Here is a 56,352-nt window from a genome sequence, read left to right as displayed (position 1 = left end):
GCCGCCTCCGCCGACGCCCTGCAGGACGCGGGCACCGATGAGCTGCGGCAGGTCCTGGGCCAGCCCGCAGGCGACGGAAGCGATGAGGAACAGGCCGGTCGACAGGAGGTACAGGCGCTTGCGCCCGAACATGTCGCCGAGCTTGCCCCACAGCGGGGTGACCGCGGTCGAGGCCAGCAGGTAGGCGGCGCTGACCCACGCGATGTTGTCGAACCCGCGCAGGTCCTCGGCGATGCGGGGCAGCGCGGTGGAGACGATGGTGGAGTCCAGCGAGGCCAGGAGCACGGCCAGGACCAGGGCGCTCATGGCGGCCGCGACGCCCGGGGCGCGTGACGGGGTGCGGGGTGTGTCGAGTTGCCTTGTGCCAGGCATCGGAGGGGCCTTTCGGAAGGTTCGGTTCAGGGTGTCGGGGGGGGTGCGGGGGGCCGCGGGAGGGCGGGCCGGTCGCGCGGACCGGCCTCACGGAGCGGTCACAGGGTGACGGTCTTGTACTCGGTGTAGCTGCCGAGGCCGACCGCGCCGTACTCGCGGCCGATCCCGCTGGCCTTGAAGCCGCCGAACGGCCCGTCGAAGCCGATGGACGCGCCGTTGACGGTGACCGTGCCGGTGCGGATCCGGCGGGCGACGGCGAGGGCGTGCGCCTCGTCGGAGGACCACACGCCGCCGGACAGGCCGTACTCGGAGTCGTTGGCGATGCGGACGGCGTCGTCCTCGTCGTCGTAGCCGATGACGACCAGGACCGGGCCGAAGATCTCCTCCTGGGCGATCCGCATCGAGGTGTCGACGTCGGCGAACACGGTCGGGGTCACGTAGTAGCCGCTCTCCAGGCCGGCCGGTATCTGCGGGCCGCCGGTGACGAGGCGGGCGCCCTCCTCGATGCCGAGCCGGATGTAGTCGCGCACCCGCTGCTGCTGGTCGCGGCGGACCATCGGGCCGATGAACGTGTCGGGGTCGCTCGGGTCGCCGACCTTGAGCGATTCCACGAGGTCCTTGAGCGCGCTGACGACCTCCTCGTACCGGCTGCGCGGCGCGAGGATGCGGGTCTGGGCGATGCACGCCTCGCCGTTGTTGAGCAGGGAGCCGAACTTCAGTCCCTGCACGGCCTGGTGCACGTCGGCGTCGGGCAGGATGACGGCGGCGGACTTGCCGCCGAGCTCCAGGCTGACCCGCTTGAGCTGCTGCCCGGCGATCGAGGCGATCCGGCGGCCGGCGCCGGTCGAGCCGGTGAACGCGATCTTGTCGACGTCCGGGTGCGAGACCAGGTGCTCGCTGGTCTGCCGGTCCGCGGGCAGCACGCTGATGACGCCCTCGGGAACCCCCGCCCGTTGCAGCAGTTCGGCGAGGAAGCCCATGCTCAGCGAGTTCTCCGGGGAGACCTTGAGGACGACCGTGTTGCCGGCCAGCAGTGCGGGGATGATCTTGGCCATCGCCGCGGAGAACGGTGAGTTCCACGGGATGACGGCGGCCACCACGCCGATCGGCTCGCGGCGCACCACGCTGCGGGCGGGGGAGGCGGGGTCGGAGGGGACGAGGGTTTCCTCCCAGGGCATCTCCTCGGCAGCCTTGAGGTAGGCGTTGGCCTGCCGGGTGAGCCCGGCCTGGCCGGCCCGCATGAACCATCCGGCCGAGCCGTTCTCGGCGGACATCAGGGCGGCGATCTTCTCGGCGTTCTCCTCGCGCAAGGTGTTGAGCCGGCGCAGGACCGCGATCCGCTCGGCCGGCGCCGTCCGGGGCCACTCGCCCTCGTCGAAGGCGGCGCGGGCGGCGGCCACCGCGCGGTCCACGTCGGCGGGCCGGGCCTGCGCGGCGCGGCCCAGGACCGCCTCGTCGTGCGGGGACAGGATGTCGAGGAGTTCCGGGTCGCTCGGCTCGGTCCAGGAACCGGCGACGAAGAGGCGGTCGTAGGTGATCACGGTCGTGCTCCGTTCGGGAGGGTGCTGCTGGCCGTCTGCCAACCGCCTCATCACTGTAGCACTTGTGAGAGATATCTACGCAAGGCTGTGGCGGTACATCGCACAGGCTCCCCATCGAGGGATATGCTGAGGGACGTGAGAGCCGACGCAGCACGCAACCTGGAAGCCGTCCTGACCACCGGAGCCCGCATGCTCGCCGTCGATCCGGCCGCGAGCATGGGCGCGATCGCGGCCGAGGCCGGGGTGGACCGGCGGACCGTCTACCGGCGGTTCGCCTCCCGCGAGGACCTGCTCGCGGCGATCTACGCCTCGCGTCTCGCCGCGATCGAGCAGGCCATCGAGGAGGCCAGGCTGCGCGAGGCGCCCGTCGCGGTGGCGCTGCACCGCTACGTCGAGGGCATCATCGACGTGAACCGCACCTGGCCGGTCGACCTCGACCGGATGCTGGCCGAGGACGCGGTGCGCCGCCGGCGCGACGTATCGGTCCATGAGGTCGACGCCTTCCTCGCGCGCGCCGCGGACGAGGGGCTGCTGCGCTCCGGTCTGCCGGCCGGCTGGGCGAGCGCCGTACTGCCGCAGTTGATGCTGCTGGCCGCGGAACGTCTGCCGGAGGTCAGCGCCGCCCAGGCCGCCGACACGGTGGTCGACACGCTCCTGCGGGGGATCGGCGCGGCGTGAGGTGCCGGTCGGCCCGGAGCCCCGGGCCGGCGGCGGGCGGGGCCGGACGTGGGCGGACCCCGTCCGGCCGCTTGTCCGCCTCGCGGGCGCGGCACCTGTCGTGGTGCGGCGACCGCGGAGCGGGCGAGCGGCCGGTCAGGAGCACAGCGCGGTGGTCACCGCGGCCTGGACGTCGGCATCCTGGGCGTCCGTGCCGCCCGGGTCGAGGTTGACCATGACCGTGGCCTGACGACCGTCCGTGGTCGCGCCGGTCATCGTCTCGAAGCCGAAGATGTCGCCCTGGTGCCCCCAGAAGACGCCGCCGCACGGCAGCGACCAGCGCTCCAGCCCCAACCCGTAGGCGCGGCTGCCGGCATGTCCGGTCGGTTCCACGTCCATCATCCGGGCCAGTTCCGGCCGGGGCAGCAGTTGCCCGCCCAGCAGGGCTCCGAGGAACCGCGACATGTCCGAGGCGCTGGAGATCATGTCGCCGGCCCCGGCGGCCACCGTCGGGTCGAACTCCGTCACGTCCATCGGATCGGCGTCGGCGGACAGCTTCACGTAGCCGCGCGGGTGCGTTCCCGGGATCGTCGAGGCGTCCCCCGGCACCGACGTGGAACGCAGCCCCAGCGGCTTCAGGATGCGCTGCGAGATCTCCGTACCGTACGGACGGCCGGTCACCTTCTCGATCAGCAGGGAGAGCAGCACGTAGTCGGTGTTGGAGTAGTGGAACCCGCCGGGGGTGTCCACCGTCACCGGCGGGTGCGCCAGGGCGACGGCGAGCAGTTCGGAGAGGTCGTGGTGGGCGAACCGGTCGGCCAGGATCTGCGGCGGTGTCCAGTACGCCAGGTAGTCGGGGAGTCTGCTGGTGTGCTGGAGCAGGTCCCGCACGCGGATGTTCCGGCCGTCGTTGCCGTTGGCCCGCACGACACCGGGCAGGTAGCGCTCCACCGGCGCGTCGAGCGACACGCGGCCGTCGCCCACGAGCTGCAGCACGACCGTCGCGACGTACATCTTGGTCATGCTGCCGATGCGGTAGGTGCTGTCGGCGCGCATCGGCGCCTGCGTGTTTATGTCCGCAACGCCGCTGGTCAGCGTCGTGCTGCCCCGCTCGGTGCGCAGTTGCGCGAGCGCCCCCGGCGCCCCGTCCTCGCCGGTCAGCCGGTCCAGCACCTGCTGTACCGCGGCAGTGCCGGAGTGTCCGGAGGGACTGGAGGGGCCGGTGGCGGTCCGCGGCGCGGCCAGGGCGGGAGAGGCGGCGCCGACGGTGAGAGCGACGGCCGCGCCCAGCGCCCGCAGGTAGGTCTTCACGGCAACTCCTCGGGTAAGACGGTCTGTTGTGGCCGGTACGGCCCCTTGACGGTGCCGAAACTAGGTGCTCCGTCCGGGAGGCGACCATGGGGACATCCCCCGGGTCGATCGGGTGGTGGCCCGAAGCGGGTGGGTGTCAGCGGGTCGCGCCGGACGGCGCCGGCGCGGCCTTTCTGCGGGCTCGGTAGGCGGCGGCCTTGATCCTGTTCCCGCAGGGCTCCATGGCGCACCACTGCCGTCGCATGCCGCGGGAGCGGTCGAGGTAGACACGTGTGCACGCAGGTTCATCACACTCCTTGAGCAGCGGGACGTCGGGCCCGCTCAGCAGCTCGACGGCCTCCCGGGCCACGGCGGCGAGCGCCTCCTCGGGCGTCGCCTCCGTCCATCGCCCGGACCCGGTGAGCCGGGGTACCGCGGTCGGGCGGCGGGCCGCGGCGTTGAGGACGACCAGGGCCCGGCCGCCGTATGCCCGGCCGAGCAGGAGGGCTTTGACCAGGGCGTCAACCGCCTCGCGTACGGACCTCGCGCGGGTCACGTCGGCCTCCTGGCAGGGTGAGACGGTGTCGACGAGTCCCGACTCCACGTACCAGGCGTCCAACCGGTCGGGGCTCGCCAGCATCTCGAACCGCGCGGAACGACGCGCCAGGAGCGTCGCCGCGAAGTCGAGCGCGGGATTCCCGCAAACGAACACATGAGGGAGGTTCATGTCACCATTTCGACAGGTGACGGCGCACGAGGCAAGAGTGCGGCACCGACGGAAACGGCCGGCGTCCGGTTTCCCCTCGCGCGCCCGCGGTCAGCCCCGCCGGGCCTCCAGGTGGAAGGTCGGGCCCTGCCAGCGGCGGCGGAGCCAGCGGTCGTGGGTGGCGACCACGATCGCACCCGGACCGGAGCCGAGTGCGTCCTCCAACTCGTCGCAGAGCCCGGGGGAGAGGTGGTTCGTGGGCTCGTCGAGGAGCAGCAGCTCCGGCGGGCGGGCGACGAGGAGCGCCAGCGCGAGCCGGCGTCGCTGGCCGACGGACAGCTGCCCGACCGGCGTGTCCAGGTCGGACCCGCGGAGCAACCCGAGCGAGTCCAGCGGCACTTCCCCCGCCCGCCTCTCGCCGAGCACTGCCTCGTAGGTGCCGGCCGCAGTGTGCTCGGGCCGCTCGAAGAGGGTGTCCTGGGCCAGCAGCCCCACCGTCAGCCCGGGTCGTCGCCGTACGTCGCCCCGCGCCACGAGCCGTCCGGCGAGCACGGCCAGCAGGGTCGACTTCCCCGCGCCGTTGCCGCCGGTGACGAGGAGCCGCCGCGTCGGCGGCACGTCCAGGCAGGCGAGTTCCAGCCGCCCCGGCACGCGGATGTCGCGCAGCGAGACGAGCGTGCCGTCGCCGGACGCCGCGGCGAGCGCCCCACCGCGGAAGCGCAGCGGAGCGGGCGGCTCGGCGACCTGGTCGCGCTCGGCCTCCTCCAGCCGGCGGGCGGCGTTGCGCACCTGGCGTGAGATCTGGTGCTGCACCCGGCCGGCGCGGTGGCCGTATCCCATCTTCTCGCTGTCGCGCGGCCCGCGATCGGGGGCGACGCGATGCGCGGTCGTCGACACGGCCTGCCGCAGCGCGACCAACTCCGCCTGCTCCTCGGCGAATCGGCGCTCCCAGCGGTCCCGCTCGGCTCGCTTCGCCGCCTGGTAGGCGCTGTAGCCCCCGCCGAAGCGCACCGGGCCGTCCGCGGCCGGATCGAGGTCGATCAGGTCCGTGCAGATCGCGTCGAGGAAGGCCCGGTCGTGGCTGGCCGCCACCACAGCCCCGGGCAGGGTACGCAGCCGCTCCTCGAGGAAGGCGGCGGCGCCGTCGTCGAGGTGGTTGGTCGGTTCGTCGAGCAGCAGGGCGGAGGGTCGGCGGACCAGGAGCGCGGCCAGCGCGAGCCGGCTGCGCTGGCCACCCGAGACCGAGCCGAGCGCCCGCTCGTGCCCGATCGCGCCGAGGCCGAGCCCGTCGAGCACGATCGCGGCCTGCCGGTCGGCGTCCCAGGACTCCCGCTGCCGGGCCTGTTCGAGCCGCGCGCCGTACGCGTCGAGCAGTTCGGCGTAGCCGGGGGAATCCTGCGGGGTGCGGGCGAGCCGGTCCGTGAGGAGGTCGAGCGCGGCGAGATCGGCGCGGGCCTCGCGCAGTGCCTCGTCGAGGACATCGCCGACCGTGGCCGCGGCGTCGAACGGCATCTCCTGGTGCAGGAAGCCCAGATCGGCCGGGCGCGTGACGTGGCCGGCGTCGGGTTCGTCCACGCCGGCGAGCAGGCGCAGCAGCGTCGACTTGCCGGCGCCGTTCTCGCCGATCAGCCCGATCCGGCGGCCGGGGGACGCGCTGAGGGACACGCCGTCGAGGACCCGCCGGGTCCCGAGGGTACGGATGATGTCGTGGGCGAGCAGGGCAGGTTGGGGCATCGGTCCGCCAAGTGGGGTCGTGACGCGGCCCGCCGGACGCGCGGGTCGCGAAGTGGCTACCAGCGGGCAGGAGTTGCTGCCCGGGTCATGGACGGGGGAAGGGACGACGAGTCGGCCACGACGGCGATGCGCCTGGGCATCGGCCGGTGGCCTGACGGGGCCGGGTGCTCACCCGGAGATGTCGTCGTCGCCCGCCATGTCTGGTCTCCTCGCTCCACGATCGGCGCTCCACGTGGGCGCCGGACGGCCGGTGCTCCACGATCGGCGCCGTGCCGAGACTACCAAGCGAGCGGCCGGCGGCCGTGGACCAGCGCTCGCCGTCCCACCTCACCGGCGGCACACATGTGTCTCCACCGGCGGATCCGCGAGGTCTCCCCCTCGCGCACGAGTCACCGTCTTGACGGGTGACGTCATGGTGTGCGAATCTCATCTCACCCGGAAGCGCGGGGCCTTTATTACCGCCGACCTGCGGGTTTCCGCGGGGCGGAGATGCCATCCGGCCTCGAAGCCCGCCACGCACCCCTAGCTCACACCTGACTGCCCCGCGCCGAACCCGCGGACCCTGGAAAGGCCGATCCCATGAACACGAACACCTCGACGTCCGCCCACCCGTCGGCCGCGAGCGGCGAGCGCTCCTCCCTGGTCCGGCTCTACCTGAGCCGCGGGATCCTCGCCGTGGTCTGGGCGGTGGCGTTCGCCGGAGCCCGCGACGCGCTCGACGGCGCGGCGATCACCCTGCTGGTGGTCTATCCGCTGATCGACGCGGTGTCCTCGCTGATCGACTACCGGGCGCTGCCGGAGGGTTCGGAGCGCCGGGTGACCCTCTTCAACGGGGTGCTCAGCACGCTCGCCGCGATCGGCGTCGGCCTGGCGGGGGCCAGTGGGGTGGAGGCGGTGCTGCACGTGTTCGGGGCGTGGGCCGTCATCTCCGGCGCGGCCCAGGTGCTGGTCGGCCTGCGCCGGCGCGGTCCCGAGCTGGGCAAGCAGTGGCCGATGCTGATCGCGGGCGGCCTGTCCCTCCTGGTCGGCGTCTTCTACAACGTGCAGGCCCTCGGCGACGACCCGTCGCTGAGCGCGCTGGTGACGTACGCCGCCGGTGGCGGGGTGTTCTTCATCGCCCAGGCCGCCCTGCTGGCCTGGCGGACCCGCCAGGTCCGCACCCAGACCGCCTGACCTCGCCCCCCGGGCCCGCCGGCCCCGTGCGTGCCCTGCTTCGCGACCTCTTCGCGGAGCAGGGCACGCGTGCGTGCGCCCCGGGCGGGGAGTGGAAGCCGGGCGCGGTCGGCCCCGGCGGCGGGAAAAGTCGCCGGCAGGGAAACATCCGGTCGCGCCGCACGTTGTACCGGCATGTGTCCCATCGGCCGGTTCCCGCCCCTGGACGGCTGTACGCCGGTCCCTGGTCAGGGGGTGGAGAGTGGGCGTTTTCCATGCGTCACCACCTTGACAGGTGACGATGGGGATGCGACGCTTGATCCGGTCGCGCGGGAAGCGCGATCAGCCACCGAACAGCGGAGGTCGGCCATGAACATCACCGTCAAGGTCAGCGCGGACAGCGCCGCGGCAGCCCGCCACGCCCGCTTCGGCCAGCTCCCCGAGCGCGTCCAGTTCGAGGACATGGTCGAGGTGAAGCAGGTCGAGGTGAGCGAGGCCGTGAAGAACGGATACAACTCCGAGGCGTCGTGGAACCACTTCAACTGCCTGGCCATGGACCTGGGGCTGTAGGACCCCGGAGGTCCGGGGGCCGGGGACTCCGCCCGCGGGGTGGCTCGGGGTGCCTCGCCGCCCCTGGAGCCGGCAGGGCCGCCGCCGGTTACCCCAGCGGCTCGTGGTTGACCCACACCACCTTGTACGGGTGGCGGGCCTGCCAGCGGCCGATGAGCTCGAAGGTCTCGGGCATCGCGAAGGCCGCGTTGAGGGCGGCGAGGTCGGCGAGGCCGAGCTGCACGACGGCGGTGGCCACGAACACGGGGGCGTGGTCGTCGCCGGCGACGCGGATGTGGCGCCGGGCGGAGAACGTCCGGACGTGACCGGACCCCGTCATGAGGTTCTCGACGTCCTTGAGGTAGGCGTCCAGATCGCTGTCGGGAATCGGCTGGTCGAACGAAACGATCATCGTGTGCTGCATCATGAGGCGATTGAACAGGCATTTCTCCGCCGCGTCCAAGGCCCGTAGGCTCTCGATCCATAGCCGGGGGGAATGGAGAACGGCGGTAGCCTGAGCGCATGGCCGATCTGGAAACGCGGGAGCTGGAGTACTTCGTCGCCGTCGCCGAGGAACTGCACTTCGGCCGTGCCGCCGCGCGCCTGGCGATCGCCCAGCCGACGCTGTCGAAGGCGATCCGGCGGATGGAGTCGGGGCTGGGGGTCACGCTTCTGGAGCGCTCCAGCCGGCACGTCGTGCTGACACCGGCCGGTGAGGCGCTGCTGCACCACGGCCGGCACGCCCTGAACGCGGTCGGTGCGGCGGCGGAGCGGGCCCGGCGGGCCGGCGACCGGGACGCCCGTCTGCGGCTGGTGATCAAGCCGGGCGGGGAGGCCGGCCTGCTGCTGGACATCCTGACCGCCTACTCCCGCTGGCCCGGCGCCCACCAGGTGGACATCATCTTCGGGGGCGCCACCGACCGCGCCGACCACGTCCGCGACGGGCGGGCCGACGTGGCGCTGCTGTACGCGCCGTTCGACGACCTGTCCGGGCTGGATCACGAGACGCTCGCCGTCGAGGGGCGCGTGGCGATCCTCCCGCCGGGCCACCGCCTCGCGTCGCGCCCGGAGCTGACCATGGCGGACCTGGAGCATGAGACGCTGCCGCGCTGGAAGGGGGTCGACTGGACCGGCGTCCCCGAGGGGGAGGACGGGCCGGAGATCGCCGACGCCGCGCAGATGGTCCATCTGATCCAGCTGGGCCGCACCCTCGCCGTCCTGCCGCGCTCGCTCGCCCGGCCCGAGCACCCGGGCCTGGTGTACGTCCCGGTGGTCGACGCGCCGCGCAGCCGCCTCGTCGTCGCCTGGTCGCAGTCCGACCGGCGCCCGCCCGTCGCCGCCTTCGTCCGCGCGGCTCTCGAGGCGAGCGGCCCGCTGCGGGACTGATGGCGCGTCAACTCACCTTCACCTTCAGGATCTTGTCGTCTCCCGGCTTCGGGCTGATCCGGCCGTCGGTGTTGCTGGTGGTCACCAGCAGTCCGCCGCCGTACGCCAGGACGGTACGCAGCCGGCCGTAGGTGGCGACCAGCCTGCCCTGCGGGGCGGCGACGAGCCGGGTGCCGTCCAGGGGGATGCGCCAGAGCCGTTCGCCCTTCAGGGCCGCCATCCAGATGCAGCCGTCCGCCCAGGCGATGCCGCTGGGGGAGTCCAGCTCGGTGCCGAACTGCGCGACGGGCGAGGTGTATCCGGGGTGGTCCGTCCTGCCCTGGGTGGCGGGCCAGCCGTAGTTGCGGCCCGCCCGGATCAGGTTCAGCTCGTCGGCCTTCCGGTCGCCGAGCTCGGCGGCCCACAGGTTCCCCTGCGGGTCCCAGGCCAGGCCCTGCACGTTGCGGTGGCCGATGGTGTAGACGACGGAGTCGCCGAAGGGGTTGCCCGGCGCGGGCTTGCCGTCCGGGGTCATCCGCAGGATCTTGCCGCCCAGGGAGGACTTGTTCTGCGGCAGCGCGAGGTTCTCGGCGTCGCCGGTGCCCGCGTAGAGCATGCCGTCCGGGCCGAAGGCGATCCGGCCGCCGTCGTGGTGGATGTTGCGCGGGATGCCCTTCAGGATGACGTGCAGGGTGCCGAGCTGGTGGCCGGGGGCCGCGGAGGGGGTGTAGGTCAGCTTCGCGATGCGGTTGTCGGTCGCGGTGGAGAAGTAGAGGTAGATCAGCCGGTCGGTGGAGAAGTGCGGTGAGAGGGCGAGTCCCAGCAGTCCCGTCTCGCCCTCGGAGCTCCTGGTGGAGACCACCCCGGGTACGGTGCCGGCGACCGTGCGCCGGCCGGTGCCGGCCGCGATCCGCTGCACCACGGCGGTGTCACGCGAGTCCACCAGCAGGTCGCCGCCCGGCAGTTCGGCCATGCCCCAGGGCACGTCGAGGTTCTTGGCGAGGGTGCCCGTGACCGTCGCCGACCCGGACGGCGCCCCCGGTGTCGCGGTCGGCGAGGCGGGCGCGGTGCTCGCCGAACCCGTCGTGGGCGCGGCGCTCGCCGAGCCCGTCACGGCCGGCGTGCTCGCGGACGGCGACCCGGAAGTGGACGCCGACGCCGAGGAGGTGGCGCCGCCCGAGCCCGACGAGCAGCCCGCGACCAGCACCGCCGCCACGGCGAGGGCGCCCGCGGCCGCGCCCCGGCCGCGGTGGCGTGCGGCCCGGGGCCGCTCCTCCCACCGCGCGGCCTGCACCCGGAACCCGGGGCCGATCTCCTCCGCCAGCGTCCTGCGCCTTGCCGTCATCCGAGCGGTCGCCCTTCTCGTCTCCGGTGCCGTGCGCCGGGTGCCGCGTGCCCGACGCGGTCCCGGTGCAGGTCGATTCACCTACGGGCCACTCCTACCCGATGCCCGGGCCCGGCGCGAGCTCCACCCGCCCCCGGCGCCGGAACGGCCCAGTCTTCCGGGGGCCTGCCCGCGCGCGTCCGTCATGCGTTCGGCGCCGGCGGGCGGGCGCATCCCTCGGCAGGAGCCGGAACGGGGCGAGCCGGGCCGAACGCCGCCGCCAGCTCGTCGAGCAGGGCCGCCGCGGCCGGCCCCGGACGAGCCGGCCCGCTCCCGCCGTATCGACTCCGTCGACGTCCACGGCACCGTCGCGACCGCGACGACGACGCTCCGGCACGGCCCGGACACCTTCACCGACGTCTTCCTGCTGGTGCGGTCCGACGGCGCCTGGCGTATCGCCAACAAGGCGTACCACCGGCACGGGTGAGCCCCGCGGGGGAGGCGCGGGGCTCACGTCTCACGGCCGGGGCCTGTCCGCGAACACCCAACGGTTGCCCGCCAGCGCGTCGTTCGGCTCGGGCAGCGGGCCGCGTCCGTGGCGGCGGGTGAAGTCGAAGGGGGTGTACACCGACGTGGACCAGCCCCGATCGGCGAGCGAGCCCGCGGAGTCGGGTCGCGGACGGCGATCGAACAGGGTGAGCAGATCGATGCCGATCTGCTGGTGCGTCGCGGTGTAGAGCGGGCTGTCGCGGTACGCCAGCAGGTCCTTCTCGAGCTTGACCTCGAACGCCAGGGCGCTGCCCGCCGTGGTCAACCGGTGCACGGTGTCGATGAGGCGTGTCTCGTCGTCGGCCGGCAGGTAGAACAGCAGGCCCTCGGCCAGCCAGACGCTGGGTGCCGCCGGGTCGAAGCCGGCGCCGGTGAGCGCCCCGGCCCAGTCGTCGCGCAGGTCGAACGGGATCGGCACGCGGGTCGCTTTCGGGGTGGCCGAGAGGGCACCGAGCACCTGGTGCTTGAAGGCCAGCACGCCGGCCCGGTCGATCTCGTGCACCACGCATCCGGCGGGCCAGTCGAGCCGGAACGCCCGCGTGTCCAACCCCGCCCCGAGCAGGACCACTTGGCGGGCGCCGGCGGCGCGCACCGACCGGAGGAGGAAGTCGTCGAGCACCCGCGTCCGCAGGCCGAAGTAGCGCGCGAACCGCCCCCACAGCGGGTTCGCGTCGCCGTCAGGAATCTCGTGCGGGTGCACCGGCCAGCCCGCGCAGGCCGGTGCCGCCCGGACGAAGTGCTCCGCGTAGACGTCGCGGGCCAGGCTGTCGTCCCGGTGGGTCTCGATCGCCCGGGCCGCGGCGACCAGGAGAGCGGTCAGGCCGACACCTCCGTGGACGTCCTCCCCGTCGGTGTTCCGTTGCTTGGTGTCGATCATGCGTCCTCCGTCGGCGCGAGTGGAGCCCCCGCAGGGCGAGGGGGAGTAGCGGGAGAGTGGGGGAGCAGGAACAAGGGGGCGAGCGAGTCGGGGGTGCGGCACCGCGGGGCGGAACGGCGGCGCTTCCGGGCGCCCCGCTCACCGGCCCCCTCCCTACGGGACCAGTACGGGTTTGACCACGCGCCCGGCGTCGCAGTCGCGTTCGGCCTCGTTGATGTCGGCGAGCGGATACGTACGGATCAGCCGGTCGAAGGGGAACCGGCCGGCCTGCCACAGCCCGATCAGCCGGGGGATCAGCAGCCCCGGCACCGCGTCCCCCTCGCAGATGTGCGAGATCCGCCGGCCCTGGTCCAGCGCCCCCACCTCCAGTGGCAGGGGGGTGTGCAGCCGCGCCACCAGGCCGAGGTGGCCGGTCGGGCGCAGGGCCCGCAGTGCCTCGTTGATCAGCCGGGCGGATGCCGTCGTGTCCAGTGCGTACGGCGCCCCGCCGCCGGTCAGCCGCCGGATCCGGGCGGGCAGGTCGGCCGTGTCCGCGGGCAGGGCGACGGCGCCCAACTGCTCGGCCAGGGCCAGCCGTTCGGGGTGCTGGTCGACGGCCACGGCCATCGCGCCCGCGGCGGTCGCCGCCATCACCGCGGCCAGGCCCACCGCTCCCGCGCCGAGCACCACGATGCTCTCGCCCGGCCCCGTGCCGAAGGAGTGGAAGACCGCGCCGGCGCCGGTGAGGAAGCCGCAGCCGAGCGGTCCGAGCAGTGCGACGGGCAGCGAGGGGTCGACCCGGACCGCGTTGCGGGCCGGGACCATCGCGTACTCGGCGAACGAGGACTGGCCGAACCACCGGGGCGCCAACTCGCCCCCGGCCGCGTCGGTGAAGCGCGCGGCGTTCTCCTTGCGCCCGCCGAAGAGGTTGAGGGCGGCGAAGGAGTCGCAGTAGGCGGGGGCCGCACCCCGGCAGCTCCGGCAGCGCCCGCACGAGTCGAAGCTCAGCACCACGTGGTCGCCGCGGTCCAGGCCGGTGTCGGGACCGCCGGTCTGCACCACGACGCCGGAGCCCTCGTGGCCCAGCACCGCGGGCAGCGGCGAGCGGCCCGCCGAGCGCCGGACCGCGAGATCGGTCCGGCACATCCCGCAGCCCGCGATCCTGACCAGGACCTCGCCGTCGGCCGGCACCGCGTCCAGCATCACCTCCTCGACCGCGAAGGGCCGGTCGTACCCGCGCAGGACCGCCGCACCGAACCTCATGGTGACTCCTCCCGCGGGCGGTGCACGACGAACGGCCTGAGGTTCCCGTAGAACCCCCACGGCCCGCCCGCGACGCCGACACCGCTGTCCTTGATGCCCGCGAAGGGCTGGGCGAGGGAGAGTTCGGCGTGGTGGTTGATCCACGCCGTCCCGCACTCCAGCAACTCGGCCACCGCCTCGGCCCGGTCCGGGTCGGTGCCCCACACGGAACCGCCCAGCCCGAATCCGGTGGCGTTGGCCGCCTCGACGGCCTCGTCGAGGCTCCGGTACGGCAGCACCGGCAGCACCGGGCCGAACTGCTCCTCCGTCACCACCGGGCTGCCCGGCGGGACATCGGTCAGGATCGTCGGGGCGAAGAAGTGGCCCGGCCGGTCCAGCCGGTGCCCTCCGGCCGCGGCACGGGCGCCGTCGGCCAGCGCCCGTGTCGTGTAGCGCTCGACCCGGGCCAGTTGCGGGGCGTTGTTGACCGGTCCCAGCTGCGTGCCCGGGTCGAGTCCGGGGCCGACGACCACGGTCCGCGCGTACTGCGCGAGGGCCTCGACGACCTGGGAGTGCAGCCGGGTCGGGGCGTAGACGCGCTTGACCGCCATGCAGACCTGCCCGCAGTTGCGGAACGCCGCCCAGAACAGCCGTTCCGCGATCCGCGGGACGTCCACGTCGTCCAGCAGGATGGCCGCGTCGTTGCCGCCCAGTTCCAGAGTGACCTGGGCGAGTGAGGCCGCCGCGCCGGCCGCGACGGCCCGCCCGGTCGGCACCGAACCGGTGAAGGTCACATGCCGGATCCCCGGGTGGGAGGCGAGGCGGGCGCCGAGGGGTTCGCGACCGGTGACGACGGTCAGCACGTCCTCGGGGAGGGCGGCGGACAGGACGGACCCCAGCAGCCGGGTGGCCAGCGGCGTGAACGGGGAGGGCTTGAGCACCATGGTGTTGCCCGCGGCGAGCGCGGGCGCGAACTTCGCCGCCGCGAGCTGGAGCGGGAAGTTCCACGGGACGATCGCGGCGACCGGCCCGAGCGGGCGCCAGCGGACTTCGCTGCGGACGGGCCGGCCGTCGGTGATCGGCCGGCGTTCGGGGGCGAGTTCGGCGAAGTACCGCAGGCGGGCCGCGGTGCGGGCGACCTCCGCGTGGGACTCCGCCAGGGGTTTGCCCTGCTCGCGGGTGAGCAGGGGAGCGAGGTCGGCGCCGGCCGCCTCCACCGCGTCGGCCGCCGCGCGCAACGCGGTGGTGCGGGCGGCCGGGTCGCTCCGCCAGCCGTGCCAGGCCGCGTGGGCCCGGTCGACCAGGGCGTCCAGCTCGTCCGGCGCCTGGTCCGGAGCATCGTCGAAGGCGGCGCCCGTCGCCGGATCGAGGACGGCCAGGCGGCCGTTGCGGGTCCCCGGCGCGTGACGGGCCCGGCTCGTCGCCATGCGGCGGTCAGCCCGCGGCGGCGATGGCGGCGACGTCGGCGGCGGCGGCGGCCTCCCGGGCATGGCGGTCCATCTCCGCCCGGAACGCTGCCACGAGATGCGGCTGGATCCTCCCCGCATTGCGGTCGCCGCCCTCGCAGACCGCCCCCCGCACCCCCACGATGTCCGTGCCGATACGGGTCAGGGTGCCGAGGTCGGCCGCCTTGACGCTGCCCGCGAGGGCGGCGAGCAGATCGGCCGCATGGGCCAGCCGGACGAACTCCGCGCAGACGTCCGCCGGAAGGTGGTCGAACAGACCGGTCCCGTCCTTGATCGCGGTGTCGAGCATGGCGGCGTCGCAGCCGGCGCGGCGCGCGATGTCGGGCAGCGCGAGCGGGTTGACGCAGCCGATCCGGTGCGCGTCGGCGTAGCCCGAGGCGACGACGAGTGCGTCCGGCCGGTGGTCCTTCACCGCGCGGACCACTCCGCGCATCACCTCCACGGCCTGCTCGGGCGTGGTGCACCCGTAGAGGCCGACCTTGATGTACGAAGCGCCGGACACCGCCGCACCGAGCGCCGCCTGGGCCACCGTGCCCGGCTTGAACGGCACGTCACCCACCGTCGCGGACACCGGCTTGTCCGCCGGGACCGCGTCGCGGATCTCCCGGATCACCCAGGGGAAGTTCGCGCCGAGCGAGCCCTCGTCGGGCTTCTTGACGTCGACGATGTCGAGGTGCTCGGCCGCCTTCGCGCAGTCGAGGGCCTCCTCGACGCTGTCAGGGGAGATGAGGAGCAACAACGTGGGTTCCTTCCCTCGCATGGTCCACCTGCCGCACGGCAGGTGGGCGGAGCCGCCCGGATCACGTGCGGTGCGGTGTGTTCATCATTGCGGCGACGACCGACCCCGGGGCAGGGCGTACCGGGCCCGAACGGGTCACTGCACGAACGGCCCGCGCCCCCGGGAGCGCCGCACACGCCGGATCGAAGGGCGCGGCCGGGAGCGCGAGGATGCGAGGGAGTCGAGGTGCGGGCAAGTCGGGTGCGGCCGGGCGTGCCGAACGGCGGAGGCCGGGGAGGGATCGTCAGCTGCCGGAGTGCTGCGGCAGCACGAACCCGGGCTGCCTGCCGGTGGTGTGGGTGGCGAACAACTCCCCTGCTGTCCGGTCCAGTTGGGGGTCCGTCGGCTCGCCGGGGGCGGCGCCGGCTGCCGCCAGTAGCGGTCGGAGGCCCGGACGCACCGTCGCGTTCAGGCCGGGCCGCGGACCACCGTGTGCTCAAGGGCGCCGACCTGCTCGATGTCGATCCGGACGGTGTCCCCGCTCTCCAGCGAGAAGTCCGCTTCCGGCACGATGCCGGTGCCGGTGGCGAGGACGGCTCCGTCCGGGAAGTCCGTCGCGCGGCACAGCCAGGAGACGAGTTCGGCGTAGGAGCGGTGCAGCCGCGAGGTCGACGTCCGGCCCGCGAACACCTCGGTGCCGGAGCGCAGGATGCTGAGCGTGACGGCGAGTGCGGCGGGGTCCGCGATCTCCCACCACGGCCGCAGCCGGGGCCCCAGCACGCAACTGCCGATGTAGGTCTTCGCCTGCGGCAGGTACAGCGGGTTCTCGCCCTCGATCGATCGCGCGGTCAGGTCGTCGCAGCCGGTCGCGGCCACGATCTCGCCGAACCGGTTGACGACCAGGGCCAGTTCGGGCTCGGGAACGGTGGACTCCGCGTCCGCGCGCAGACCGGCGGTGTCCCCGTCGGTGAGGGCGCGCCAGGGTGCGGACTTGAAGAACAGCTCGGGGCGCTCCGCCTGGTAGACCGCACCGTAGACGTCGCTCTTCCCGCTCTCCTCGATCCGGGCGGAACGCGAGCGCTCGTAGGTGACACCCGCGCCCCAGACCTCCATCCGCCCGTCGGCCGGCGGCAGCAGCCGCAGCCCGTCCGCCGTGAGGCGCGGCCCGGCGGCGGCCTCCTCGACCGCCGCCCGGATCCGCGACAGCGGCTCGCGCAGCAGCGTGGACAGGTCGGAGGCGTCCCGCAGCGGGGTGAAACCGTCCGCGTCGCTCACCGCGAGGCCCGATGTTCCGTCCGGTGCGCGGTACTTGATCAGATGCATCGGTCTCCTTGGGATCAGGGCCGCGCCGGGTGCGGTCCGCCCCTCGGTGGCCGGAAAGAATGCAAAGGAGGTTCAGTTGATCATGGCAACGCGGGACCACCTTGTCCAGTACGTCGCGGCGTCTCAGGACTGCGCGAGCAGGCGGCGCAGCCAGCGCAGTCCCGCGTCGTTGGCGTCCCGGGAGAGGGCCGCGTCCGGGACCATGACCGCGAAACCGTGGAACCCGCCCGGCCACACGTGGAGTTCGGCGCGGCCGCCCGCCGCCCAGAGCCTCGACGCGTACGCCACGCTCTCGTCCCGGAAGGTCTCCGCGGAGCCCACGTCGATGAAGGCGGGCGGCAGCCCGCCCAGGTCGGCGGCGCGCGCCGGTGCCGCGTACGGCGAGACGTCCGGTCCCCCCGACCCGCCGTCGAGCAGCGCGTCCCAGCCCGTCCTGTTCGAGGTGCGGTCCCACAGCCCGGCGCCGGCCATCTGGAAGCCGGAGAGGGTGTCGTTGCGGTCGTCCAGCATGGGGCACGACAGCATCTGACCGAGCAGCCGCGGGCCCCCGCGGTCGCGCGCCATCAGCGCCACCGCGGCGGCGAGGCCGCCACCGGCACTCGCCCCCTCCACCACGATCCGGCCCGGGTCGACCCCCGCCTCGTCGGCGTGCTCGGCCAGCCACGTCAGCCCCGCGTAGCAGTCCTCCAGGGCCGCCGGGTACGGGTGTTCGGGCGCCAGCCGGTACTCCACCGACGCCACCACGACGCCCAGTTCGAGCGCGAGGTCCAGCACGACGTCCAGCCCGGATGTGGGGTCGCCGAGCACCATGCCGCCGCCGTGGACGTGGAGGAGCACCGGTGCGGAGCCCGCCGCGGTCGCGGGCCTGAGCAGCAGCACCCGTACCGGCGGCCCGTCCTGGTACCCGTCGACCAGATGCTCCTCGACGGCGAACACCCCGTCGCCGGCGAGCTGGCCGCGCGACAGCGCCATGGCCGCCGCTCCGGCCCTCGCCGCGGCGATGCCGTCCGGGAGCAGCGGGGGCAGCGCCGCCGCGAGGTCCTTCAGCGGACCGGCCAGCTCGGGGTCGAACGGCGGGCGCGGACCACCGCGCCGGCCGGCGGGGGCGGCGTCGCGCGCCATCACCGCTCCGCACGCGGGCACAGCGGGCCCGGGCTCAGTCGAGGCGAGTACGGCCCGGCGCCGCGGAGGGCGCTGCGGGCGGCTCCGGCGCGGAGTCCTCGGGTCTGCATGTCGTCTTCTTCCCCTTGGGCGATCGAAGGTCGGGCTGCGGCAACGAGCCCACGTCCTCCGACGCTACGGACCCCTCCCGGGGGCAGCGATGTCCGGCGGGAACACGCGTTCGCGCCGCAGGTGTGGAACCCGCACAGCCCGGGTGGACACGTGCGGGCCGCGCCGCGGGATGCTTCGGGCGCGCCGGGTGCGGTGGTGCCCGCCGGTCCGCGGGAAGGCGTGGGAAACCCATCACCGCGGGCGGTCCGTGTGTGGGCGCGCCACATCGGATACCGATGACCCCCTGCCTACGCTGGCGGCACACACGGCCCGGCGTCAGCGCACTCCCGTACGAGTGCGGGTGCGCACCTGTGGCCCGCCGCGGGACCCGTCCGTCTCCCGCCATGTTCCGGCGCGGCCGGGGCCGTTCGCCGCGCGGAGTTCGCGGCGGCTTCCGGGCATCGAACCACTGGAGGAGAGATATGTCTGACACCACCAGCGACTACGTCGTCGTCGGGGCCGGAACCGCGGGTTGCGTGCTGGCCGCCCGGCTCTCGGAGGACCCGGGGACCCGGGTGCTCCTGCTCGAAGCCGGCGGGGACAGCGGGCCGGAGGCGATGTCCCTGCCCGATCCGCTCGCCTCGTTCGCCCTGTGGGGCTCCGGCGTCGACTGGGCGTACACCACCACGGCCCAGGCCGGGACCGGCGGCGCGGTGCACGCGTGGCCGCGCGGGAAGGTGCTCGGCGGGTCCAGTGCGATCAACGGCATGGTGCACCACCGCGGGCACCCCGCGAGCTACGACGCGTGGGAGGCCCAGGGCGCGACCGGCTGGAACCACCGCGAACTGCTGCCCTTCTTCCAGCGCAGCGAGACCGCCGAGGGCCGCGACCCCCGGGTGCGCGGCACGGACGGACCGATGCGCATCGAGACCCCGCCGGAGCCGAGCGCGCTGGCCGAGGCGGCGTACCGGGCGGCGGTCGAGGCCGGGCACAAGCCGCTGGAGGACGGCAACGGCCAGGAGTCCGAGGGGGTTTCGTGGCGGGAGACGAACGTCGTGGCCGGCCGCCGGCAGAGCGCGGCCGACGCCTATCTGCGGCCCGCGCTGGACCGTCCCAACCTCCGCGTGGTCACCGGCGCGCTCGCCCGGCGGCTGCTGATGGACGGCACCCACTGCCGCGGCGTCGAGTACACCGTCGACGGCGGGACGCACACCGCACTGGCGGAGCGGGAGACGGTCCTGGCGGCAGGAGCGATCGGCTCGCCGCACCTGCTGCTGCTCTCCGGGATCGGGCCCGCCGGCCACCTCCGGGACACCGGCGTCCAGGTGGTGGCCGACCTGCCGGGCGTCGGCGGCAACCTGCACGACCACGTGACCAGTTACGTGGTGTACGGCACCACGGAGGAGCCGCAGCCGGGCGGTACCGGCGCGGAGGCCCAGGTGCTCGCCCGCAGCTCCGCGGAAGTGGCGCCCGACCTGCTCATGCTGTTCGTCGAGGCCGAACTGCGGCCCCGCTGGACGGGTGCGTCCCCGGGCGGCCACTCGATCCTGTTCTCGCTCATGGACCCGGCGAGCAGGGGGACGCTCCGGCTCGACAGCGCCGACCCGGCCGTGCCGCCCCTGCTGGACCCGGCCTACCTCACCGACGACCGCGACCTGGAGCGCCTCGCCGCCGGCCTGCGGCTGGCACGGGAACTCGGCCGGGCCGAGGCGCTCGCATCCCGGGTGACCGGCGAGCTCCACCCGGGGCCGGACGTCACGGACGGCGACTGCCACGCCTACCTGCGGGCCACCGCGAGCACGTACTTCCACCCGGTGGGAACCTGCCGGATCGGCACCGACGAACTCGCCGTGGTCGACCCGTCGTTGCGGGTGCGGTCGACGACCGGACTGCGGGTCGCGGACGCCTCGGTCATGCCGTCGGTCGTCTCCGCCCCGACCAACGCGACCGTGCTCGCCATCGCCGAGCGCGCCGCCCACCTGCTGACGACGGGGGCGGAGGTCTGAGCCCGGTGTTCGGACAGCTCGTGGGGAGCGTCGTGGTCGCCGACCGGACGACGCCCCCGCGACCTCCCGCAGACGAGCGGACCCGTCGGGTTGTGGCTGCGCCCGAATCGCGGGTAGCCGACGTCGTGTGACAGCCGAAGCAGCAGGATCAGGGAGACGGCGCGGTGCACAGCGCGTCGCGGACAGCAAAGCGGTCGAGGTCGGGGGACGTGCGGGCTTCGTGGCCCGCGGCGTGATCTATCTCCTGATCGGCGTGCTCGCCGTACGTATCGCGTTCTCCGACGGGGGCGGCCTCCAGGCGGACCGGGGCGGGGCCCTCGCGGAGATCGCGCACAAGCCGTTCGGCAGCGTCCTGCTCTGGCTGCTGGGCGCGGCCCTGGTCGGCATGGCGCTGTGGCGGGTCTCGGAGGCCGTGCTCGGGCAGCCCGGCAAGGACGGGGGCAAGCCCCAGAAGCGTCTGATGGCCGCCGGCCGGGCGGTCTTCTACGGCTTCGTGTCGTACTCCGTACTTGCCTACGCGGCCGGTGAGAAGGGCAGCGGCAGCGGTTCGACCGACAAACGGACCGACGACGTCACGGCCAAGGTGCTGGAATGGTCCGGGGGCCAGTGGATCCTCGCGATCGCCGGAATCGGCGTCGCGTGCGCCGGTGTGTGGATTGCCGCGCGCGCCCTGATGCGCAAGTTCCGGAAACACCTGAAGATGGCGCAGATGTCACGTTCCCAACGCCGAGCGGTCGATTTTCTCGGCATGTCCGGTGGCACGTCGCGCGGAGTGCTCTTCGCGACGGCGGGCGGGTTCGCCGTAGCGGCAGCGGTCCAGCACGAGCCCGGCAAGTCCAAAGGCATGGACGACACCTTGCGGTCCTTCGCCGATACCCCCGCGGGCCCGTGGCTGCTGGTTCTGATCGCCGTCGGGCTGATCGCCTTCGGCCTGTTCTCCTGGGCGAACGCCCGCTGGCGCGACGTCTGAGCCCCCTACACGCGGCGGCCGTGCGGGTGTCCGCGTGCCGCCGGCGGGTCAGTTCCGGGGCGCGGGGCTTCGCCGGGCCCTTTGCCGGCGGCACCTGTCGCAGCCGTCACAGAAGGGGCCGCCGCACGGCTGCCGACTGGTGCCGAGCCGGTAGACGAGGGCGTCCCGTGCGGGTTCGGGCCGCCACCGCCGCCATGCGCACCAGTAGAGGACCCCGAGGGACCTGATGACCCTGAGCAGGGCCGGAACGGCGAACCGGTCGATCACGCCACGGCCTCGGCGACCGGATGGTGCCGGCGGTTGAGCCACCGCCGGACGGGAACGACCAGGATCCACCAGTACTCCGCCGCGCTCGGTGAGATCAGCGTCAGCGGGACGGACGTGGCGAACACCGCCGCGACCGTGCCGGACAGCAGCACCGCGTGGGTGACCGCCTCGTCCCGCACCTCCTCACCGCGCAGCTCGGGCCGCATCCGCAGCAGCAGGAACATCGCGGTGATCAGGAGGGCGGCGGCCGAGATCGTCGCCGCGTACAGGGACGTCGCGACGGCACTGTCGTGGTAGTCGCTGATGACCCGGGTCGGGAACGGCAGGGCCGCCACGAGGGCGAGCAGCGCCAACTCGACGTAGAGGAGCGCGTGGTCCAGCACCCGCACCATGCCGAACAGCCGGTGGTGGGACAGCCACAGCGCACCGACCACGACGAAGCTGAGGGCGTACCCGGCGACCGCGGGCAACTCCTCCCTCAGGGCGTGGCCGAGTTGCCCCGAGGGCAGTCCCTTGGGGACCGCCATGTCCAGGGCGAGGAGCGTGATGGCGATGGAGAAGACCGCGTCGGCGAAGGCCCTCATCCGGTCGACGTCGATCCCGTGCTTCGGTCTCACTGGGGGAACTCCTGATCCACTGCTGGTGTCCTCGCGTTCTCGCGGCCGGGCGCCGGCAGGTCCCGAACGACCGCACGTCCGCACGTCTGTGCGGCGTCGCCGTCTCCTCGGACGACCGCACACGGATGCAGCGTAGGCAGCGGCCGGCGGGGCCGGGGTGGCCGATGTCCACACCCCGCACCGCCCGGGGTGTGCTTCTGCCACTGCCCGGCCGGGGGAGCGACGTGGGAGGCGGCCGACCGCGCGGCGCGGATCAGTTGGCGTCCTCGCGGTCGGCGATCCAGGAGCCGTGGAACCCCGCGGGAACGCCCCTGGGCAGCGTCACGGCGGCGACCGGAGCACCCGCGAGGTCCGTCGCGTCCAGCACGAGGAGTTGCGACGCCTTCCCGTCACCCGTCGTCGTGAGGGACAGCAGCCACCCGTCGCCCTCGTCGCGGTCCGGCGCGGCGCTCGGCACGAACACCGCCTCGCCGGGGTGGACGCCGGCGGGGAGTTCGTGGGCGGTGACGTCGCCGGAGCCGGAGTCGTAGCGCGTGATCGCCGGGCGCGCGCTCCCACCCGCCGGTGACGCCACGGCGTACAGGTAGCGGTTGGCGCGCCCGGTCCTGCCGTCGTCGATGGTCGGGAACTCCGTGCCCCGCTCCATCAGCGGCGCCTCGGTGACGCGGCCCGTCGCCGTGTCGATCGTCCAGCGGTGCAGCCGTGCGACCGCCGCGTCCACCGTCGCCCGGTCGCGGGCGGCGCCGTCGGGGCCGATGCCGCCCCACATGACGTCCGCGTCCTTCGCGGCGTACCGGCATGCGTCCAGGACGATGGTGCCCTCGCGGTCCTCGAAGGCGTTGCCCACGTGGAAGACGTAGCAGGGGTCCGTCTCCAGCCACCGCACCTGCCCGGGCCGGTCCAGCGGCATGACGCCGAGCCGGGCGCCGTACCCCTCGTCCCACGTGAACGGCAGGCGGGCGCCGGGCCGGTGGACCATCGGCAGGTCGAGGAAGACCGCGTGGTGCTCGGTCAGGGCGAAGTCGTGCATCATCGTCGGGCCCTTGACGGCGATCTCGGTGCTGTCGAGGCGTGTCCCGTCGGCCGAGAGCCGGTGGTAGGTGAGATACGGCGGCCGGAACGCGTAGCCGAAGAAGTGCAGTTCACCGGTGGCCGGATCGGTCTTCGGGTGCGCGGTCATCGCCGTCGTGAGCCGGCCGTCGAAGTCGCAGGGGCCGACCGTGGCCAGCTCGCCGGTGACCTCGTGAGGGAAGCCGTTCTCCACCAGCGCGAGCAACCTGCCGTGATGCTCGACGATGTTGGTGTTGGCGGTCACCGCCCGCCGGTCGACGCCGAGGTCGCCGCCGAGCAGCGGCGTGCCCGCCAGCAAGGAGGTGCGCACCCAGCGGTTCCGGTACCACCGCGCGCGGCCGTCCCGCAGCCGGATCCCGTGCAGCATGCCGTGGCCGCCGAACCAGTGGCCCGGGTCCTCCCCGGGCAGTGGATTGGGTCCGTTGCGGAAGTAGCGCCCGGTGAGTTCGGGCGGCAGGACACCGGTCACCGGGAGGTCCCGGGCCTCCGTCTCGTCGGGTACGGGGGCCATGTGCCCGGTCAGGTAGGGCGGGGTGGACACGGTCACGGCTTCGGCCTTTCGCCGGTGGGCGGCCCGCGGGGGTTCGCGGTCGGACGTGCGAGGGGGCGCCGGCCGGTCCTGGGGGAGAGAACCTGCCGGAGCCCCGCATCGAGGAAAGCGCAGAGTGCAGGGGGCCGGTACGTCGCGATGCACTCACCGGCCGCCGAGAACTGTCGCCCTCCCACAGGGAAGGCGCCGTGGACGTGTGGCGGCCGGAATTCGCGTCACGTGGAACCGCGGTGCCGATACGCGGAGGGAAAAGCAGCCGGGAAATGCGCGGGTCCGCGGGGAAAGGGAAATCGGCACAGTCCGCCGCCGGTAAACCGGGGATCTCCCACAGGCCGGCGCGCGGGGGAGGGTGTTAATGTCGCCGGCATGGAGCAGACGAGTGCGGGGCGGGGCGGCCGCTACCATCACGGGGCGTTGAAGGAGTCCCTCATCGAGGGTGCGCAGCAACTCCTCGCGGAGAAGGGCGCCACCGGGTTCAGCCTGCACGAGCTGGCCCGCCGGGTCGGGGTCAGCGTCGCGGCGCCGTACCGCCACTTCGAGAGCCGCGACGCCCTGCTCGGCGCGGTGGCGGCACGGGGATACGGGCAACTGCTCGGAATTCTGGGCGAGTCCATGGGCAAGGCCACCGATCCGATTGACCAGCTGAGGCTGTTCGGGGTCTGCTACATGCAGTTCGCGAGCGATTATCCGGAACTCTTCGGGATCATGTTCAACGACCGCTATCGCAGTGAGACCGAGGAAGCGCAGCGGGCGTCCTTCGAGCCGATGATCGATTTCGTGGAGCAGGCCCAGCACGCCGGGGCCCTGACGCCGGACGTGCCCGCGCCGGAGATCGCGCGGTTCCTCTGGGCGACGGCGCACGGCCTGACCGTGCTGCATCTCAACGGCGGTTTCCAGGCGCTCGGCATCGACGGCACGGCCCAGGCCCTGACCGACTCGGCGTGGTCGGTGTTCCTCGCCAAGGCGCCGGGCGAGGACGCGACCTGAGCCGAGGGCCGGACAGGGACGCGACCTGACCGGCACGCCTCACGCCGGGACACACTGCTTGCGGGCACGCCTCACGCCGGAACACCGCTCGCCCGGAACCCGGCCTCGACCCGCGCGACCACGTCCGGAGCCGTCAGCGCGGCGGGGCCGTCGAGCATGTGCGTCACCCGCAGGAGCACGGTGCCCAGGTACGCGTCGTCGGCCGCGGCCACCCGGTAGCGGGTGAGGTAGTCGCCCATCTCCCGCGTCCGCGGCGTGCGCACCCCCTCCACCTCCGGGAACCTGAGGTCGCCGGCCACCGCCATGCCCCAGGGGACGTCGAGCACCCGCGCCGCGGCGCGGAAGAAGCGGGCGCCGGGATCGTCGCGGTGCCCGCCGTCCTGCCGGTGTCCGTCGCCGTGGTCCTCGTCCCCGTGGTCCTGGTGCTGCCGGTCCTCGTCGAGAAGGTCCCTCAGGGCCAGTGCCTGCAGCGCCGCCACGGTCATCCCCTGCCCGTAGAAGGGGTTGAAGCTGCACAGGGCGTCTCCCGCGACGAGGTAGCCCCCGGGGAAGTCCGCGAGGTCCTCGTAGCGCGTGCGGACACTGGCCGGGAAACGCATCAACACCGGCTCGCCCAGGGGCTTTCCGGTACGTATGACCTCGGCGAAGTCAGGTGCGGCCAGGCTCTCCGCGTAGGCGAGGGCGCCGGCGTCGTCGGTGGGGGGCACCACGCCCGTCCAGCCGCCGAGGGACATGAGGAGGCGGTCGCCCTCCTGCGCGATGGCGATCGCGCTGCGCGGGGTGCCCGGGTAGGCGGAGCAGGCCGTCAGGGCGCGTCCGTCGAGGAGCGACTCCCGCCGGTAGAGGCGCGCCACATAGGTGGTCCGCACCCGGACGCTCTCCTCCCGGGGACGCCGGTACCCGAGTTCCTCCAGCCACGCGGGGGAGCGCGACCCCCGGCCGGACGCGTCGACGACCAGGTCCGCGGGCAGTTCCGACCCGACCGCGCCGTCAAGTCCCCGCAGCCGGACGCCCGTCACCCGGCGGCGGTCCGCGGAGGCCAGCAGGCCGAGCACCTCGCAGCGCTCGCGGAAGGACACTCCGTCGATCCCCGCGACACGCGCGCGGAGGGTGTGCTCCAGGAGCGGGCGGCTCACCCCCACACCCAGCAGGCCGGAGACCGCGGGCTTGACCAGCCGGCCGTCCTGGTACCAGTGCATGTCCGCCTGGAGGTCCGCCAGGCACGCTCCGGCGGCCACCACCTCGTCCGTGAAACCGGGGAAGAGTTCCTCCAGCACCAGCCGGCCGCGCGCGAGCAGCCCGTGCACCTGGCCGCTCTGCGGAACTCCCCGGCGCGGCGCGGGCTGTTCGGGAAAGCGGTCCCGTTCGACCACGGTGACCCGCGCGAAGGTCTCGCTCAGCGCGCGGGCCGTCAGGATGCCCGCGATCGAGCCGCCGATGACCACGGCGTGCCCGCGCGGTCCCCAGGATGTGTTCATGTCGCCCTCTTCTGAGCTGATGTGATGGGGTGATGTCGTGCGTCGCGGCCGGTCGACGGCGGAGTTGCCCCGCGTGTGGACGGCCTCCGCGACGGCATCCGGCCCGGTGTCCGTTCAGCGCGGGGAGGGCCGCCCCGGGGCGGCGGGCTCCGGCATGCCGACGACGCGGCAGAGCCTGAGCGCGATGAGGAGTTCGGTCCTGCGCTCCAGCAGGCTGGGACCGAGCGTGCGGGTCGCGGTGGCGATCCGCAGCCGCACGGTGTTCTCGTGGATGCCGAGCCGGGAGGCCGTGAGGGTCTGCGAGCCGCAGGACAGCCAGACCGAGAGGGTCGTGCGCAGCCGGGCCGCGCGGTCGGTCGGCTCGGCGAGCTCGCCCAGCTCGTCGACGGCGAAGGTCCGCGCCGCGTCCACGTCGCTCAGGAGCACTGATTCCAGGGCGAGTTCGGTGAAGCACAGGACGTGGTCCGCGCCGGGCGCGAGCACCGGGCGCATCGCCTCGACCCGGCGGGCTTCGGCGAAGGACCGCCGGAACCCGTTGATGCCGGAGCGGGCGCCGCTCATCGACGAGGATCCGCCGGCGCCGCGCAGCGCGTGCTGCACGGCGGCGAGTCCGCGACGTCCGGGGTCCGTGCTGAAGCCGAGCCAACCCGCCCACTGCGGCGCCGACATGGGCACCAGAAGCCGGTCCCTGGCGCCGGCGGCGGCGGCGACGCCGCGCAGCACGCGCTCGGCCTCCTCCCTCGACTCCACGTCCAGCAGCACCGCGACGTGCGTGGACGACAGGCGGTATCCCAGGGTCGCGTCGAGGTCGAGGGTGACCGCGTCGTGCGCCCCGTCGAGGATCTCCCTCGCGAGGGAGTTCCGCCGCAGGTCCCCGCCGACCCGGAGGGTGGCTGTGATCCTGCAGTGCTCGGCCTTCGCCGCCGCCGTGGCGCGTTCGGTCAGTTCCATCGCCCGCTGCGTCGCCCGGGTCACCCGCTCTCCCGGCACGGGACCGGGGGCGCCGGCCGGGGACGCGAGCCCGGGCCATCCCGCCTCGGCCCAGAGCTGCAGGGTGCGGCGCATGCCCGTCCAGTAGACCTCGTGCACGAGGTGCCCCGGGATCTGCTGCTCGGCGAGCCATCCGCCGAACGCGGCGGCCTCCTCCTCGACGGTCCGTCCCGGGTCCGCGGCGGCCCGGCCGAGGATGCCCGTGGCCCCGAGGTGCGCGTGGACGACATGGGTGATCCGGGCGCGGAAGGACGGGCTCTCCGGTCGCCCGGCGAACGCCTGGTCGACGATGGCGTCGGCGACCGACCGGACCATGGGCCCGCGCCAGTCCCGGCGGGCAGGCTCGTCCCGGCCGGCTGCCCCGTCCCCGCCCCGGATGTCGCGCGCCGGGTGGACGGGCATCTCCGTGGCATGCATGACCGCTTCTCGCTTTCGCTCGCGCCTTCGGTTCCCGGTGCGCCCGGGCGGCCCGGGGAGGGCGGTGCGGACGTCACCGTCACCGCGCCGCGCCATCCGTCGGAGGCGGCGCTCGTCGCGTAACCGGCCGGGGCTTCGTGCCCCTTGTCCGTCCCGCATCAGTGGCATCCCATGGACGCAACAATGTGAATATCGTAAACATAGGGCCCGGTGTTAATGCTGTCAACATCGGGAGGTGTCGAGGTGCGCGGGCGCGGTGGGCGGCGCGTCCATCGGCCCCAGGGCGCAGCGGATCTTCAGGGCGCTCAGCAGTTCGGTCCGCCGCTGCTGGTAGTTCGCGCCGAGCACGTCGGCCGCGGACCGCAGCCTCTGCCGGACGGTGTTCTCGTGCACGCCGAGCCGCGTCGCCGTGACCGTCCTGGAACCGGTCGAGAGCCAGGTGTACAAGGTCTCGCGCATGCGCGCGGCGCGCGGCGAGTCCAGCGCGAAGGCGCCCAGCTCGTCGCCGGCGAACTGCGCGGCCCGGGCCGGGTCCTGGAGCAGGACGTCCTCCAACGCCACGTCGTGGTACGACAGCACGGTGCCGTCGCCGGCGAGCAGAGCGGTCAGGTCCTCCGCGCGCCGGGCCTCCCGGTAGGCGCGCCGGAAGCCCTCCGTGCCGTCGCGCGGGCCGCCGATCGTCGCCCGCACGCCCGCCTCGCGCAGCACGTCGCGCAGCCGGCCGGCCGTCTCCACCCCGGCCGCCATCCCGTAGCCGAGCCACGTGCACCACGACGCGCCGAGCGCGACCGCCAGCAGGTCGACCGCTCCCGTCTCGCTCCTTGCGGCTCGCAGCGACTCCTTCGCCTCGTCGGGTTCGGAGGGGTGCAGAAGGACGCACACGTGGGACTGGGAGAGCCGGTACCCCAGTGCTGCCTCCGCCTCGCCGCCCGACTCCACCGCGCTGCCGAGGATCTCCTGGACGACGGCGCGCCGGCGGAGCGAGCCCTGGCCGCGGAGTTCGGCGAGCCGGGCGTCGTACGCCCCTGCGGCCCGCTTGATGCCGCGCTCCGTGCAGTCGAAGGCCGCGGTGGTGACGAGGGCGACGGTCTCGCTGGTGGCGCCGTTCCCGCCGGTGGCGTCCACCACGGCGCCGGTCCAGCCCCGCTTCGCCCACTGCTCCAGCATCTGCCGCATGCCGATCCAGTAGGCGTCCCGCACGGCGCTCGCCGGGAAGCCGCACTCCGCCAGCCAACGCCCGTACTCGGCGGGGAGGTTGAGGTGGGCGGCGGCCAGGTCCTGCTGCCCGTTGGCGGCCGAGGCGACCCGCGCCAGGTCGGACCGCACGAAACGGCTCACCTGCGCGTGGAAGCCGCCGCGGCCCTTCTGTGAGGGAAACACCTTCTGGACGACCTCGGCCGCGATCGCCCCGGTCATCTCGCCGAGCCAGCCCGGCTCGCTCGGCCCGACATCCGTACGCACAGTGACCATCTCCCGCATCTCGCCCCTCCTTGACGGCACGCCGTGACGGTAGACCTTCGAATCTTGACATGTCAACTGTGGAATGTGGGATCCGGAGGGTGGTGCGAGGGAGCGCGCGGCCACTGGCGGCACGACCTGTCATGATGAGAGGGTGCGGCTTTGACCTGTCAAGATGAGAAGGTGAGGGTTGGGTATGAGTCTGCGCCACGCCGTCCTGGGACTGCTCGCCGACACGTCCGCGAGCGGGTACGACCTGATGAAGTCGTTCGAGACCTCACTCGACCATGTGTGGCACGCCACCCAGAGCCAGGTCTACGGCGAGCTGGGGAAGCTCACCGCCGCCGGTCTGCTGGAGGTCTCCGACGAGGGCCCGCGCGGCCGCAAGGAGTACGTGGTCACCCCGGCTGGCCGGGACGAGCTGCGGCGCTGGCTCACCGAGACCGAGCCGGTCCGGCAGCGGCGCAACGACACCCTGCTGCGGGTCTTCTTCCTCGGAGAGCTCAGCACGCAGGAGGCCGTCGGGTTCCTGGAACGCGAGGCGGAGCGGTGCGCGGGGGAGCGGGCGGCCCTGGAAGAGGTGGAGAAGACGGTCGGGCGGGTGGAACCCTTCTCCGTCAACGGCCGGCTCGCGCTCGAGTTCGGGCTGCGCCTGGCCACCATGCAGGAGGAGTGGGCGCGGTGGGCGGCCGCGCAGGTCGGTGCACGGGAGAAGGCCGCCGGGGCGCAGGATGGTGCGGCCTCGCACGACGCTTCCGGCCGGCCCGTCGAGCCGAAGGACCCGGAGTCCTCGGAGCGGTAGCACCTCCGCTCCGCCGCGCGCCCGGTCGCGCGGAAGGCGGCACGACCGCCCGACCCCCGAAGTGCCCTCGCCCGATCCGACGGTGACCTGATCCCGTCCGCCCCGCGGCGCGGCTCCCCGCTGCCCGTGCGCCCCGCGCATCGCTCTCCACCTACCCGCGCACCCCGCGCACCCCACACCCGAGCGCACCCGGCATCCGCCCTCGCACCCACCCCGTCGGACCGCCACACGTGTGTCCTGCCCACGTGTCCCTCAACGACATTGCGGTGTCCCCCCGCGCCCCTAGAGTCGGTGCACGTCAGACGTCGACGGACTCCCGCTGTTCCGCCACGCGGCCCAACCTGCCGCGCGGTCAACGGTGTTGGACGGCGTCGACGCGAAAGCCCGGTCCGGTGGCCGGCCCGTGCCCGGGCCCGCCCGTGCGGACACACGTCGGTCGACACCTGCGTGCGTCCCGGTGCGCCTCCGCCCGGCTCTTCCCGATGCTCGTTCCGTACTCATGCGAGAAAGGCCCTCACAATGCTCGGCAGGATAGTGCGGCTCGCTCTGACCAGAACCCGGCTGGTTCTGATCCTCAGTGCCGTCGCCGTGGTGGTGATGGGTGCCGTCGGCGTCGGGGCGTTCGGCAAGCTGGAGAGCGGCGGCTTCGACGATCCGTCCGCTCCCTCCAGCCGCGCGAAGTCCCTCATCGACCGGGAGTTCGGCGGCGAGGCCGACCTGGTGCTGCTGGTGACGCCGGACGGCGGACCGCAGTCGGCGGCCGCGACCCGCGCGGGTCGTGCACTCACCGCCGACCTGAAGCACGAGCCGACCGTCGACGAGGTCACCTCCTACTGGGACGCCCCGAGCGCCGGCCTGACCTCCAAGGACGGCAGGAAGGTCCTGGTCCTCGCCCACATCAAGGGCAACGACAACCAGACCGCCGACCGCACCAAGACGATCACCGACCGGTACACCGGCGAGCGGGGCGCGATCACCGTCCAGGCCGGCGGGGCCGTGGCGGTCAGCAACGACGTCGACTCGCAGGTCACCAAGGACCTCGCGACGGCGGAGTCGATCGCCGTACCCGTCACCCTCATCCTGCTGGTGCTGGTCTTCGGCAGTTTCGTGGCCGCGCTGCTGCCGCTGGTCATCGGCGTCATCGCGGTGATGGGCACCTTCGCCGAACTCGACATCATCGGCAGCTTCACCGACGTCTCGGTGTTCGCCATCAACATCACCACCGCGCTCGGCCTGGGCCTGGGCATCGACTACGCGCTGCTGATCGTCAACCGGTTCCGCGAGCACCTCGCCGACGGCATTTCCGTCCCGGACGCGCTGGAGCGCACCGTCCGCTCGGCGGGCCGCACCATCGTGTTCTCCTCCTCCACCGTCGCCGCCGCGATGGCCGCGCTGCTGGTCTTCCCGCAGTACTTCCTGCGGTCCTTCGCCTACGCCGGCATCGGCGTCGTGGTGATCGCGGCGACCTCCGCCGTCGTCGTCATCCCGGCCCTGCTCGCGGCGCTCGGCCAGAAGGTCAACGCCGGCCGGCTGCCCGGTTCGAGCACCGTGCGCCGCTCCGACGCGCCGCTGTGGGGACGGATCGCCACCGCCGCCATGCGCAAGCCCGCGTTCACCGCGCTGCCCGCTCTGGTGATCCTGCTCGCGCTGGCGTCCCCGCTGCTCAAGGTCACCTTCGGCAGCCCGGACGAGCGGGTGCTGCCCACCACCGCGCAGAGCCGGATCGCCACCGAGAGCCTGGACCGGGACTTCGCGAGCAACGACTCCGCGGCCCTCCAACTCGTCACCAAGGGCGCTGTCGGCAAGGACGCGCTCGGCGGCTACGCGGCGCGGCTGTCCCGGCTGCCCGGCGTCGCCCAGGTCGAGGCGTCGACGGGGACGTACACCGCGGGCGCGCGAAAGGCGCCCTCCCCGCAGGACGCGGCGCTCTCCCGGCCGCGGGGCGAGCGGCTGACCGTCGCCAAGTCGCCCGGTCTGAGCAGCGGTTCGGCGCAGACGCTGGTGCGCAGCGTACGCGCCCTGCCCGCGCCGGCCGGTGCGAGCGTGCTGGTGGGCGGCTCCGACGCGGAACTGGTCGACGCCAAGCACGCGATCGCGAGCCGGCTGCCGCTGGCGATCGGCTGGATCGTGGCCACCACCTTCGTGCTGCTCTTCCTGTTCACCGGCAGCGTCGTCCAGCCGCTGCGCGCGCTGGTCCTCAACAGCGTGAGCCTGTGCGCGGCCATCGGCGCGATGGTGTGGGTCTTCCAGGACGGGCACCTGTCCGGCCTGCTCGGCTTCACACCCATGCCGATGGACACCTCGATGACCGTGCTGATGTTCTGCGTCGCCTTCGGACTGTCCATGGACTACGAGGTGTTCGTCACCAGCCGCATCAAGGAACTGCACGACGCGGGCGCCGACACCGCCTCCGCCGTCGCCGGGGGTTTGTCGCGCACCGGCCGCCTGGTCACCATGGCCGCCGTCCTGCTCGGCGCGAGCTTCTTCGCCTTCGGCACCGGCAAGGTGAGCTTCATCCAGATGTTCGGCCTCGGCAGCGGCCTGGCGATCCTCATCGACGCGGTCGCCGTCCGCGGCATCCTCGTCCCGGCCGCGATGCGGCTGCTCGGCAGGGCCGCGTGGTACGCGCCCGGCCCGCTGCGCCGCCTGCACGCCCGCGCCGGACTGAGCGACGCGGACCCGGCCGACCTCCCGCCGCAGCCCGCCGCCGTCCCCACCGGGGTGTGACGAGCGGCCTGCCCCAGCCGTGGCCGGCCCTACCCCCAGCCGGCCACCCCCGTACGACGACCGAGGAGGTGCCGGCCATGCGCAACCACGACTGGTGAGCTGACGCACGGGCACTCGTGAGGTGACGCACGAGTGCCCGTGCCGCTTCGCCGTACGACACGACGGACATGCCGCGCCTTCGGACCGGAAGCGCGGATCGACTCGGTCAGGTGAATGGTTCTGTTGCCCCGTGCCGTCCTCCCGATGCTGCCCCGCCTCCTGCGCGACGCGCCCTTGCGGAGGTACTGGACGGCCTCCACCGTCTCCATGCTGGGCGACGGTGTCACCGCACTCGCGATACCCCTGACGGCCGCCGTGATGCTGCACGCCGGCCCGACGCAGATGGGCCTCCTCAACGCCGCCGCGCTCGCCCCCGGCCTGTTCACCCTCCACCTCGGCGCGCTGGCGGACCGCGGCGGGCGCCGGCGCGTCCTCATGATCGGCTCGGACCTGTGCGCGTTCGTGCTGCTGGCGAGCCTGCCCGTGTGCCGCGCCCTGGGCGTGCTGACCCTCGGGCAGCTCTACGCGGTCGTGTGCGCGCTCGGCCTGTGCTCGGTCCTCTTCACGGTCTGCGACGGCAGCCTTTTCGCCTCGCTGGTCGACCGCACCCGGTACGTCGAGGGCCAGTCGCTGCGCGGTGTTCGACGCGTGGATGGAGCTCGCGGCGGCGGGCCGCCGCCCCGCGCTGGTGCGGGCCGCCGACGTGACCGGCGGGAGTGCGGCGCGGCGCGGCATCACCGAGATCGTGGACCTGCCCGAAGCCGAATGAACGGTGGGGGAGCCCCACTTCCCCCGCCACGGCCGGAGATGATCCGGTGCACGCCAGGGTTGACCCGTGCGATGGGTCGTCCTAGCCTCACACCTGGTTCATATTGCAGATCATTGTTCATGTACGTGACCGTGTGATTCGGATCGTGGCCCCGCCGCACGGTGCGGACGCCTGTGCGGGCCGGGGCCGCATCCCCCCACCTGGGAAGGCACACCATGAACGAACATCCCAGCCGCCGGCACCTGCTCGGCACCCTCGCAGGCGGCGCACTCGCCACCTTCGCCGCGGCCGGCCCGGCCGGCGCCGCGCCGGCCGCCGCGCAGACCTACACCCCGCCCGCGCTGCGTACCTGGCTCAGCCTCGACTCGGGTTGGCGCTTCCACCAGGGCGACGTCGCGGATGCGCAGCAGCCCTCCTTCGACGACAGCGCGTGGACCGCCCTCAGCGTGCCGCACACGTGGAACGCCCAGGACGGCGCGGACGGCGGCGGCAACTACTACCGGGGGGTCGGCTGGTACCGCAGGCGCGTCACCGTGCCGGCCGACCTGTCGGGCAAGATGCTCTTCCTCCAGTTCGCGGGGGCCAACCAGGTGGCCGACGTCTGGATCGACGGCACCCACCTCGGGCAGCACCAAGGGGGCTACGCACGCTTCCGGTTCGGCGTCACCGCCAACCTCACCCCCGGCCGGGAGAGCGTCGTCGCGGTCAAGGTGACCAACGCCAACAACCCCGACATCGCGCCGCTGAGCGCCGACTACACCTTCCAGGGCGGCATCTACCGCAACGTCAGCCTCTACGCCATCGACAGGCTCGGGGTGCGGATGCTCGACTACGCCGGTCCCGGCATCTACCTGCGCCAGCGCGGTGTGACCGCCGCCTCCGCCACCGTCGACGTGACCGCGAAGGTCTTCAACAACAACACCACCAGCCGCAACGTGGTCGTGCGCGCCGTCATCACCGACGCGGACGGCACCGTCGTGGCCGACCGGAGCACCGCGGTGAAGGCAGTCGCCGCCAACACCGAGTGGGACGTCGTGCAGACCCTCACCGTCGCCAACCCGCGCCGCTGGAACGGCCTGGCCGACCCCTACCAGTACAGCGCCAGCGTCGAGATCCGCGACGCCACCGCGGGGACGGTCACCGACGTGGTCACCGAACCGCTCGGCCTGCGCAGCTTCAGCCTCGACACCACCGGATTCACGCTCAACGGCAAGCACCTCGGCCTGCACGGGGTGGACCTGCACCAGGACCGCGCCGGCGTGGGATGGGCCGAGACCGACGCCGACCACGAGCAGGACTGGTCCCTCATCAAGGAGATCGGCGCGACCACGGTGCGGATGGCGCACTACCAGCACGACCAGAAGGACTACAACCTCGCGGACGCCGCCGGCGTCGTGGTGTGGGCCGAGGTCCCCCTGATCAACGCCACCACCAACTCCGCGGCCTTCACCGCCAGCACGCAGAACCAGCTGCGCGAGCTGATCCGGCAGAACTACAACCACCCCTCCATCGTCTTCTGGAGCATCGGCAACGAGCAGAACACCGACGACACCCCGACCAACACGCTGCTGGCGAGCCTCGCCGCGCTGGTCAGGAGCGAGGACCCGGACCGGATCAGCACCTACGCCAACGACCTCGGCAACGACGCCACGGTGGCGAGCCACGCGGACACGACCGCGTACAACAAGTACTTCGGCTGGTACGGGGGTTCCTACAACGACCTCGGGCCGTGGGCCGACAGCCTGCACGCGGCCGAGCCGAACCGCACCTTCGCCATCTCCGAGTACGGCGCCGGCGCGAACACCACGCAGCACGCGCTCAACCCGGCGGAGCCGAGCGCGGGCGGCCAGTTCCACCCCGAGGAGTACCAGGCGCTGCTGCACGAGGCGCAGTGGCAGCAGATCGCCGACCGGCCCTTCATCTGGGGGTCGTTCGTCTGGAACATGTTCGACTTCGCCTCCGACGGGCGCAACGAGGGCAGCCGGCCCGGCATCAACGACAAGGGCCTGGTCACCCGCGACCGGGCCACCCGCAAGGACGCCTTCTACTGGTACAAGGCCAACTGGTCGACCGCGCCGACCCTCTACGTCACCAGCCGCCGCTGGACCGCACGCACCGACGCCGCCACCGAGGTGAAGGTCTACTCCAACGCCGGCACGGTCAGCGCCGTTCTCAACGGCACCTCGCTGGGCAGCCGCAGCAGCACCGACCACATCTTCACCTGGACCGGTGTGACCCTGCGCCCGGGGACCAACACGGTCACCGTCACCGCCACCATCGACGGAACCACCCACACCGACACGGCCACCTGGACACTCGCCGGGGCCTGAGGAGTCCCCGGCACCGCCGACCGCCCGGTCCCGCTGGTACGCACCGTGGCCGCCGGGCCGGGGACCCCACCGCACACGGGCTCCCCGGCCCGCCGGGACGACGCGCGCCGCCCAACGGCCCGGGCGGCGCGCGGGGTCGGTCAGCCGATCCTGATGTTGACCGCCTTCGACTGGGTGTACTCGTACATCGCGGCCAGGCCCTTCTCGCGGCCGTAGCCGCTGCGCTTGACTCCGCCGAAGGGCGTCTCGACGCCGCCGGCGAAGTACTCGTTCACGAAGACCTGACCGACCTCCAGGTCCCTTGCCACGCGCAGCGCGGTGCCGATGTCCGCGGTCCACACTCCGGCGGCGAGCCCGTACTCGCTGTCGTTGGCGATCGTGACGGCCTCCTGCTCGTCGCGGAAGGTCTGCACGCTCAGTACCGGTCCGAACACCTCCTCCCGGGCGATCGTCATGTCGCCCCGCACCTCCACGAAGACGACGGGGTCGACGTAGAAGCCGCCGGCCGGGCGGTCGGCCACCGCCCTTCCGCACCGGATGGCCGTCGCCCCCTCGGCCTCCGCGATCTGGATGTAGCGCTTGACCTTGGCGAACTGGTCGCGGGTGGTGATGGCGCCGATGTCGGGATCGTCGATGCCCGGTCCCACCGACATCCCGCTCAGGGTGGCCGTCAGGCGTTCCACGAACCGCGCGCTGATCCGCTCGTCCACCAGCAGCCGGGTGCCGGCCGAGCAGATCTGCCCGGCGTTGACCATGCTCGCCTTGACGGCGCCGGCCACCGCCTCGTCGAGATCGGCGTCGGCGAAGACGATGTTCGCGGACTTCCCGCCCAGCTCCAGCGTCGAGGGGATCACCCGGTCGGCCGCGGCCGCCGCCACCACCCGGCCGGTGGCCACCGAGCCGGTGAAGGCGAGCCGCCGCACGTCCGGGTGCGCGCACAGCGCCGCACCGACCTCGGCGCCGGTGCCGGTGACGACGTTGAACACGCCCGCCGGAAGCCCGCACTCCACGGCGATCCGCGCGAGCCGGAGCGTCGACAGGGGCGTCTCCTCCGAGGGCTTCGCCACCACCGCGTTGCCCGCCGCGAGACACGGGGCGATGCCCCTGGCCGCCTGCTGGAGCGGCGCGTTCCACGGCAGGATGTGGCCCACCACGCCGAACGGCTCGTGGATCGTGTAGGACACGTACCCCTGGCCCAGCGGTATCGCGTCACCGTTGAACTTGTCGGCGTAGCCCCCGAAGAACTCGAAGTACCTCGCCGCCGACTCGACGTCCGAGGCGGCCTGGCTGAGCGGCTTGCCGTTGTCGAGCGTCTCGGCACGTGCGATCGCCTCGGCGTCGGCCCGGATGGCCGCGGCGATGTCCAGCAGGATGCGTCCGCGCCGGGCCGGCGCCGTCGACCGCCACACCCGGGCCGCCCCGACGGCGGCGGCCACGGCACGGTCGACCACCTCGGGCGTGCCGTCGGCGACCTCGGCCAGCAGGGAGCCGTCCGCGGGATTGACGACGGCGCGATACCGCCCGCCGGCATCGGTGGCCTCGGCGCCGGAGACGAAGCTTCCGTGCCGGCCCAGAACTGGTTCAGCGATGGCGGTCATGAGTGATCCCTCTCGTTTCTGTGTCGTCGGCGGCCGCGTCCCGTTCGCGCATCGCACCCGCATCGCCCGTGCGGGCAGCGTTCAGCGGCGGCCGCACGTCGCCTCCCGCGACGGCGGCCGTTCCGCGACCTTGCGTGCGTCACTCCGGCGCCGGGACGCCGAAGACCCCCATCGCCATGGCGAGGTTCCGGTAGTGGCCCAGGAGCATCAGGAGTTCGTAGAGGGCGCGGTCGTCGAGGACGTCCGCGGCCCCCGCCGGCAGGTTGGGGGTCCGGCCCGTGGGGGTGGACAGATAGGCCACCGCGACGCGGTGGATCGCCTCCTCCACCTCGTCGGCGCCGGCGAACGTGCCGTCCAGAAGAGACGCGACCTCGTCCTGGCCCAACCCCGCAGACCGGCCGACCGCCGCGTGGGCGTAGCGCTCGTAGGAGCACCGGGTGGCGGCCGCGACGGCGAGGATCGCGATCTCGCGCCCGCGCGCGGTCAGCACCGTGGAACCGCGGAACGCGGCGCCCATCGCGAGCGAGGGACCGCCGATCGCCGGGGAGAGCAGCGCCAGTCCGAAGGGCCCCAGCAGCCGCCCCTCGCCGTCCTCACGGTCGAACAGCGCGCGCTGCGACGCGCTGAGTCCGTCCAGTACGGTCGCGCGGATCCGCCGCTGGCCCTCGGTCAGTTCCCGCGGGAGCGGCGCCCGGAACTCACGGCCGCCGGGCATCGTCGGCGCCACCTCTCGTGATCGGCAGCTCCGGGACGAGCCCGCCGTCCATCATCTCGTCGAGGTGCGACACCGTCTCCCCGGTCCCGGTGAGCGTCCGGGTGACCCCGCGGCCCGCGTAGACCCAGTAGATCCGCATCACGCCCGTGCCCCGGTTCAGGAACCGGTGCGGCGTTCCGGCCCGCACCCACGTCGCGTCTCCCGCGACCAGGTCGGTGTACTCGCCGTCGATCTGGACCGTCGCCTCGCCCTCCAGGACGAGGACGGACTCGTCGACGTTGTGGCTGTGCAGCCTCAGCGCCCCGCCGGGCTCGAAGACGGTCTGGCCCGTGGTGACGACGGCGGTCTCGGAGTTCCACTCGCCCAGGTACGGCAGGCTGTGGACCGCGCCGCCGCGGTCCACCCTCGTGCGCTCGGCCCCCCGCATCACCAGCCGGTCGTTCGCCGTCATGATCGTCCGCCCTCCAAGTCGGTGTGCGCGGGGGTCGCGTCGACCGGCGCGGGAAGTTCGATGCCGTGCGCCGCACCGAGGGCGGCCAGCCTCGCCGCGGTGGCGGGCTCGATCGGGACGCCGTGCTCCCGGCTTCGACGGCTCCTCGACTCCAAGGCGTCGCCCGGCGTCCGCACCGGCCGGCCGGGATCGACGGGGCGCGACTCCCGCAGTTCGCGGATGCGCTCGTCGGCGCTCGCCTTGAACTCCTCCAGCGACCGGAACAGGTCGGGCCTGACCATCAGGATCATGTTCCCGGTGTTGGTCGGCGTGACGTGGTCGTGGTTGAAGTCGATCGTCTCGCTCCCGAACGCCGCTCCGTTGAGCGTGCCCGCCAGCATGCCGATGACCAGGTTCAGGCCGTATCCCTTGTACCCTCCGATCGGCATGAGCAACCCGTGCATGGCCTCCGCCGGGTCGGTCACCGGTGCCCCCGCCAGGTCCATCACCCACGTGTCCGGGATCGACTCGCCGCGCTGGGCGGCCAGCTTCAGCCGGCCGAAGGAGACGACCGTCGTCGCCATGTCCAGCACCACCGGCGGCTGCCGGCCGGCCGGGATCGCCACCGCCAGCGGGTTCGTGCTCAACAGCGGGGACACACCGCCCCACGGCGCCATGTGGTTGGCGTTGCCGATCGCCCCGTACAGGCCGATCAGGTCGTGCTCCAGGGCGCGGGCGGCGTAGACCCCGCCGGCGCCCGCGTGGTTGGAGTTGCGCACCCCCACCCACGCCAGGCCCGAGGCGGCAGCCTTCCGCGCGGCGAGGTCGGCGGCGTAGGTCATCACGACCTGCCCGAAGCCGTTGTCGCCGTCCACGAGCGCGCTCACCGGGGACTCCCGGACGATCCGCACCTTCGCGTCGAGGTTGTACCCGCCGGCCCGCACCCGGTCCAGGTACGGGGGCAGGCGGGTGATCCCGTGCGAGGGGACGCCCCGGGCGTCCGCCTCCAGCATCCGGTCGGCGACGGTCGCCGCGTCCCCGGCGGCGACGCCGTTCGACGCCAGCACCTCCCGCACGAAGGTGCGCAGCCCGGGCAACGCGTAAAGGGTGGCTGAACTCTCCACTACTGATGATCCGTTCTCTTGCAGTTCCACGCGTCCGGTACTCCGCGACCGAAGGTCACTCGCTCCGCGGTCAGGAGATGACCTTGTAGTAGGGGGTGATGTCCGCGGGGGCCGTCCTGCCGGCGCTCTTGGCGGCGGACGCGAAGCCGAGCTTGAGCGCCGCGATGTCCTCGTCGTTGAGCACCGGAGTCGGGTTGAGCACCTTGAGGTAGAACTCGTACGCCTCGGTCGCGTCGTCGGTGTTGGCACTGCGCGTGTGCTTCTCGATGCTCTTGATGGTCTGCGCCTTGTTCGCCCGGACGAACTCCAGCGCCTCCTTGTCCGCCTCGATGAACTTCTTGGCGACGCTCTGGTGCGTGCTCAGCCACTTGGTCGAGACTCCGATGGAGTCCGTGGCGTTGGGCAGGCCCGTCAGGTCGCCCAGCAGCCGGAAGCCGTGCGAGCGCAGCACGAGGTCGTCCGGGGGCGTGCTCAACGTCCCCTGCACGCCGCCTGTTTCCAGGGCGGTGAACTGCCCGGTGTTGGCTCCGCCGGTGTACACCGTCGTCACGTCGGAGCGCTGCAGCCCGTTCGCCTCCAGGTAGGAGGTCCAGCCCTGGTCGCTCTCCGTCCCGGGCTGGCCGGACGAGACCTTCTTGCCCTTCAGGCCCTGGGCGGAGGAGACGGACGGGTTCGACCAGACCTGGAGGTTGTAGTGCGCCTGCGTCATCCCGATGACGGTGTATTTCCCGCCCCGGAGGACCGCCGAGGCGATGTTCGAGCCCTGGCCGTAGACCATGTCCGCGTGCCCGCCCGCGAGCGCGGAGATCGACGCGGTCGCGCCGCCGGACAGGGTGGTCAGCTTGACGTTGAGACCGTGCTTCTTGAAGATCCCCTCGTCCACCCCGACGAACAGGTCGCTGTAGCTCGCGGAGTTCGATCCGAACACGATGTTGATCGTGTTGGGCGAGGACGAACCGGAGGAGCCCCCGGAGGAGTTGGAGCAGCCGGCGACCGTGAAGGTCAGCGCCGCCGCGGCCGCTCCGGCGATGGCCAGGGGGCGTCGACGGATGCGTCTTGAATTGGCCTGCATCGTTGAAAGCCTTTCGTGGAGGAGGAGTCCGGGTCGTTCACAAAGGGGGGCCGCTCTCAGCGGCCCGCAACGTCAGTCGCTGATGGACCAGTTGGCGAAGCGCTTCTCGCACCAGGCGACGAGCGAGTTGAGTAGCAGTGCCACGACGCACAGCGTGACGATGACCGCCATCGCACCGCTGGTGTCCAGTTGGGACATGTGGAACTGCACGAAGAAGCCGACGCCTCCGCTGCCCATGAAGAACTCGGCCACGATGATGCCGATCAGCCCGCGCCCGACGGACAGCCGGACACCGCTGAGGATGAACGGCAGGCTCGCCGGCAGGGCGACTTTGTAGAAGCGCTTGAACCGCGGGGTGCAGAAGGCGGTCGAGACCCGGCGGTAGTCGGCGTTCAGCGCCCGGCTGCCCGCGATGGTGTTGATGACCAGGGGCAGGATTCCCGACCAGATGACGATGATGATCCGGGAGGTGCTGCCGATTCCGAACCAGAAGATGATCACCGGCAGGAACAGCACGTGCGGCACGGAGTAGAGGACGTCGACGATGCCGCGCGTCATGTCGTAGAGCACCCGGCTCGCGCCGATGACGAGACCGATGATCGTGCCCGCGACGATCGATATCAGCTCGCCGATACCGAATTCCTTGCCGGTCTGGCCCAGCGCCGTGTAGATGGCGCCCTGCGAGTAGAGCTTCCTCCCCGCCACGAGGATCTTCCACGGCGAGCTCGCGAACGCCGGGTCGACCATGTGGGTGGCCGAGCAGATCTGCCAGACGGCGAGGAGGATCGCGATACCCGCCAGGTTGAGCAACGGGCTCTGCAGACCGCGCAGCCGGTCCCACCACGTCAGCACCGAAGTGCGCTCGGGATTCCGCTGCGGGGGACTTCCCTCGCGCGACGCCGTCCGGTCGGCGGGGTTCTTCATCACCGTGTCGTTCATTTCGATCGGCTCCTAAACACTGGATTCCGTGGCGGCGGTCATGGACCGGCCGGCCGCCTTCTGCTCCGGATGCAGCGCGTGGAGAATCTCGGAGCAGTATTCGGTGAACTTGGGGTCCAGCCGCCACTGCGAGCTGATCCTCGGACGGGGAGCCGTGATCGCGATGTCCGCGACGATCCTTCCCGGGTTCCGCGAGAGCACGATCACCCGGTCGGAGAGCAGGACGCTCTCGGTGACGTCGTGCGTGATGAAGATCGCCGTCGTCTTCGGCCCGTCGGGATCGGACTGCCAGATGCGCAGCAGTTCGTCCTGGAGCGACTCCCTGGTCATGGCGTCGAGCGCGCCGAACGGCTCGTCGAACAGCAGCACGTCGGGCGACACGGCCAGTGCACGGGCCAGGTTGACCCGCTGCCGCATGCCACCGGACAACTCGTCGGGCCGGGCCTTCATGTACTTCTCCAGGCCCACCGTGTGCAGGATCTGCTGGGTGCGCTGCCTGGTCTCGTCGTTCAGCCGCCCCTGGACCTCCAGGCCGAACCAGACGTTCTGCTCGACGGTGCGCCAGGGAAACAGCGAGGCGCTCTGGAAGACGATCGCCCGGTTCCGGGCCGGCCCCTTGATGGGTGTTCCGTTGACGAGCAGGTCACCGGAGGCGACCGGCACCAGTCCCGCGACCGCCTCGAGGAACGTCGTCTTCCCGCAACCGCTGGGGCCCACCACGGAGATGAACTCCCCGGTGTCGATCGTCAGGTCGATGGAATCGATCGCGACGACGAACTCGCGGCTGCGTCCGGTGCGGTGACCCAGACGCAGGTTCCTCGCCTGCAGCAGCGGAGTCCGCTTCGACTCGCTCATGATTGTTCTCCTCTGCGTCCAGCCGGTTGCCGAGTCGGGAATGGCCGCCTAGTGCTCACTGAGGTACCAGGTGATGAGGCTGTTGACCTCGCCGGGCTGATCCAGCCACAGGAAGTGGTTGGCCTTGTCGATGATGTGCATCTGCGCGCCGGGGATCTTCTTGTAGAGCTCCACGCTCGCGTCGATTCCCTTGTTCGACTGCTTCGCGCACAGCAACAGCGGTGGAATCGTGAGCTCGTGGACGAGTTCGCTGATGTACGTGCCGTCGATCGAGTACATCTCGGCATGCCGGTCCCAGCCCGACTCCTGCCAGAACTCCAGATCGTGGTCGCGGTAGCGCTGGAACCACTTCGCCGACAGCGCCACCAGACGGTCCAGCAGGTCGTCCGTCACTACATCGGGCGTGTGGGTGAACTTGCTGACGTGATCCAGGATTCCCTGCCGTGAGGTGAGGTCGGCCTTGGGAATCATGGTCCCGGGACGGAACGCGTCCTTGAAGAACGGCAGCTTCCCGCCGACCGCCGATCCGGAAAGGCTGGCGGAGTCGATGATGACCAGATTCGCCACCAGGTCGGGCCGCTTCAGCGTGATGTAGGTGATGATCCAGCCGCCCTGGGACTGGCCGACCAGATGCACCGGGCCGAGCTGGAGATGCTCGATGAACTTGATGACGTGCTCGGCCCGGGCGGTGACCATGCCCAGGTCGCGGGGATTGCGCGGCGCGTCCGTGTCACCGTGCCCGAGCTGGTCGATGGCGTAGACGTGGAAGGTCTCCGACAGCGGGATGACGGTCGGATACCAACGGTCCACGCCCATCCCTATCTTGACCGATCCGCCGTGCACCAGAAGCAGCGGCGGGGCAGCGGGATCGCCGGCCTCGAGGTAATGCGTGCGGTAGCCGTCGACTTCGGCGTACTGGTCCCTGACGCGTTCGGGCGCCTCGAAGACGGTGGTGACCTTCTCGGAGGTGTGCATGTCTTTCCTTTCAGGAATTCACGGTGACTTCTGGTGGGACATCCGGCTCAGTTGCCGGTCGGTGCGGCCTCCGACAAGCCGCGCACCGGACCGAATACCTCCTCGGCGGTGAGCCGGCGGGGCAGGAGCCCCTGGGCGAAGCAGGCGTCGGCGATCTCCTCGATCGGGCCGCTGAGCCGTTCCGGACCCGTCATCGTCAGCCGCGGCGTGTCCGCCCGGCCGGCCGATGCCTGCCTCGCGGCGGTCTCCTCGGCGCGGCACAGCAGCGCGTACGCGCCGGCCACGGCCGCCGGTTCGCGCTCCAGGACCTCCGTCGAGACGGCCACGAGGTGGTTGACCGGGGTGTATCCGTGCGCCGCGGACCATGCCAGGTCCCGCTCGGCCGCCCGCTCGATGACCGGCAGGAACTCGTCCCCTCCGGGCAGGTCGTTGCCGAGGACGGCCGCGTCGACCACGCCGGTGCGCAACGCCTCGACCAGGCTCCCCGACAGCGTGCGGTCCACGAACGCCGGGTTGGTGTACTCCGGCACATGTGCCTCGTCCTGGGTGACCCAGTGGGACTCCTCGGCGCCCAGCCCGAAGTCCTCGGCGAGGTGGCTGCGGACCCACATCCCGGTGGTCTGGGTGTAGGCACGTACCCCGATCCGGCGCCCGCGCAGCTGTCCCGGCTCGGTGATCGGCCGCGAGCGGTGCGAGATCAGGCACTTGCGCTGGAACCGTGCCGCCACCACCACGGGCAGGATCGCGATCGGGTGGCCGTAGGCGAGCGCCTGCAGTGCGGTGACGACGGCCAGTTCGCTGAGGTCGTAGCTCTGCTCGCGCACCATCGGCGCGAACGCCCGGTGGATCGGGGCGACCTCGACGAAGTCCAGCGCGACGTCCGGATCGGTGATCGTGCCGCCGCGCAGCAACGCGCCGATGGGGTGGGTCTCCAGAGCGGTGCGCAGTCGGACCTCAGCCATCGTGGTTCTCCTTGTCCCGCGCGCCCCAGTAGAAGCGCTCGGAGGTGCCCCCGAAGACGGCCTCGGCGTCCTTGTCCGACAGGCTCGCCAGGGACGCGCGCGCCTCGGCGAGCAGGTCGGCCAGCCGGCCCTCGGCGGCTGGGTAGTTGGAACCCCACATCAGCCGGGAGGAGCCGTACGTGGACAGCAGCGCGCTCAGGAAGTCCTCCACCGTGGAGGCGCCCTGCCGGGCGGCGTCGATCGCCCGGTGGGTCAGCTTCAGGTGCACCCCGGAGAACCCGGCCAGCTCGAGGAGCGCCCCGGACCGCTGGTACGGCGGTCCGTCGGCCAGGTCCGGGCGCGCGCAGTGGTCGAGCAGCACCCGGGTGCGCGGGAACCGCTCGAGTGCGCCCCGCAGCGCGGATATCCCGTCGATCGTCATCTGCAGGCAGATCGGGATGTCGTGGGCCTCGGCGTACTCCCAGGCGGGGAAGGAGTCGGGGTGGGCCAGCCAGTCGGCCTGGCCGGGCATGGTGGTGCCGGTGGTGAACAGCCGGAAGCCGGACAGCCCGCGGGACTGCCAGTGCGTGATCCGCTCCACCGCGTCGGGCGCCGTCGCGTCCAGCGAGTAGACGCCGACCAGGCGGTCGGGATGGGCCGCGACCGAGTCGGCCAGGTAGCGGTTGTCGTGGCCGTAGACGGTGGACGCCTGTACCACCACGGCTCGGTCGATCCCGGCGTCGTCCAGGGCGCGGAGCAGGACGGCGAGGTCGACCGGGTGTTCTCGCGACCAGTCGGACTGGCGCCCGCCGATCGGGTCGACCGGATAGCGCTCGCCGTCGGGGGAGATGACGTGGGTATGGTTGTCGATCACCAGCATGAGCGGTGTCGTGTCCCTTCAGTCGACGTACCGCAGGCCGTGGGCCCGCAGGTCGTCGCGCATCTGGTAGATGTCCAGGCCGAGTTCGCCGGCGGCGAGCCGGCGGCGCTTGACCTCTTCGTTGGCCTCGCGGCGTTCGGCGGCCTCGGCGGCCTCGGTGGCTTTCGCAGCCGGTACGACGACCACGCCGTCGGCGTCGGCGAGGACCACGTCACCGGGGTCGACCCGCGCGTTCGCGCACACCACCGGCACGTTGACCGAGCCGGGGGTGGCCTTGACCGTGCCCCTGGCGTGGATCGCCGCGCTGAAGACCGGGAAGTCGATCCGCTCCAGGTCGGCGATGTCGCGGCAGCCGCCGTCGATCACCAGGCCGACCGCGCCACGGGCGCGCAGCGAGGTGGCCAGCAGCTCGCCGAAGAAGCCGTCGTGGCTCTCGGTGGTGCAGGCCGCGACCACGACGTCGCCCGGCCGGACCTGCTCGACGGCGACGTGCAGCATCCAGTTGTCGCCGGGCTGCAGCAGCACCGTCACCGCGGTGCCGCACAGGCGGGCGCCGGGGTAGACCGGGCGGATGTAGGGGCGCATCAGGCCGAGCCGGCCCATCGCCTCGTGCACGGTGGCGACGCCCAGCGCGGACAGCCGTGCCACGGCGTGCGGATCGGCCCGCTCGATCGTCGTGTGCACGACGCCGAGTTCCTGCATGGTTCTTCCTTTCCGAGCGTGCTGCCGGGACACGGCTCAACGTCCGGCCGCGCGCAGCCGCGCGTCGAGCCGGGGATAGACGGTGCGGGCGTTGCCCTCGGTGATCGCCGCCAGGTCGGCGGGGGACAGGCCGGCCTTCTCGACGTAGCGGCGGGTGTCGTCGAAGTGGTGCCCGGTGTCCGGGTCGATGCCGCGAACGGCGCCGATCATCTCCGAGGCGAAGAGCACGTTGGTGTGCGGCATCACCTTCAGCAGCAGGTCGATGCCGGGCTGGTGGTACACGCAGGTGTCGAAGAAGACGTTGCCCAGCAGGTGCTCGGTCGGCTCCGGCCTGCCGAGCGCCTGCGCCAGGCCGCGGAAGCGCCCCCAGTGGTAGGGGACCGCGCCGCCGCCGTGCGGGATGACCAGTCGCAGCGTGGGGAAGTCGGCGAACAGGTCGCCTTGGATCAGTTGCATGACGGCGGTGGTGTCCGCGTTCAGGTAGTGCGCACCGGTGGTGTGGAACGCGGGGTTCTCGCTGGTGCTCACGTGCACCATCACCGGCACGTCGAGTTCGACGATCTTCTCGTAGAGCGGGTACCAGGATCGGTCGGTCAGCGGCGGTGCGCTCCAGTGGCCGCCGGAGGGATCGGGGTTGAGGTTCACCGCGACGGCGCCGAGCTCCTCGACCGCGCGGACCAGTTCGGCGACGCAGGTGGCCGGTGCGGCCCCAGGGGACTGCGGCAGCATCGCGGCGGGCGCGAAGCGGTCGGGGAACAGCTCGCCGACGCGGGCGCACAGGTCGTTGCAGCAGCGGGCCCAGGCCGCGGAGACGGCGAGGTCGCCGATGTGGTGGGCCATGAACGAGGCGCGTGGGGAGAAGACCGTCAGGTCGATGCCGCGCTCGTCCATCTGCCGCAGCTGGTTGGCCTCGACGGTCTCCCTGATCTCGTCGTCACCGATCCGCAGATCCGCGTGCCGCGGCGCCTCGCCGTTACCGGCCAGGGCCTGGATCTGGCGCTCGCGCCAGTCGCCCAGCGCCGCGGGCGCGGTCGTGTAGTGGCCGTGGCAGTCGATGATCAACGCGGAGTCTCCTCGCCGGTCGAAGTGGCTGGTCAGGGGGTCCCGAACGGTACGGTCCGGGTCGCTCCTCCCGCCGTGCCGTGTTCCGCACCGTAGTCGTTAAACCGATTGCTGACAATATTGCCGGTGATAAGATTGGCAACTGTGTCAGCGAACCGCCGGATACGATGCGGCGGGCACAGGGCCCACGAGTCGGCAGGCGCGGGTCCGCGAGCGAGAGGAAGCAACTGCAGGTGACCAGCACGCGAATGAGGGGAGCGGCCGGGCGGCTCCACGTCAGCGCGCAGATCCGCCGCGCCCTGTGGGTCGGCGAACTCGTGCCCGGACAGCGGCTCGTGGAGCAGGACCTGGCCGACCAGATGGGGGTGACGCGCAGTTCCGTGCGCGAGGCCCTGCTCGACCTCGCTGCCGACGACCTGGTGGAGCTCGTGCCCCACCGCGGCGCCCGCATCAGGGTCGTCTCGGTCGAGGAGGCCATCCAGATCACCGAGTGCCGCTCCGCGCTGGAGCGGTTGTGCGCGCGGAGGGTGGCCGAGCATGCCGGCGAGGAACAGCGCGCCGTGCTGACCGAGGTCGGCGAGCAACTGCGGACGGCGGTGGAGGACGGCGAGTTCGAGACCTACTCCACGCTCAACCGCAGGCTCCACGACCTGATCATCGAGTTCAGTGGCCAGTTGGTCGCCAAGCGCCAACTGGAGCGGCTCAACACGCAGATGGTGCGCTTCCAGTTCCGTCTCGCCTTGCGGCCGGGGCGTCCGCAGGAGTCGCTGCCCCAGCTCCTGGCGATCATCGACGCCGTCACCGCCGGCGATCCCGAAGCCGCCGACGCGGCCGCCGAGGCCCAGTTGGGCAGCGTGATCGAGCAGTTGCGGCTGAGCGATCCGCCGGTCGGCCTGAGCGGGCGCTAGTCGCAGCGGCGTTGCCGTCGAGCCGCGATGGGGCGGCGGGCTTCGCGGGCGCCCCGGAGGCGGACGGGCGGCGGCCCACCCGCCCGCTTCCGTGGCGCCGGGCGTCGGCGGAGGGGACGTCAACCGGCCGTCCGAGTCCCGCCGGACGTCCGGGTCGCCGCTCGTCACCCAGTATTGACAAGGTCATTACGTAACCCTACATTCGCCATCACGCCGGCAACGGCGACATGTTTGCCCCGAGCAGGAGTGCCGAGGTCGGCGACGCTTCTCGCGTGCTGGGAGCGGAGGTCCGACCGCTCCCGCGCACTTGGACGAGGAGGGGGCGTGGCGGCCCCGGCCGGTCGCGCTCGGCGATCCGGCGCGACCGCGCTGTCCCGCCCGCCCCGCGCACCAGCGAGGGCACCGGCACGCGCCGGGCACGCACTCGGGGCTCTTCCGAACGCAAGGAGCGAATGACCATGTCCTTCCGACCTCATCGGCGTGTGCTGAGCGTGGTGGGCGCCGCGGCGGCCACGGCAGCGCTGCTCGGCGCGGCTCCCGCCGCACACGCCGCGTCCGCCGCCGGCCCGGCGCGCCCGCCGGCGAACGGCAGTCTGTCTCCGCAGGTCGTGCACACCGGCAAGGGCCCGACCGGATACTCCGTGACCTTCCGCATCCACGACCCCACGGCGACGAGCATGCGCATCAAGGGGGAGTGGTCCTTCGCCTCGGCAGCCGCCATCGCGGCCGACCCGACCAACTCGACCCCGAGCTACGGCTACGACTGGAAGCCCGGCGAGTTCCCGCTGGCCACCCCCAACGCCGGCTCCGCGGCGAACTGGCCGGTCGTGGCGATGACGAAGGACGAACGCACCGGCGTCTGGTCGTACACCACGCCGCTGCCGTCCGGGGTCTTCAACTACTCCTTCTACCGGGACTGCACCGCCGCCGCGCCGGCCCTCACCGGCTGCACGGCGACGGCCGACCCGTCCAACCCGGTCTGGAGCACGGCCGGTTCGGCGGAACCCAGCAGCCAGGTGTACGTCCCCTCCGACCCCCGGTTCGGGACGGAGGACGACGCGTGGCAGGGACCGGCCGCGCGCGGTGACGAGGGCGCGCTGACGCACCTGACCTACGGCTCGCCGGGACACACCGACCCCACGGACGAGAACTACCTGTCGGTCTACACGCCGCCCGGCTACAACGCCCACCGCAGGCAGACCTATCCCACCCTGTACCTGGTGCACGGCGGCGGCGGGAACGAGATGGACTGGAGCACGCAGGGCGACCTGAAGAACATCCTGGACAACCTGATCGCCGACCACGAGATCCAGCCGACGGTCGTCGTGATGCCGAACAACCCCACCGACGACGAGATGACCGACGACGTCATTCCGTACGTCCAACAGCACCTCAACGTCGGTACGGACGCGGCCGACCGGGCGTTCGCGGGGCTGTCGGGCGGTGCGACCGTCGTCCAGGACCTGCTGTTCGGCGAGACCCCGACCTTCGGCTACTACTCCGTGTGGTCCGCGCCGCGCGGCCTGCCCACCGCGGAGCAGGCGGCCAACCCGCAATTGAAGGAACTGCTCGGCCTGCACATCGGCGTGGCCGTCCAGGACCTCGGCGGGCTCGCCCAGGGCAACACCACCGCCGAGCAGCAGTTGCTGGCCGGCGACGGCGTGCCGTTCGTGTCGTACAACGTCAACGGCGGGCACAACTGGGCCTACTGGCGGCAGGCGCTCCGCGACGCGCTCACCAAGGTCGACTTCCGGGCCACCGCGGTGGGGGTGCGCACCCACGGCGGCAGCGCCACGGCAACGGTGACCTCGGCGAGCGACGAGCCGGCCGCCGCGACGGGCACCGTGCAGTTCCAGGTCGACGGCAAGCCGCTCGGCCGCCCGGTGGCCCTCCGAGGCGGCACGGCGACCGCCGCGCTGCCGAAACACCTGTCCGGCACGGTCGGCGCGGTCTACAGCGGCGACCGGCTCTACAACGGGAGCACCAGCAAGTAGGCCGCCCGGATTCCCTTTCGCCCCGGACACCCGGAGGTGCCGCCTGTCGCGGCGCCTCCGGGTCGCGGTGCTTCCGACGCCTCCTGCTGGTGAGTTCCGGCACGGAGGACGTGAGCGGGGGCGTGTAGAGTCATCTGTGGAGTGAACGCTACATACGACAGCGAAGTCGCACACCCGGCCCCCGGCAGACGGCCGCGTCCCAGCCGGTATGCAGGCGGGGCCGGTGACGGGCCGCCGGCAGCGAGAACACCACGGCTCAAAAGGACCGACGGAAGGCGATCAGATTCCATGAACGGTGCCGAGACCCTCCTGCGCACCCTGCTCGCCAACGGCGTGGACGTCTGCTTCGCCAATCCCGGCACGTCGGAGATGCGGTTCGTCGCGGCACTCGACCGCCACCGCGCGATGCGCGGTGTGCTGTGCCTGTTCGAGGGGGTGGCGACCGGGGCCGCCGACGGCTACGCCCGCATGTCCGGCCGGCCGGCTGCGACGCTCCTCCACCTCGGCCCCGGTCTGGCCAACGGTCTGGCGAACCTCCACAACGCACGGCGCGCGCACACCCCGGTGGTCAACGTCATCGGCGACCACGCCCGCTCGCACAAGGAGTTGGACTCGCCGCTGGAGTCCGACATCGATGCCGCGGCCGCGACCGTCTCCAGTTGGGTGCGCCGGCCGGTGACCTCGGCGGACATCGGTCCCGACACCGCCGCGGCCGTGGCAGCGGCACTGAGCGCAGACGTGCCCGGCCCCCCGGACCCGTCGCGCACCGGCACCTCCGGGGCGGTCTCCACCCTCATCATGGCGGCCGACCTCTCCTGGGAGGAGAGCGCCCCGCCCGCGCCGCGGCTCCCCGCGCTGCCGCCGCGGTCCGTCACCCGCGCCGAGGTGGAAGCCACGGCGGCGCTGGTCACCGGACCGGAGCGCGTCGCGCTGCTGATCGACGGCGCCGGGCTGAGCGAGCCCGGCCTGCACGCTGCCGCCCGGATCCGGAAGGCCACCGGAACCGCCGCCTTCTGCCCGACCTGGCCGGCCCGGTTGCGGCGCGGTGCGGGCGTACCGCAGATCGTGCCGCTGGGCTACCGGGCCGAAGCCGTCGGCCGGCAACTCGCAGGCATCGAGCACCTGATCCTGGTCGGAGCACGCGAACCCGTGGCCTCGTTCGCCTATCCGGGCCGTCCGGGCATGCTCACCCCACCGGGAACGCGCGTGCATCGCTTCGTCCCCGACGCGGGCTTCGACGTCGTCGACGCGCTGTCGGCACTGGCGGACACCGTCGCGCCGGGGCCCGTCCCGACGCCGCCCGCCCCGGACGCTCCGCCCCCGCTCGTGAACGAGCCGTTGAGCACGGAGAATTGGGCCCAGGTCATCGGCGCCCTCCTCCCGCAGGAAGCGATCGTCGTCGACGAGTCCATCACCGCGGGGATGAACACCCTTTTCCCGGCGACCGCCGACTCCGCGCCCCACGACGTACTCGGCCTGACCGGCCTCGCGATCGGACAGGGCATCCCCGTCGCCGCCGGCGCCGCCCTCGCCTGTCCCGAACGGCCGGTCGTGTGCCTGCAAGCCGACGGCAGCGCGCTCTACACCATCTCCGGACTGTGGACCCAGGCCCGCGAGAAGCTCGACGTGACCACCGTCATCCTCAACAACCGCTCCTACGCGATCCTCCGTGCCGAACTGGACCGTGTCGGCGGCAGCGCGGCGGGACCGGCCGCCCGTGCTCTCTTCGACCTGAGCCGGCCCGACATCGACTTCACCTCGCTGGCCACCGGCATGGGCGTCCCCGCGACCCGGGCCGCGAGCACGGCCGAACTCGCCGAGCAGTTCTCCGCCGCGCTGACCGCACCCGGCCCCCACCTCATCGAAGCGATCCTCCAGCCGGCCTGAGACCGTCGGGAACATCGGGAACAGCGGCCCCCAGGCCCGCCCGCGGGCCGAGGCGGCGCCACCTCACCCCGGGATCAGGCCGCCGGGGCGGGCAGGACGGCCCGGGCGGCCCGCCGGAGATTCCCGATCATCGGATTCGGGTCGCCCTTGCGGCTGACCAGGACGACACGGCTCGGGGGAGCGCCTTCGATCGGGACGGTGACGAGGTCGGGACGCAAGGAGCTGCGCCGGTCACCCACGGGCAGCACGGCGATCGCGCCGCCGCTCGCGACGAGTTCGAGCTTGTCCTCGTAATTCTCGATGGAGGTCTCGATGGAGCTCTCGATCGGCGGCACGCCGGCCCCGAGGAGCCGGTAGGACGCCCAGTCCGCGGTCTCGAACGGACACGGCGCCGCCTCTTCGCCGGCCAGCTCCTCCGCGGTCACCGATGCCCGGTCGGCCAGGGGATGGCCGTGCGGGACCACGAGCATCCGGGCCTCCTCGTACAGCGGGGTGGTGACCACGTCGCCGGCGGCGAGCGGCAGCGGGGTCCGCGCGATCAGGGCGTCGACGCGCTGGTCGGACAGCGCCCCGACATCGCGGCAGTTCAGGTGCCGGGTGGCGATCTCGGCGCCCGGGTGACGGCGGCGCAGTTCCCGCACGGCGGCGGTGATCACCAGGTCCTCGACGTAACCGATGGCGATGCGCTCGCTCCCGGCCGCTTCGCGCACGGCCGACTCGGCCTGGCGGGCGGCCTGCAGCAGGGCCCGGCCCCGGGGGAGGAATGTCCGGCCGGCCGCGGTGAGCCGGGCACCCCGGGGGGTGCGGTCCAGCAGCCGTGCGCCGAGGTACCTCTCGAGCCGCTGGATCTGGCGGCTCAGCGCCGGCTGGGCCACGTGCAGCTCGGTGGCCGCCCGGCCGAAGTTCTCGTGCGCCGCCACCACGGTGAAGTAGCGCACCAGCCGCAGGTCCAGGTCCTGTCCGAGATCGTTCACCCGCCCAGCGTACGCACCATGCCGTTTCGGAATGACCGGTTGCCGAACCGGTCTTGGACGGCCGCGCCGTCCCGGGCCTTGACTGGAGGAGCAACGTTTCCCCGAGAAAGCGACAGGCGCGATGAAGGCGATCCAGTTCCACGCAGCGGGCGGGCCGGAAGTCCTGCGGTACGAAGAGGTGCCGCTTCCCGGCATCGGCCCGGGCGAGGTGCTCGTCCAGGTGCACGCGGCGGGCATCAACCCGCCGGACTGGTACCTGCGCGAGGGGATGAAGGTCATGCCGGCCGAGATGAGGCCGGCGCTGGAGTTTCCCCTGACCCCCGGCACGGACCTGTCGGGCGTGGTCCGGGCGGTCGCTCCGGACGTGCGGGGGTTCGCCGTCGGTGACGAGGTCTTCGGCATGCTGCGGTTCCCCGGATTCGACGGCCGCACGTACGCCGAGTACGTGGCCGCGCCGGCTGCGGACCTGGCGCACAAGCCGGCCACCGTCGATCACGTGCGGGCGGCCGGGGCGCCGATGGCCGTGCTGACGGCCTGGCAGTACCTGATCGACCTCGGCCACGACGTGCCGTCCCCGTTCACCGTCCGGGTGCACCGCCCGGTGCCGCTCGCACCGGGGATGACCGTGCTGGTCAACGGAGCCGCCGGGGGAGTGGGCCACTTCGCGGTGCAACTGGCGAAGTGGAAGGGCGCACGCGTCATCGCGGTGGCCTCGGGCCGGCACGAGCAGTTCCTGCGCGAGCTGGGCGCGGACGAGTTCATCGACTACACCACGACGCGGGTGGCGGACGTGGTCAGCGGCGTCGACCTGGTGGTGGACACCGTCGGTGGCCCGGACAGCTCGCGTTTCCTGACGGTACTCAAGCGCGGAGGCACCATGCTCCCGGTGTTCTTCGCCGCCTACGACCCGGAGGAGACGGCGCGCCTGGGCATCACGGTCTCGAACATCCAGGTGCGCTCCAGCGGCCCCCAACTCGCGGAGATCGGCCGCCTGTTCGACGACGGCAGGCTCCAGGTTGCGGTCGACAGCACCCACCCTCTGCGTGACGCGGCCGGCGCCCACACGCGAGCCGCGCAGGGCCACATCCAGGGGAAGATCGTGCTGACGGTCGTCTCGTGATCGCCGCACTCCGGTGAAGTCGGTGGTGGTGTCCCGGCGGGAACCAGTAGCGTCCGGGTTTTGATGACTGATTCCTGGGACACCATCGCCGACTGGTATGCGGAACTGCTGCGGACCGGTTCCGCCATGCACGACTTCCACTGCGACCTGCTGCTCGGGCTCCTGCCCGACCGGCTCGGCGGGTGCCGCGTTCTCGATCTCGGCTGCGGGGAGGGCATCGTCGCCCGCGCGGCAGCCGCCCGCGGAGCCTCCGTCACGGGCATCGACCCCTCACCGCGGATGATCGAACATGCCCGCGCCTCCGGGGCCGGAGGTCCTGGCACGGTGGCCTACGCGGTCGATGACGGGTGCGTGCTGGGGACGGTCGCGGACGGCTCGGTCGACTGGGTGACCGCCGGGCTGTCCCTGAACAACGTGCCCGACCTCGATGCCGCGCTCGCGGCCGTGCGGCGCGTGCTGACCGCGCGGGGCTCGCTTGCCTTCACGATCCCCCACCCGTGCTTCGAAGCACCGCACGCCGGCTGGACCCGTAGCGCCGACGGGCCCGTTCGACGGGTGGTCGGGGACTACCTTGCCGAAGGATTCTGGCGGTCGGACAACCCTGAAGGCGCCCGCCGGGCGGGCAACCAGCACCGGACGCTGTCCACGTACCTGACGGCTCTGGTCCGGCACGGGTTCGTCCTGGAAACCGTCGTCGAGCCCTCCCCGAGCGACCAAGTGGTGGCCGCACAACCGCACAGGGCGGGACTGCCACCGTTCCTGGGCGTCCGCGCGAGGTCTCTTCATGCGCTCGCGGCTGCCCCGTAACGCCTGATGCCGTGGGTGGCGTCCGGCCGTTCCGGGTCGCGGTGGAGAGGTCGCTGCAGGCCGCGATCGTCCGGGTGCCGTAGGCAGTCGCTCATAGGCACACCTGCGCGGAGTGCCTGGGCGCCGGGCAATGTCGGTGCCGAGCACTAGGGTCCGAGACGCGGGCGTCACCCCCGGTGGGCACGGCGGGCGCCTCATCAGGGCACCCCAGGAAGGCAACGACATGAAGGCTCTCCTCACATCATCCGGGATCAAGAACCGCAGCATCCGCGACGCACTCGAGGGTCTGCTGGGCAAACCGATCGCCGAGTCCCACGCCCTGTTCATCCCGACCGCCATCTATCCCTTCCCCGGCGGCCCCGGCATGGCCTGGCGGGCGCTCAGCGGCGCGGGGTCGTCACCGCTCGCCGATCTGGGCTGGAAGTCCCTGGGCGTCCTGGAGTTGTCGGTGCTGCCGAGCATCGAGGAGGCCGCTTGGGTACCGACGGTGCGCGACGCCGACGCGCTGCTGGTGTGGGGCGGTGACCCCCTGTTCCTGGCCGGGTGGATGCGCCGCTCCGGTCTGACCGGCCTGCTGCCGTCGCTGCGCCCCGAGGCGGTCTACGTGGGGGTGAGCGCCGGGAGCATCGCCGCCACCACCACGTTCGTCGAGACCTACACCGAGCCTCCCCACGGCGACGAAAGGCCGGTGAGCTCGCAGGAGGTCGTCTTCGGCACGCCGGACGGCGACGTGGACAGGCTGCTCGTTACCGGCCGGGGCGCGGGGCTCGTCGACTTCGCGGTGATCCCGCATCTGGAGCACCCGGACCATCCGGACGCTTCCCTGGCCAACGCCGAGAAGTGGGCGGCACACATCCCCGCCCCGACGTACGCGATCGACGACGAGAGCGCGGTCAAGGTGGTCGACGGCGCCGTCGAGGTCGTCTCCGAGGGACAGTGGAAGCTGTTCCAGCCGTAGGCCGTTGACTTCGGATCATCTGTCCGACCAGATGAAGATGGCTGCGAGGTGGGCAGGGCGGCGGTCTGCTGGAACCTGGTGGGAGTCCTGGTGGCCTCCGCGATCCACCAGGAGATGCCTCTTCCGAGGACGACGAGGCCGAGCGCCCCACCGGCCCGCTTCCGAGCCCGGGTGCTCCCGCCCGGCGCGCTACGACGCCCCCCGAGCCGGCGGAGTACTGCCGCGAGGGCGAAGGAGAACGTTCGGTATTGACTTCGGGAGGCGAGAGAGGGCATGCTTCCGAGGTGGGGAGAATGAACGTTCTCCCCTTCTGTGGGCGCCCTCCATACCCGCGCCGCCCCCCGTGTTTTGTGGGGGAGACCCGACACACCCGCACGCAAGGAGAGACCAGAAGTGGCCGAGCTGTTCTACGACGACGATGCCGACCTGTCCATCATCCAGGGCCGCAAGGTCGCGGTCATCGGCTATGGCAGTCAGGGCCATGCCCACGCGCTGTCGCTGCGTGACTCCGGTGTCGATGTGCGCGTCGGTCTGCATGAGGGTTCCAAGTCCAAGGCGCAGGCCGAGGAGCAGGGTCTGCGGGTGGTGACGGTGGCCGAGGCCGCGTCCGAGGCCGACGTCATCATGATTCTGGTGCCGGACCCGATCCAGGCGCGTGTGTACGAGGAGTCCATCAAGGACAACCTGAAGGACGGTGACGCGATCTTCTTCGGTCACGGTCTGAACATCCGCTTCGGCTTCATCAAGCCGCCGGCGGGTGTGGACGTGTGCATGGTCGCGCCGAAGGGTCCGGGTCACCTGGTGCGCCGGCAGTACGAGGAGGGTCGTGGTGTGCCGTGCATCGTGGCGGTCGAGCAGGATGCGACGGGTAAGGGCT

Annotated in this window: 50 protein-coding genes and 1 pseudogene (1 of these 51 only partly in view); 19 read left to right on the top strand and 32 right to left on the bottom strand. The window is 72.5% G+C overall.

What is annotated here, in order from left to right; all coding sequences use genetic code 11:
- Together C4U44_RS37085 and C4U44_RS37080 are read right to left on the bottom strand one after the other, a co-directional pair.
- Positions 1–372, bottom strand: partial view of an MDR family MFS transporter gene (locus C4U44_RS37085; protein ID WP_107504006.1) — the beginning only. Its footprint begins 1,182 nt before the window's first position; only the first 372 of its 1,554 coding nucleotides appear in the window; the start codon lies at positions 370–372; the stop codon falls past the left edge of the window.
- A 98-nt stretch (positions 373–470) separates the two neighbouring features.
- On the bottom strand, positions 471–1,913 hold the full coding sequence (locus C4U44_RS37080; protein WP_103890517.1) for an aldehyde dehydrogenase: 1,443 nt from the start codon (positions 1,911–1,913) through the stop codon (positions 471–473).
- Between the two features lie 189 nt (positions 1,914–2,102).
- Here C4U44_RS37080 and C4U44_RS37075 point away from each other — a divergent pair, with 189 nt between their 5' ends.
- Positions 2,103–2,591 carry a TetR/AcrR family transcriptional regulator gene (locus tag C4U44_RS37075; RefSeq protein ID WP_103890567.1) on the top strand — a complete coding sequence of 163 codons (489 nt, stop codon included), beginning with the start codon at positions 2,103–2,105 and terminating at the stop codon, positions 2,589–2,591.
- A 135-nt stretch (positions 2,592–2,726) separates the two neighbouring features.
- Here C4U44_RS37075 and C4U44_RS37070 read toward each other — a convergent pair whose 3' ends face one another.
- The 3 genes from C4U44_RS37070 to C4U44_RS37060 form a co-directional block, all read right to left on the bottom strand.
- Complete coding sequence (locus C4U44_RS37070) at positions 2,727–3,881, bottom strand: serine hydrolase domain-containing protein (protein ID WP_103890516.1); 1,155 nt, start codon at positions 3,879–3,881, stop codon at positions 2,727–2,729.
- 136 nt (positions 3,882–4,017) lie between these two features.
- Entirely contained in the window at positions 4,018–4,587 is a 570-nt protein-coding gene (locus C4U44_RS37065; protein ID WP_103890515.1) for a CGNR zinc finger domain-containing protein, read from the bottom strand.
- Positions 4,588–4,677: 90 nt separating this feature from the next.
- Positions 4,678–6,300: an ABC-F family ATP-binding cassette domain-containing protein gene (locus C4U44_RS37060; protein ID WP_103890514.1), complete on the bottom strand. Its 1,623-nt coding sequence runs from the start codon at positions 6,298–6,300 to the stop codon at positions 4,678–4,680.
- A 579-nt stretch (positions 6,301–6,879) separates the two neighbouring features.
- Between C4U44_RS37060 and C4U44_RS37055 the strand changes: the two genes are divergently transcribed.
- Together C4U44_RS37055 and C4U44_RS37050 are read left to right on the top strand one after the other, a co-directional pair.
- Positions 6,880–7,473: a DUF308 domain-containing protein gene (locus tag C4U44_RS37055; protein ID WP_103890513.1), complete on the top strand. Its 594-nt coding sequence runs from the start codon at positions 6,880–6,882 to the stop codon at positions 7,471–7,473.
- 348 nt (positions 7,474–7,821) lie between these two features.
- Positions 7,822–8,022, top strand: coding sequence for a hypothetical protein (locus C4U44_RS37050; protein WP_200823539.1), 201 nt, complete (start codon positions 7,822–7,824; stop codon positions 8,020–8,022).
- A gap of 88 nt (positions 8,023–8,110) precedes the next feature.
- Here C4U44_RS37050 and C4U44_RS37045 read toward each other — a convergent pair whose 3' ends face one another.
- Complete coding sequence (locus C4U44_RS37045) at positions 8,111–8,428, bottom strand: hypothetical protein (protein ID WP_103890512.1); 318 nt, start codon at positions 8,426–8,428, stop codon at positions 8,111–8,113.
- A 95-nt stretch (positions 8,429–8,523) separates the two neighbouring features.
- On the opposite strand from C4U44_RS37045, the gene C4U44_RS37040 reads away from it, so the two are divergent.
- Entirely contained in the window at positions 8,524–9,387 is an 864-nt protein-coding gene (locus tag C4U44_RS37040) for a LysR family transcriptional regulator (RefSeq protein WP_103890511.1), read from the top strand.
- Between the two features lie 7 nt (positions 9,388–9,394).
- Here the strand turns inward: C4U44_RS37040 and C4U44_RS37035 are convergent, their stop codons facing one another.
- On the bottom strand, positions 9,395–10,711 hold the full coding sequence (locus tag C4U44_RS37035; protein ID WP_103890510.1) for a PQQ-dependent sugar dehydrogenase: 1,317 nt from the start codon (positions 10,709–10,711) through the stop codon (positions 9,395–9,397).
- Between the two features lie 283 nt (positions 10,712–10,994).
- Between C4U44_RS37035 and C4U44_RS43030 the strand changes: the two are divergent.
- Positions 10,995–11,177: pseudogene (locus tag C4U44_RS43030) on the top strand (nuclear transport factor 2 family protein); the annotation flags it as partial.
- 30 nt (positions 11,178–11,207) lie between these two features.
- On the opposite strand, the gene C4U44_RS37025 reads toward C4U44_RS43030, so the two are convergent.
- The 7 genes from C4U44_RS37025 to C4U44_RS37000 all read right to left on the bottom strand — a co-directional run bounded on the left by C4U44_RS37025 (position 11,208) and on the right by C4U44_RS37000 (position 17,966).
- Positions 11,208–12,116, bottom strand: coding sequence for a class I SAM-dependent methyltransferase (locus tag C4U44_RS37025; protein ID WP_103890508.1), 909 nt, complete (start codon positions 12,114–12,116; stop codon positions 11,208–11,210).
- Positions 12,117–12,269: 153 nt separating this feature from the next.
- Positions 12,270–13,358: an NAD(P)-dependent alcohol dehydrogenase gene (locus C4U44_RS37020; protein WP_103890507.1), complete on the bottom strand. Its 1,089-nt coding sequence runs from the start codon at positions 13,356–13,358 to the stop codon at positions 12,270–12,272.
- Positions 13,355–14,764: an aldehyde dehydrogenase family protein gene (locus C4U44_RS37015; protein WP_103890506.1), complete on the bottom strand. Its 1,410-nt coding sequence runs from the start codon at positions 14,762–14,764 to the stop codon at positions 13,355–13,357. The genes C4U44_RS37020 and C4U44_RS37015 overlap by 4 nt, the downstream gene beginning before the upstream one ends.
- Positions 14,765–14,771: 7 nt before the next feature.
- A complete protein-coding gene (locus C4U44_RS37010) occupies positions 14,772–15,542 on the bottom strand; it encodes a (5-formylfuran-3-yl)methyl phosphate synthase (protein ID WP_103890505.1) in 771 nt (256 codons plus the stop codon).
- Between the two features lie 283 nt (positions 15,543–15,825).
- Positions 15,826–15,981 (bottom strand): hypothetical protein, encoded by a 156-nt coding sequence (locus C4U44_RS41760; RefSeq protein ID WP_160145189.1) that lies wholly within the window; start codon positions 15,979–15,981, stop codon positions 15,826–15,828.
- An 8-nt stretch (positions 15,982–15,989) separates the two neighbouring features.
- Positions 15,990–16,844: a fumarylacetoacetate hydrolase family protein gene (locus C4U44_RS37005; protein ID WP_103890504.1), complete on the bottom strand. Its 855-nt coding sequence runs from the start codon at positions 16,842–16,844 to the stop codon at positions 15,990–15,992.
- 123 nt (positions 16,845–16,967) lie between these two features.
- Positions 16,968–17,966 (bottom strand): alpha/beta hydrolase, encoded by a 999-nt coding sequence (locus C4U44_RS37000; protein WP_103890503.1) that lies wholly within the window; start codon positions 17,964–17,966, stop codon positions 16,968–16,970.
- A 572-nt stretch (positions 17,967–18,538) separates the two neighbouring features.
- Between C4U44_RS37000 and C4U44_RS36995 the strand changes: the two genes are divergently transcribed.
- On the top strand, positions 18,539–20,062 hold the full coding sequence (locus C4U44_RS36995) for a GMC family oxidoreductase (protein ID WP_103890502.1): 1,524 nt from the start codon (positions 18,539–18,541) through the stop codon (positions 20,060–20,062).
- Between the two features lie 220 nt (positions 20,063–20,282).
- The gene (locus C4U44_RS36990) at positions 20,283–21,032 is read left to right on the top strand and encodes a DUF1206 domain-containing protein (RefSeq protein WP_235032629.1); all 750 of its coding nucleotides are present in this window, start codon (positions 20,283–20,285) and stop codon (positions 21,030–21,032) included.
- Between the two features lie 263 nt (positions 21,033–21,295).
- Here C4U44_RS36990 and C4U44_RS36985 read toward each other — a convergent pair whose 3' ends face one another.
- Positions 21,296–21,916, bottom strand: a complete 621-nt coding sequence (locus C4U44_RS36985; protein WP_103890500.1) for a TMEM175 family protein — start codon at positions 21,914–21,916, stop codon at positions 21,296–21,298.
- A 253-nt stretch (positions 21,917–22,169) separates the two neighbouring features.
- Complete coding sequence (locus C4U44_RS36980; protein ID WP_103890499.1) at positions 22,170–23,534, bottom strand: carotenoid oxygenase family protein; 1,365 nt, start codon at positions 23,532–23,534, stop codon at positions 22,170–22,172.
- 369 nt (positions 23,535–23,903) lie between these two features.
- Between C4U44_RS36980 and C4U44_RS36975 the strand changes: the two genes are divergently transcribed.
- Positions 23,904–24,524 carry a TetR/AcrR family transcriptional regulator gene (locus tag C4U44_RS36975; RefSeq protein WP_160145188.1) on the top strand — a complete coding sequence of 207 codons (621 nt, stop codon included), beginning with the start codon at positions 23,904–23,906 and terminating at the stop codon, positions 24,522–24,524.
- A 71-nt stretch (positions 24,525–24,595) separates the two neighbouring features.
- Here C4U44_RS36975 and C4U44_RS36970 read toward each other — a convergent pair whose 3' ends face one another.
- The 3 genes from C4U44_RS36970 to C4U44_RS36960 form a co-directional block, all read right to left on the bottom strand.
- Positions 24,596–26,002: an NAD(P)/FAD-dependent oxidoreductase gene (locus tag C4U44_RS36970; protein WP_146088431.1), complete on the bottom strand. Its 1,407-nt coding sequence runs from the start codon at positions 26,000–26,002 to the stop codon at positions 24,596–24,598.
- A gap of 114 nt (positions 26,003–26,116) precedes the next feature.
- Positions 26,117–27,409 carry a PucR family transcriptional regulator gene (locus C4U44_RS36965; RefSeq protein WP_103890496.1) on the bottom strand — a complete coding sequence of 431 codons (1,293 nt, stop codon included), beginning with the start codon at positions 27,407–27,409 and terminating at the stop codon, positions 26,117–26,119.
- 222 nt (positions 27,410–27,631) lie between these two features.
- The gene (locus C4U44_RS36960) at positions 27,632–28,888 is read right to left on the bottom strand and encodes a PucR family transcriptional regulator (RefSeq protein ID WP_103890495.1); all 1,257 of its coding nucleotides are present in this window, start codon (positions 28,886–28,888) and stop codon (positions 27,632–27,634) included.
- 175 nt (positions 28,889–29,063) lie between these two features.
- On the opposite strand from C4U44_RS36960, the gene C4U44_RS36955 reads away from it, so the two are divergent.
- From C4U44_RS36955 to C4U44_RS36940, 4 genes are all read left to right on the top strand, one after another.
- On the top strand, positions 29,064–29,669 hold the full coding sequence (locus tag C4U44_RS36955; protein ID WP_103890494.1) for a PadR family transcriptional regulator: 606 nt from the start codon (positions 29,064–29,066) through the stop codon (positions 29,667–29,669).
- Between the two features lie 519 nt (positions 29,670–30,188).
- Positions 30,189–32,396, top strand: a complete 2,208-nt coding sequence (locus tag C4U44_RS36950; RefSeq protein WP_103890493.1) for an MMPL family transporter — start codon at positions 30,189–30,191, stop codon at positions 32,394–32,396.
- Between the two features lie 243 nt (positions 32,397–32,639).
- Entirely contained in the window at positions 32,640–33,341 is a 702-nt protein-coding gene (locus C4U44_RS36945; RefSeq protein ID WP_160145187.1) for an MFS transporter, read from the top strand.
- A gap of 78 nt (positions 33,342–33,419) precedes the next feature.
- On the top strand, positions 33,420–35,534 hold the full coding sequence (locus C4U44_RS36940) for a glycoside hydrolase family 2 protein (RefSeq protein ID WP_103890491.1): 2,115 nt from the start codon (positions 33,420–33,422) through the stop codon (positions 35,532–35,534).
- A gap of 140 nt (positions 35,535–35,674) precedes the next feature.
- On the opposite strand, the gene C4U44_RS36935 is transcribed toward C4U44_RS36940, so the two are convergent.
- The 12 genes from C4U44_RS36935 to C4U44_RS36880 all read right to left on the bottom strand — a co-directional run bounded on the left by C4U44_RS36935 (position 35,675) and on the right by C4U44_RS36880 (position 46,827).
- Positions 35,675–37,132, bottom strand: a complete 1,458-nt coding sequence (locus tag C4U44_RS36935) for an aldehyde dehydrogenase family protein (protein WP_103890490.1) — start codon at positions 37,130–37,132, stop codon at positions 35,675–35,677.
- A 139-nt stretch (positions 37,133–37,271) separates the two neighbouring features.
- The gene (locus C4U44_RS36930) at positions 37,272–37,847 is read right to left on the bottom strand and encodes a carboxymuconolactone decarboxylase family protein (RefSeq protein ID WP_103890489.1); all 576 of its coding nucleotides are present in this window, start codon (positions 37,845–37,847) and stop codon (positions 37,272–37,274) included.
- Positions 37,831–38,298 (bottom strand): cupin domain-containing protein, encoded by a 468-nt coding sequence (locus tag C4U44_RS36925; RefSeq protein WP_103890488.1) that lies wholly within the window; start codon positions 38,296–38,298, stop codon positions 37,831–37,833. Before C4U44_RS36925 ends, C4U44_RS36930 begins: the two co-directional genes overlap by 17 nt.
- On the bottom strand, positions 38,295–39,431 hold the full coding sequence (locus tag C4U44_RS36920) for an Ldh family oxidoreductase (RefSeq protein ID WP_160145186.1): 1,137 nt from the start codon (positions 39,429–39,431) through the stop codon (positions 38,295–38,297). Before C4U44_RS36920 ends, C4U44_RS36925 begins: the two co-directional genes overlap by 4 nt.
- Before the next feature lie 40 nt (positions 39,432–39,471).
- The gene (locus C4U44_RS36915; RefSeq protein ID WP_103890486.1) at positions 39,472–40,473 is read right to left on the bottom strand and encodes an ABC transporter substrate-binding protein; all 1,002 of its coding nucleotides are present in this window, start codon (positions 40,471–40,473) and stop codon (positions 39,472–39,474) included.
- 72 nt (positions 40,474–40,545) lie between these two features.
- Positions 40,546–41,412, bottom strand: coding sequence for an ABC transporter permease (locus C4U44_RS36910; protein ID WP_103890485.1), 867 nt, complete (start codon positions 41,410–41,412; stop codon positions 40,546–40,548).
- 12 nt (positions 41,413–41,424) lie between these two features.
- Entirely contained in the window at positions 41,425–42,267 is an 843-nt protein-coding gene (locus tag C4U44_RS36905; RefSeq protein ID WP_103890484.1) for an ABC transporter ATP-binding protein, read from the bottom strand.
- A gap of 48 nt (positions 42,268–42,315) precedes the next feature.
- Positions 42,316–43,242 carry an alpha/beta fold hydrolase gene (locus C4U44_RS36900; protein ID WP_103890483.1) on the bottom strand — a complete coding sequence of 309 codons (927 nt, stop codon included), beginning with the start codon at positions 43,240–43,242 and terminating at the stop codon, positions 42,316–42,318.
- Positions 43,243–43,289: 47 nt separating this feature from the next.
- Complete coding sequence (locus C4U44_RS36895) at positions 43,290–44,204, bottom strand: substrate-binding domain-containing protein (protein WP_103890482.1); 915 nt, start codon at positions 44,202–44,204, stop codon at positions 43,290–43,292.
- Positions 44,197–45,063: an amidohydrolase family protein gene (locus C4U44_RS36890; RefSeq protein ID WP_103890481.1), complete on the bottom strand. Its 867-nt coding sequence runs from the start codon at positions 45,061–45,063 to the stop codon at positions 44,197–44,199. Before C4U44_RS36890 ends, C4U44_RS36895 begins: the two co-directional genes overlap by 8 nt.
- Positions 45,064–45,081: 18 nt before the next feature.
- Positions 45,082–45,765: a 4-carboxy-4-hydroxy-2-oxoadipate aldolase/oxaloacetate decarboxylase gene (ligK, locus tag C4U44_RS36885; RefSeq protein WP_103890480.1), complete on the bottom strand. Its 684-nt coding sequence runs from the start codon at positions 45,763–45,765 to the stop codon at positions 45,082–45,084.
- 36 nt (positions 45,766–45,801) lie between these two features.
- Complete coding sequence (locus C4U44_RS36880; protein WP_103890479.1) at positions 45,802–46,827, bottom strand: amidohydrolase family protein; 1,026 nt, start codon at positions 46,825–46,827, stop codon at positions 45,802–45,804.
- 248 nt (positions 46,828–47,075) lie between these two features.
- On the opposite strand from C4U44_RS36880, the gene C4U44_RS36875 reads away from it, so the two are divergent.
- From C4U44_RS36875 to C4U44_RS36865, 3 genes are all read left to right on the top strand, one after another.
- Positions 47,076–47,735, top strand: coding sequence for a GntR family transcriptional regulator (locus tag C4U44_RS36875; RefSeq protein WP_103890478.1), 660 nt, complete (start codon positions 47,076–47,078; stop codon positions 47,733–47,735).
- Positions 47,736–48,193: 458 nt separating this feature from the next.
- Positions 48,194–49,729 (top strand): alpha/beta hydrolase-fold protein, encoded by a 1,536-nt coding sequence (locus C4U44_RS36870; protein WP_160145185.1) that lies wholly within the window; start codon positions 48,194–48,196, stop codon positions 49,727–49,729.
- Between the two features lie 288 nt (positions 49,730–50,017).
- Complete coding sequence (locus C4U44_RS36865) at positions 50,018–51,616, top strand: acetolactate synthase large subunit (RefSeq protein WP_103890476.1); 1,599 nt, start codon at positions 50,018–50,020, stop codon at positions 51,614–51,616.
- 74 nt (positions 51,617–51,690) lie between these two features.
- On the opposite strand, the gene C4U44_RS36860 is transcribed toward C4U44_RS36865, so the two are convergent.
- Positions 51,691–52,590: a LysR family transcriptional regulator gene (locus tag C4U44_RS36860; protein WP_103890475.1), complete on the bottom strand. Its 900-nt coding sequence runs from the start codon at positions 52,588–52,590 to the stop codon at positions 51,691–51,693.
- Between the two features lie 121 nt (positions 52,591–52,711).
- Between C4U44_RS36860 and C4U44_RS36855 the strand changes: the two genes are divergently transcribed.
- From C4U44_RS36855 to C4U44_RS36840, 4 genes are all read left to right on the top strand, one after another.
- Entirely contained in the window at positions 52,712–53,710 is a 999-nt protein-coding gene (locus C4U44_RS36855) for an NADP-dependent oxidoreductase (protein ID WP_103890474.1), read from the top strand.
- Positions 53,711–53,773: 63 nt separating this feature from the next.
- On the top strand, positions 53,774–54,517 hold the full coding sequence (locus tag C4U44_RS36850; protein ID WP_103890473.1) for a class I SAM-dependent methyltransferase: 744 nt from the start codon (positions 53,774–53,776) through the stop codon (positions 54,515–54,517).
- Positions 54,518–54,740: 223 nt separating this feature from the next.
- The gene (locus C4U44_RS36845) at positions 54,741–55,475 is read left to right on the top strand and encodes a Type 1 glutamine amidotransferase-like domain-containing protein (protein WP_103890472.1); all 735 of its coding nucleotides are present in this window, start codon (positions 54,741–54,743) and stop codon (positions 55,473–55,475) included.
- A 393-nt stretch (positions 55,476–55,868) separates the two neighbouring features.
- Positions 55,869–56,352: NAD(P)-binding domain-containing protein (locus C4U44_RS36840; protein WP_160145184.1), on the top strand; the 484-nt coding region annotated here is incomplete at its 3' end.

Source organism: Actinacidiphila yanglinensis (assembly GCF_900107965.1).
Classification (GTDB): Bacteria; Actinomycetota; Actinomycetes; order Streptomycetales; family Streptomycetaceae; genus Actinacidiphila; species Actinacidiphila yanglinensis.
The sequence above is the reverse complement of the archived record's forward strand: the minus strand, read 5'-3'. Positions and strand labels throughout refer to the sequence as shown.

Excerpts from the sequence above, each read along its gene's own strand:
- C4U44_RS37075 (WP_103890567.1), top strand. The coding sequence starts at position 2,103 with ATGCTCGCCGTCGATCCGGCCGCGAGCATGGGCGCGATCGCGGCCGAG.
- C4U44_RS37065 (WP_103890515.1), bottom strand. The coding sequence starts at position 4,587 with ATGAACCTCCCTCATGTGTTCGTTTGCGGGAATCCCGCGCTCGACTTC.
- C4U44_RS37060 (WP_103890514.1), bottom strand. The coding sequence starts at position 6,300 with ATGCCCCAACCTGCCCTGCTCGCCCACGACATCATCCGTACCCTCGGG.
- C4U44_RS37055 (WP_103890513.1), top strand. The coding sequence starts at position 6,880 with ATGAACACGAACACCTCGACGTCCGCCCACCCGTCGGCCGCGAGCGGC.
- C4U44_RS37050 (WP_200823539.1), top strand. The coding sequence starts at position 7,822 with ATGAACATCACCGTCAAGGTCAGCGCGGACAGCGCCGCGGCAGCCCGC.
- C4U44_RS37045 (WP_103890512.1), bottom strand. The coding sequence starts at position 8,428 with ATGATGCAGCACACGATGATCGTTTCGTTCGACCAGCCGATTCCCGAC.
- C4U44_RS37040 (WP_103890511.1), top strand. The coding sequence starts at position 8,524 with ATGGCCGATCTGGAAACGCGGGAGCTGGAGTACTTCGTCGCCGTCGCC.
- C4U44_RS37035 (WP_103890510.1), bottom strand. The coding sequence starts at position 10,711 with ATGACGGCAAGGCGCAGGACGCTGGCGGAGGAGATCGGCCCCGGGTTC.
- C4U44_RS37025 (WP_103890508.1), bottom strand. The coding sequence starts at position 12,116 with ATGATCGACACCAAGCAACGGAACACCGACGGGGAGGACGTCCACGGA.
- C4U44_RS37020 (WP_103890507.1), bottom strand. The coding sequence starts at position 13,358 with ATGAGGTTCGGTGCGGCGGTCCTGCGCGGGTACGACCGGCCCTTCGCG.
- C4U44_RS37015 (WP_103890506.1), bottom strand. The coding sequence starts at position 14,764 with ATGGCGACGAGCCGGGCCCGTCACGCGCCGGGGACCCGCAACGGCCGC.
- C4U44_RS37005 (WP_103890504.1), bottom strand. The coding sequence starts at position 16,844 with ATGCATCTGATCAAGTACCGCGCACCGGACGGAACATCGGGCCTCGCG.
- C4U44_RS37000 (WP_103890503.1), bottom strand. The coding sequence starts at position 17,966 with ATGGCGCGCGACGCCGCCCCCGCCGGCCGGCGCGGTGGTCCGCGCCCG.
- C4U44_RS36995 (WP_103890502.1), top strand. The coding sequence starts at position 18,539 with ATGTCTGACACCACCAGCGACTACGTCGTCGTCGGGGCCGGAACCGCG.
- C4U44_RS36975 (WP_160145188.1), top strand. The coding sequence starts at position 23,904 with ATGGAGCAGACGAGTGCGGGGCGGGGCGGCCGCTACCATCACGGGGCG.
- C4U44_RS36970 (WP_146088431.1), bottom strand. The coding sequence starts at position 26,002 with ATGAACACATCCTGGGGACCGCGCGGGCACGCCGTGGTCATCGGCGGC.
- C4U44_RS36965 (WP_103890496.1), bottom strand. The coding sequence starts at position 27,409 with ATGCATGCCACGGAGATGCCCGTCCACCCGGCGCGCGACATCCGGGGC.
- C4U44_RS36960 (WP_103890495.1), bottom strand. The coding sequence starts at position 28,888 with ATGCGGGAGATGGTCACTGTGCGTACGGATGTCGGGCCGAGCGAGCCG.
- C4U44_RS36955 (WP_103890494.1), top strand. The coding sequence starts at position 29,064 with ATGAGTCTGCGCCACGCCGTCCTGGGACTGCTCGCCGACACGTCCGCG.
- C4U44_RS36950 (WP_103890493.1), top strand. The coding sequence starts at position 30,189 with ATGCTCGGCAGGATAGTGCGGCTCGCTCTGACCAGAACCCGGCTGGTT.
- C4U44_RS36945 (WP_160145187.1), top strand. The coding sequence starts at position 32,640 with ATGCTGCCCCGCCTCCTGCGCGACGCGCCCTTGCGGAGGTACTGGACG.
- C4U44_RS36940 (WP_103890491.1), top strand. The coding sequence starts at position 33,420 with ATGAACGAACATCCCAGCCGCCGGCACCTGCTCGGCACCCTCGCAGGC.
- C4U44_RS36935 (WP_103890490.1), bottom strand. The coding sequence starts at position 37,132 with ATGACCGCCATCGCTGAACCAGTTCTGGGCCGGCACGGAAGCTTCGTC.
- C4U44_RS36930 (WP_103890489.1), bottom strand. The coding sequence starts at position 37,847 with ATGCCCGGCGGCCGTGAGTTCCGGGCGCCGCTCCCGCGGGAACTGACC.
- C4U44_RS36925 (WP_103890488.1), bottom strand. The coding sequence starts at position 38,298 with ATGACGGCGAACGACCGGCTGGTGATGCGGGGGGCCGAGCGCACGAGG.
- C4U44_RS36915 (WP_103890486.1), bottom strand. The coding sequence starts at position 40,473 with ATGCAGGCCAATTCAAGACGCATCCGTCGACGCCCCCTGGCCATCGCC.
- C4U44_RS36910 (WP_103890485.1), bottom strand. The coding sequence starts at position 41,412 with ATGAACGACACGGTGATGAAGAACCCCGCCGACCGGACGGCGTCGCGC.
- C4U44_RS36905 (WP_103890484.1), bottom strand. The coding sequence starts at position 42,267 with ATGAGCGAGTCGAAGCGGACTCCGCTGCTGCAGGCGAGGAACCTGCGT.
- C4U44_RS36900 (WP_103890483.1), bottom strand. The coding sequence starts at position 43,242 with ATGCACACCTCCGAGAAGGTCACCACCGTCTTCGAGGCGCCCGAACGC.
- C4U44_RS36895 (WP_103890482.1), bottom strand. The coding sequence starts at position 44,204 with ATGGCTGAGGTCCGACTGCGCACCGCTCTGGAGACCCACCCCATCGGC.
- C4U44_RS36890 (WP_103890481.1), bottom strand. The coding sequence starts at position 45,063 with ATGCTGGTGATCGACAACCATACCCACGTCATCTCCCCCGACGGCGAG.
- ligK (WP_103890480.1), bottom strand. The coding sequence starts at position 45,765 with ATGCAGGAACTCGGCGTCGTGCACACGACGATCGAGCGGGCCGATCCG.
- C4U44_RS36875 (WP_103890478.1), top strand. The coding sequence starts at position 47,076 with ATGAGGGGAGCGGCCGGGCGGCTCCACGTCAGCGCGCAGATCCGCCGC.
- C4U44_RS36870 (WP_160145185.1), top strand. The coding sequence starts at position 48,194 with ATGTCCTTCCGACCTCATCGGCGTGTGCTGAGCGTGGTGGGCGCCGCG.
- C4U44_RS36865 (WP_103890476.1), top strand. The coding sequence starts at position 50,018 with ATGAACGGTGCCGAGACCCTCCTGCGCACCCTGCTCGCCAACGGCGTG.
- C4U44_RS36855 (WP_103890474.1), top strand. The coding sequence starts at position 52,712 with ATGAAGGCGATCCAGTTCCACGCAGCGGGCGGGCCGGAAGTCCTGCGG.
- C4U44_RS36850 (WP_103890473.1), top strand. The coding sequence starts at position 53,774 with ATGACTGATTCCTGGGACACCATCGCCGACTGGTATGCGGAACTGCTG.
- C4U44_RS36845 (WP_103890472.1), top strand. The coding sequence starts at position 54,741 with ATGAAGGCTCTCCTCACATCATCCGGGATCAAGAACCGCAGCATCCGC.